The sequence below is a fragment of the Novosphingobium sp. PC22D genome, from assembly GCF_002556635.1.
Taxonomy (GTDB): domain Bacteria; phylum Pseudomonadota; class Alphaproteobacteria; order Sphingomonadales; family Sphingomonadaceae; genus Novosphingobium.
Map to the genome: position 1 here is coordinate 114,958 of NZ_MWMO01000007.1, position 56,081 is coordinate 171,038.

Genomic DNA, 56,081 nt, shown 5'->3' on the forward strand with positions numbered 1-56,081 from the left:
CTATGCCCGCGCCGGCGCGGAGCCGCTGTTCCTCGAGCGCTATCTGGACGAGCCGGTCGAGCGGCTGGTCGGGGCTGCTTTCGGACGGCCGATCGCACGCGACCAGATCGTCGAACTGGGCAACCTTGCGGCCTGCAACGGCTGGGCGCTGGTGCGGCTTTGGGGCGAGGCGGCCAACGATCTGGGCGGCGCCATGGAATTCGCCGTGGCCACGTTGACCGCGCCGCTCAGGGATATGTTCCGGCGCATGGGCATTCCCGTCATGCCGCTGGCCCGGGCCACCGCGGATCGCGCCGGCAGCGCCGGGTGGGGGGACTATTACCAGACCGACCCGCTGGTCTGCGCGGGGCGCATCGCCGAAGGGCAGGCAGCGATCCTGCGCTTCCTCGCTGGCCGCCGCGCGCGAGCCGCCGCGTGACGGCGCTGGCCGCGGCGCTGCGCCGCCATGCCGCCGCCGGTCCCGAGCGCATCTGCCTCGATCCCGTGGGCGGGCCGCCGGTGACCTACGCGCGCCTGCTTGCCGATGCCGGCGCACTGGCGGACCGGCTCAGGGACGCGCTCGATCCCGGCTCGCCCGTCGCGGTTCGGCTGGACCATGGGACCAGCGAAGTGCTGCTCGAGCTGGCCTTGCTCGACGCCGGCATTCCGGTGCTTTCACTGCCCTCGTTCTTCACGCCGGAGCAGGCATCGCGGGCGATGGCGGTGAGCGGCGTCCAGGCGATCTTCGAGGGACCCGACCCCTGTGACTTCGCGCGGCGGCAGCTCCCGTCAGCGATGCTGCCCGAGGACACCGCGCGGATCACCTTCACCTCGGGCTCGACCGGCGATCCCAAGGGCCTGTGCCTCTCGGCGGATCACATGCTCCAGGTTGCCGCCAGCGTGGTTGAAGCCGTCGGCGCGCGCCATGCCGGGCGCCACCTCGCCCTGCTGCCCCCGGGCGTCTTGCTGGAAACCGTTGCGGGTCTGTTCGCAACGCTCCTGGCAGGCGGGACTTATGTATGCCCCTCGCAGGGTCTCGCCGGTCTTGCCGATCCGTTCCGGCCCGACTTCGGAGCGATGCTCGACGGGATCGAGCGCTGGAAGATCACCTCGCTGATCCTCGTGCCGGAATATCTCGCGGGGCTGGTGCAGGCGATCGAGGCGAGTGGCCGCCGCCTGCCCGCCCTGACGATCGTCGCGGTCGGCGGCGCCCGCGTGCCGCCAGCGCTGGTGCGGCGCGCCCGCGCGCTCGGGCTGCCGGTGCGCCAAGGCTACGGCATGACCGAGTTCGGCTCGGTCGTGGCGCTCGAAGAGGAACTGCCGGGCGAGGCCGGATCGGCCGGCCGGCCGTTGCCGCATGTGACCGCCCGGATCGCCGCCGATGGCGAGATCCTGCTTACCGGGCAGCGCTACCTCGGGGCGATCGGCGAGCCGGCCTCGCCTGCCGGGGAGTTCGCGACCGGCGATCTGGGACGGCTCGATGCGCAAGGCCGCCTCTGGATCGAAGGACGCAAATCGAACCTGATCGTCACCAGCCATGGCCGCAACGTCTCGCCAGAGTGGGTCGAGGAAGCGCTGCTGTTCCAGCCAGAGGTCGCGCAGGCGATGGTCCACGGCGACGGCCTGCCGCGCCCAGCCGCGCTGTTGGTCCCGGCCGATCCGAACGCCGATCTCGAAGCGGCGGTCCGGCGCGCCAACGCGCGTCTGCCGGCCTATGCCCAGGTCGGCGCGTGGCGGGAAGTCGCCCACTTCACGCCGATGAACGGCCAGCTCACCGCGAACGGCCGGTTGCGGCGCCGGGTCATCGCCGAATGCTGGCTGGACGAGCCGCTTGGCTTCTTCAGGCAGCTCGAGGCCGGGACGGTGCGCGAGCGGCTGCGTTTCCTTTCGGTGCCGCAAGTCCGGGCCGGGCTTGCCGGCGCCATCACCGTCGGCACTTATCGCGCCTATCTGGCGCAGGCCTGGCACCATGTGCGGCACACCGTTCCCCTGATGCGCGAGGCGCGGGCCCGGCTGACCGACCGGCCCGAGCTGGTCGCCGCGCTCGACGAATACATTGCCGAGGAAATCGGTCACGACGAGTGGATCCTGTCCGACATAAGGGCGGCCGGCGGTGATGCCGAAGCGGTTCGGGCCAGCGAGCCGGCTCCGGCGACGGCGGCCATGATCGGGCATGCCTATGACCGGATCAGGAACGGCAATCCCGTCTCCTTCTTCGGCATGGTCTATGTGCTCGAAAGCGTCAGCGTCGCGCTGGCGCAGCGCGGGGCGAGCGCGGTCGCCGAAAGCCTGGGGCTGCCGCCCGAGGCCTTCACTTACCTGACTTCTCACGGCGGGCTCGACCAGGAACATCTCGGCTTCTTCGCCTGCCTCGTCGACGCGCTCGAGCGCCGCGAAGACCGCGACGCCATCGTGGCGATGGCGCGCGACATGTTCGGACTGTTCGGCGGCGTATTCGCGGGTCTCGAGCTGGAGGCGCTCGATGTCGCCGCTTGACGGGAAAAGCGTCGCCATCACCGGCGCGGCGGGCGGGCTCGGCGCGCCGGTCGCGCGGATGCTGCGCGCGGCCGGAGCGCATGTAACGGGAATCGACCGCGCGGAGTGCATGGACTGCGACGCCAGCATCGTCACCGATCTCGCCGATGACACATGCCTGCACGAACTGGCGGAGCGCCTCGCGGCGCGGACTCCCGACGTCCTCGTCAATGTCGCCGGGATCATGCGGTTCGGACTGCATGAGAGCCAGCCCGACGAGGCGCTGGCGCTGTGCTATCGCGTGAACCTTGTCGTTCCGGCGATCCTCGCCCGGGCGGTCGCGGCACCGATGCAGGCCCGCGGCAGCGGGCAGATCGTCAACATCGGTTCGGTGCTCGGATCAATTCCCTATCCGTGGTTCGCCGCCTATTCGAGCAGCAAGGCCGGGCTCGCCGCGCTCAGCCAGGCGCTGCGCCGCGAGCTGGCGGGCACGGGCGTCACCGTGACCCACGTCAATCCTCGCGCGGCCAAGACCCCGTTCAACAACGCGCAGGTCAACCGCTTCCTCGAGATCACCGGCATGAAAGCCGATGAGCCGGACTGGGTCGCCCGGCGGATCGCATCGGCCATCCTGGGGCGCCGCGAAACCGTGTCGATCGGTTTCATGGAGCGCATCTACGCCGCGCTCAACGCGGTCTCGCCGCGCCTGATCGACACGGGTCTCGCCGCGCAGGTGCGCCGCGCCCGAGCCGAATTTTCCGGACAAATGGAAGGAGCCTGAAGCCATGAAAATTCTCAATCCGCGCAAGCTCGTCATCATCGCGGCGCTTTTCGCGGCGACGCCTGGCACGGCCTTCGCCGCCATGAGCGACGAGGTCCAGGCAATCAACGACGGCTGGGCGCACATCGCCTATGAAGTGAAGGGATCGAGCACGCAGACCAAGGCGCTCGACAAGCTTGCCAGGGATGCCGCGGCGCTCGTCGCGCGCTATCCGGGCAAGGCCGAACCGCTGCTGTGGCAGGGCATCGTCACCAGTGAGCAGGCCAATCGCGCCAACTTCTTCCACCAGCTTGGTCTGGCGAAAAAGGCCCGCGCCCTGCTTGCCAAGGCCTATGCCATCGATCCCAAGGTGGCCAGGGGCGGCGCGGCGATGAGCCTGGGCGTGCTCTACTACAAGGTTCCCGGATCGCCGATCGGGTTCGGTGACAGCGAGAAGGCCGGTCAGTTGCTCAAGGAAGCGCTGGCGCTCGATCCCAACGGCTTGGATGCCAATTACTTCTATGCCGATTACCTCTACGACCAGGGCAACAAGGCCGGGGCGAGAAGCTATGCGCAGAAGGCGTTGCACGCCGCGCACGATCCCTCGCGCCCGGCCTGGGACGTGGGCCGCCGCCGCGAAGTCCGTGCCCTCCTCGCCAAGATCGGCTGATCGGCGATCGTGGGCTTTTCGGGAGTGCTTGCCGGACAGCTTGCCCATCCGGGCGGGATCGGCGGACAATGGCTCGGCAAGGCGATGGACCTCGCCAATCGCGGGCTGACCCGCCGGGCGGTGGAGATGCTCGCTCCCCAGGGGGGCGAGGCGGTCCTCGATGCCGGATGCGGCACGGGCATCGCCCTGGCGCGGGTCCGCAAGGCCGCGCAATGCCGGATCGCCGGTCTCGATCCGTCGCGCGCGATGGTGCGGATGGCGCGGCGGCGGCTGGGCGGGTCGGTCGACCTGCGCAACCGCCGGATCGAGGACGAGGCATTCCCGCCGGAAAGTTTCGACGCGATCCTGGCGCTCAATGTGCTGTATTTCGCCGGCGAGGAGGCGGTCATGCCGTGCGCACTCTATCGCATGCTGCGGCCGGGCGGCCGGCTGGTGGCCTATGTCACCGCCCGCGAGACGATGGAACGCTGGCGCTTTGCCCGCGCCGGATACCACAGGCTCTACGACGAGGGCGAACTCGCGCGGCTGCTGTGCGAGGGCGGCTTCGCGGCCGGGCGGGTGACCATTCGCCGGGAAAATGTCGGCGCCGGGGCCATCGGCCTTTTCGCCTATGCGACGCGCTGAGCCGGAGGTATGGTTGCCGGCATGACGCTTGGGCGCGAGAGTGGCGGCGCGGCGGGCCTCGCCGCGCTGCTGGTGCAACTACAGCCCGAATTGCTGCGCTTCCTGACCGCGCGCTGCGGCGATCCCGACGAAGCGCAGGATCTGTTGCAGGACTTGTGGCTGAAACTCGAAGAGATCGAGACCGGTCCCATCGCCAATGGCCGCGCTTATCTATACCGCATGGCCGGCAATCTGGTGCTCGACCGGGTGCGGGGGCGCCGCCGGGCGATGGCGCGCGATCGCAGATGGATCGATGCCGACGGCGGGGCGGGCGTCGCACCGGTCGACCGGCCCGACCCGGCTCCGCCGGCGGACGAAGCGCTGGTCGAAAAGGAAGAGTCCGCGGTGCTGGCCAAGGCCATAGAGGACTTGCCCGCGGGCGCGCGCCGCGCGTTGCGGCTTTACCGCTTCGAAGACCGCAGGCAGTCGGAAATCGCCGAGATCATGGGCATCAGCCGCAGCGGCGTGGAAAAGCACCTCGCGCTGGCCATGAGACACTTGCGCGATGCCCTGTCCGACTGCGGATTCTTCGGCGCGGCGGCATCTCACCGGCAGCAACAATCGCGCGGCGGGGGCTCGCGACGGGACAAGCGGACATGAACAGGGACGATGACACAATCCTCGAACGCGCGGCCGCCTGGCACATCGCCAGCGAGCGCGACGACATGGACTGGGCCGGCTTCACCGCATGGCTGGCGGCCGACCCGCGCCATCGCCGCGCCTACGACGAGATCGCGCTGACCGACGCGGCGCTGGCCGAGTATGTGTCCGCGCCCGCGCCGCCGGTCGCCGAAAGCCATCTCGCCGACGAAGCGGCGAACGACACGGGCGATGCCGTGCCGGCGATGCGCGCGCGCCGCTGGTGGTCTTGGGGAGGGGCGGTGATCGCCGCCTCGCTGGCGGCGCTGGCGATCGTGCCCCGCTTGCGCGGGCCCGAGCCGCAGATCTACGCCACTGGCGCGGCGGCGCGCGAGGTCGTCATGGCCGATGGCTCGAAGATCGAGCTCGCGCCGCACAGCCGCCTGGCGGTCGAGGGGGAGGAGCGGGCGCAACTGGCGCTGGAAGGCGGGGCCTGGTTCGAGATCCGCCACGATCCCTCGCGCCCGATGACGATCCGGGCGGGCGACGTCACCGTCACCGACATCGGCACCAGCTTCGATATCCAGGTGGCGGCGGGCCGGGTCCGGGTGGAAGTGGCGCAGGGCGAAGTCTCGGTCGGAGCCGAGCGGCTGGACCGGCCGGTGCGGCTGACGGCCGGGCGCGGCCTGCGGTATGACGGCAAGGCCGGGAGCGCGGTGGTCGCGCCGGTCGCAGAGCGCGACCTCGGCGAATGGCGCGAAGGCCGCCTGACATTCGACATGGCGCCCCTGCCTATGGTGGCGGCCGATCTGTCACGCTATGCGAACGTGAGGGTGGATCTCGCGAAAGGGATGGAAAATCGCACGTTCTCGGGCACTTTGGCGCTTGATGACGGAGAAGCCGCGGTGCGCGATCTCGCGCAGGTCATGGGGCTGGCCCTGGTGCGTGACGGCGATGGCTATCGCCTTGGCCCCCCTCCCGGCTGAGGCGCGCGACACCCGCCGTATCGATATTCCCGCCGCGACCTTGCCGGCCGCGATTGCCGAACTCTCGCGCGAGGCGGGGGTTTCGATCGGGGCCGAAGGCAGCCTGCCGAGCATTCGCACGCCCGAGGTGCGCGGCCGGATGAGCGTGGCCGAGGCGCTGAAACGCCTGCTGCGCGATTCGGGCTATGTCGCGCGCCGCGTCGGCGCGCGGGCCTGGCGGATCGAACGGCGCTCCCGAGGCGCGGCATCCCCCGCCCCTCGCCTGTCGGGCCCGCACCCCGCCGAGGCGGCCCCGACCATTCCGATCGTCGTGACCGCAAGCAAGCGCGAGCTGCGGCTCGACGAATTGCCCATGGCCGTCTCGGTGGCCGACTTCGGCGCGCATCGGATCGCCAGCGCGGCAGACGGCAGCGCCTCGGTCGCCGAAATCACCGAGGGACTCGCGCTCAGCGGTCTGGGGCCGGGGCGTAACCGCATGTTTCTGCGCGGCGTGGCCGACAGCCCGTTCAACGGCGAAAGCCAGTCGACCGTGGCCGTGGTGCTCGACGAGAGCCGCGTGACTTATGCGGCCCCCGACCCCGACCTGCGGCTGGTCGATGTCGAGCGGGTCGAAGTGCTCAAGGGGCCGCAGGGTTCGCTCTACGGCACCGGCGCGCTGGGCGGAATCTACCGCGTGGTCACGCGAAAGCCGCAGTTCGACGGCGCCAGCCTCACCGTCTCGGCTGGCGGCGAGGCGGTGGCGACCGGCGGCCTCGGCCATTCGCTGACGCTCGTCGCCAATGTGCCGCTGGTGCCGCAGACCGCGGCCTTGCGGCTGGTCGGATACTCGGCGCGCGACGCCGGATGGATCGAGACCGGCGAGCGGGCGGACAGCAATGCGACGAACGTGATCGGCGCGCGCGCGACGGTGGGGGTCGCGCTTGGCGGCGGCTGGGAGGCGCAGCTTGGCGGGCTGGTGCAGTTGCTCGATTCGCGGGACACGCAATACGTCTATGAACCCTTCGAGCGCGAACGGCCCGCGCAGCTACCCGAACCGCACGACAACGATCTGCGGCACGCCGCGTTGCGGCTTTCCGGCAGCCTGGGCAGCACGCGCATCATGGCCTCCAGCGGCTACACGTCGCACGAAGTCGCCGACGTGCTCGACGCCACGATCGGCGCGGCGCAATTCGGCCTGCCCGATCCGCGCCGCTTCATCGACGATCACGCCTTCCGCGTATGGGACAGCGAATTGCGCGCCAACGGGCACTGGGGCGGCTTCGAGTGGTTGCTCGGCCTGTCGCATCTCAAGGCGCGCCAGACCTTTCTGGTTACGCTCGAAGGCGCCGCAACGCGCGCGCCGCTGACGCTCGACGAGGATCGCCGCAAGAGCACCGACAGCGCGCTGTTCGGGGACATTTCGCTGCCGCTCGGCCCGGGTCTTCGGATCGAGGCCGGAGCGCGGCTGTTCGACAGCAGCATCGTCGAGAGCCGCATCACCGACCTCGGGCTGGTATCGCGCGAACTGACCAAGCGCGGCGTGACCCCGGCGGTCTCGCTCGCGTGGAAACCGCAAGACGGCCGCCTGCTGTTCGTCCGCTATGGCTCCGCCTTCCGCCCGGGCGGGGCGGACATTGCCGGCGACGGCACCGTGGAGCCGCTCCGCAGCGACGAACTGGCGACGATCGAGGCGGGCTGGCGCGAACGTTTCGCGGGCGGCGGAACCATCGAGTTGGGCGCCTACTATTCGCGGTGGGAGAATATCCAGTCCGATGTCCTGCAACCCGACGGACTGCTGGAAAGCGCGAATGTCGGCGATGGCGAGATCGTCGGGATCGAGGCGACCGGCCGTCTCCCGCTGGGGGAGGGATGGCGGATCGATGCCGGGGCTGGTTTCACGCATGCCGTGCTGGTGAACCGACCGACCGGGCTCGGCCCGGAGCACCGCCATTTGCCGGTCGTCCCCGAATATACCTTGCGTGCGGGCCTGGTGCGCGGGTTCACGCTCGGCGGGGAGCCGGCGAACATCGCCTTGCGCCTGCGCTATCTGGGGCCGGCGCGGTTGAGCTTCGATCCGGGCGTGGACCGTCCGATGGGCAAGGTTCTCGAAAGCAGCCTGAGCGGCCGCGCCCGGTTGCTGGGAATGGACGTCGAGCTGGAAATCGAGAACCTGTTCGACCGCCGGTCGGACACCTTCGCCTACGGCAATCAGTTGCGCTTCTCCTCGACCGAGCAGTTCACGCCGCAGACACCGCTCACTGCACGACTGACCCTCCAGAAGAGCTTCTGAACGCCCCTTGCGCGAGCGCCCGCTGCGCCTTTGAAGCTCTTCGGACCGAGCGATGCGCTTGGTCTTTCGCGATGCCGCCGGTTTCTGTACCACCGGCGCGCCCCACTCCGATCAAGACTGGATCCTGCCTGATGCAATTTGCCCTGAACCTTCCGCTCGCACGGTTCCTTCCTGCCCCCGACCCGGGCGCGGTGATCGACCGGCTTGCCACGGCGTTCGAGCAGGCGGGGATCGATGCGGCGCTGATGTCCGAGCATCCGGCGCCCTCGGCCGAGTGGATTCGCACCGATCCCGCCGCCCACCACAGCCTCGATCCGCTCATGGCCCTCGGGATGGTCGCCGCGCGGTCCAAACGGCTTCGCGTGTTCACCAATATTCTCGTCCTGCCCTACCGCAATCCGCTGCTGCTCGCGAAGATGGCGGGGACCTTGCAGATCCTTTCGGACGGCCGCCTCATGCTCGGCGTCGGGACCGGGTACATGAAGGAAGAGTTCGAAGCGCTCGGCGTCGACCCGCGCGAGCGCGGCGCGCTGACCGACGAGGCGATCGAGACGCTGCGCGAAGCCTGGTCGGGCGAGCCCGTCGTGCGCAAGGGGCGGCATTTCAACGCCGTGGGCAACGACATGCGCCCGGTTCCGGCCACGCCGCCGCCGATCTGGGTCGGCGGCGGCAGCGACAAGGCGCTCGAACGCGCGGCGAAACTGGGTGACGGCTGGGCGCCCTATTTCACCGTGCCGACCAACGACCCGGTGGTGCGCCGCTCGGCGGTCGTCTCGATGGAGCATTTCGCCCAGAAGGTGGAGCAGCTCCATGCCATGCGCGCCGATCTGGGCCGCGGCGGCGGTTTCGACCTTTCGGTCGCGCCGCCCTTCCGCCCCAAGGTCGCCGACCGGCCGAGCGCCGAACAGTTTCGCGAGGAAGTGGAGCAACTGCGCGCGCATGGCGTGACCTGGATCTGGACCTCGCTCCCGGCGACTTCGGTGGAGCAGTACGCCGACATCGTCGCCTGGTTCGGCGAGGAGATCGTCGCCCCGCTACGGACGGGGTGGGTCGCCGCCTAGGGCAGCGCCAGCGCCGAGCGCAGGAAGGCGTCGCTTTCGCCGAGCATGCGCGTGCGCGCGCCGGCATCGAGCAGGTAATGGTCGAGATCGGGGAATTCGACGTAGGTCACCGGCTTGCCCGCCTGCCTGAGCTGCCTGTCCATGAACCGGCTCTCCTCGACGTCGACGTTCTGGTCGTATTCGCCGTGGAACAGCAGCACCGGCGCCTTGATTCGATCGGCGTTGCGCGCGGGCGAGCCCTGGCGGACGTGCGGCCCCTCGCCGATCATCATCTCGGCCAGGCGATTGTTGGTGTAGGCGTTCGCCTCGTCGCGCAGCATCGCGAGGTCGGTCACCGGCGCGATGGCGACGACCGCCTTGAACAGCTCGGGATCGAGCACCGCGCTCTGCAGCGCCGCGTAGCCGCCATAGGACCAGCCGACCACCGCCAGCTTGCCCGGCGCGGCGATGCCCTCGGAGACGAGCCAGCGTCCGGCGTCGGTGACGTCGCCGATGGCGGTGCGCCAGGACTGGAAGCCGTTCTTCTGGAACCAGTCGGTGCCGAATCCGGCCGAGCCCCGATACTGCGGCTGCAGCACCGCGTAGCCGCGCGCGGCGTAGAATTGCACGAGCCAGTCGAAGCCCCACTCGTCGCGCGCCGAGGGGCCGCCGTGCGGCATGACGATGGCGGGCAGGCCCTTGCCCGGGGAGCCCGCCGGGAGCGTGAGGTAGGCCGGGATCATCGTCCCGTCGGCGGCGCGGTATTGCACCGAGCGCATCGGCGCGAGCTTCAGCCCGTCGAGTTCGACGCGCAGCGGCAGCACCGCCTCCAGCTTGTGCGTGGCCTTGTCGTAGACATAGGTCATGCCCGGATCGACGTCGCTCTGCGTTGCCAGGAGCAGCCGCTGCTCGTCGGCGCTCGCGTCGATGAACTCGATCAGCGGATCGCCCGGCAAGGCCTTGCCGAGCGCTGCGGCCAGCGTTTTCAGCTCGGGGTCGAAGAATTCGATGAAGCGCCTGTCGGTCGCGTACGTGACGCCGACGACGCGATCGTTCCGTCCGATCGTCAGCAGCCCGTCGATGTCAATGTCGTCACGGCCGGCGATCTTGGTCTTGGTCAGCTTCTCGTCAAGCGAGATAGCATAGAGCGCGCGGTGTCCATTGTCGGAATCGAACCCGTAAACGAGGTTCTTGTCGGCATCGACCGCGAGCGGCTCGAAGCCGGTGGTCAGGCTTCCGTCGTACGCGCTCCGGGCCAGCGGGTCCCAGCGGTCCGAGCCGGGCAGGCGGTAGTAGAACTGCTCCTTCCCGTTGAGAAAGCCGAGCGCGTCGTACTTCGCGGCGCCCATCACGCGCACCTTGCCGCGCCCGTCGGAGATGTAGGAGGAGGCGTCGCGCCGCCCTTTCTCGACGGTCCGGCGGCGCCCGGTGGCGGTGTCGACCAGTTCGACGCCATAGCCCTCGTCGGTCTTGGCGGTCAGCGTCCCGATCGTGCTTTCGGGGACGAAGACGCGGGTCATCAGCACCGCGTTCCGGTCACCCGCGATGTCACGATCGATCACCGTCCCGCCGCTCTGGGCGATGCCCAGCGAGCGGAACGACGACCGTGCCGATAGCAGCTTCAGGTTGCTGCCGTCCGCGTCGATCGCGAAGGTCCGGTTCAGCGTGAGATAGGGGCGCACGTTGGTGCGGTGGAAAATCACCGTGCACAAGAGGCGCTCGTCGGTCAGCCACGAGCATCGCCAGAGACGCCCGTCCTTGCGCGGGATGCCGGTGACCGTCGTGGGTCTGCCACCGGCGACGAGATCGACCACGAACAGCAAGGTCCCGTCCGCCGAGGGCCCGATGTAGGCGGCCTTCCTGCCCGAAGGCGAAAGACTCATCTGCATCACGTTCTCGAGCGCGCCGAAGCGCTCGGCCAGCGAGCGGTCCGGCTGGGCCGCCTGCGCCGCCCCGCCCGTCACTACGGACCAGGCAAACAAGCACGATGCGACCAGGATCGAAACGGAGCGCCGCGGCGAAGATATGGTCATGTGTACCTGTGGGTTTGGGCTCGGAAGACCGCGCTACGATAACCAAAGAGAGCCTATCAATAGGTATATTTGGCAAGTCGATCGATCTATCGAACGCCCTTGGTACCGGGGCGCGACTGTCCGCCGGGCTCGATTTGGCGTTATGGACCCGTGCCGCCGTCGCGAAATCCTCACCGTGATTGCCGGAAAAGCGATGGCAAGCCGGTGTGCGCGAACTTCCGCTTGCCGCCGCGGCGGTTTCGACCACGGCTTCCGAGCTTTTCGTTGCATCGGATCGTGCTGCAACGCACAAGAGTGCCATGCGCGTCGCTGTCATCGATGAAAGCGCCTCCCGCGCCGCGGTGATTCGCGAAGGGCTGAGCACGGTGGACGACTGCGAAGTCTTCGTGCTCACCGAAAGGCGCGGGCTGATCGCGCGGATCGCCCAGATCGAACCCGATATCGTATTGATGGACCTGGGCAATCCCTCGCGCGACGTGCTCGAGGAGTACTTTGCCGTCAGCCGCGCGCTCGACCGGCCGATCGCCATGTTCGTCGACGAATCCGACGACGAATCGATCGTCGCCTCGGTGGAGGCGGGCGTATCATCCTACGTCGTCAACGGACTGGCGCCGCAGCGGATACGGCCGATTCTCGATCTCGCGGTGACGCGCTTCAACGCCTTTTCGCGGTTGCAGCGCGACCTCGCCGACGCCAAGGGCAAGCTCGCCGAGCGCGAGATCGTCGACAAGGCCAAGCGCATCCTGATGGATTCGCGGGGCTTGCCCGAGCCCAAGGCCTATGCAGAACTGCGCAGCACCGCGATGAACCAGGGCAAGCGGATTGCCGAGATCGCCGAGGCCATCGTTACCGCACACCGCCTGATGGGAGGGACATGACCACAGAGCTGACCGTCGGCTTCCTGCCGCTCGTCGATGCGTGCCTGCCGATCCTCGCGGCCGAGCACGGCTTCGCCGAGGACGAGGGCATCGCGCTCAGGCTGGTGAAGGACATGAGCTGGGCGACGGTGCTCGACCGCCTGCTCTACGGCCATTCCGACGCGGCGCATATGGTCGCGCCGCTCGCCATCGCGACGACGCTGGGGCGCGGACGGCCCGCGCAGCCGCTGGCGGTGCCCTTCGTGCTCGGCCTCAACGGCAACGCGGTCACGCTGCGGCCCGAACTGGCGAAGGCGGTGCGGCCCGGAGGCGGGATCGGCGAGCCGGCGGCGGTGGGCGCGGCGCTCAAGCGCATCGCGGACCGGCGCAAGGCCGAGGCGGAACCGCTGCGCTTCGGCGTCGTCCACCGCTATTCGAGCCACAACTACATGCTGCGCTACTGGCTCGCGGCCTGCGGCATCCGGCCCGACGCGGACGTCGAGATCAGCACCGTGCCGCCGCCGTTCTGCGCCGATGCGCTGGCGCAGGGTGAGGTCGACGGCATCTGCGTGGGCGAGCCGTGGAACTCGGTCGCGGTCGAACAGGGCGCGGGCGAGATCGTGCTCGCCACCGCCCAGATCTGGCGGCGCGGCGTCGAAAAGGTGCTGGCGCTGCGCGAGCCGGTGCTCGATGCCAAGCGCGAGGCGATCGAGCGCTTGCTGCGCGCCTTGTGCCGCGCCGCGGCGCACTTCGTCGATCCCGAGAACTTCGAACGGAACGCCGCGATCCTCGCCCGGGCGGAATATATCGACGGCGATCCCGTGCTCATCCGCCGGGCGATTTCGGACCGCATGCTCGTGGCCAAGGGCGGCGAGCTCGTCCACTATCCCGATTTCATGTTCCAGTACCGCGAGGCGGCGACCTTTCCCTGGGTGAGCCAGGCCGAATGGCTCTATACCCAGATGGTGCGCTGGGACGGCACGCCGTTCGATGCCCAGGAAGCCGCGCGCGCCGCCCGCGTGTTCCGTCCCGACGTCTACCGCAGTGCGCTCGCCGGGACCGGAGAGCCGCTCCCGGGCGCGAGTTCGAAAGTCGAGGGCAGCCTTGCCGAGCGCACCGTCGTCGGGGCCCAGCAAGGCTCCATCATATTGGAACCGAACCGGTTTTTCGATGGAATGGTGTTCGATCCGGAGCAGATCGAAAGCTACGTCAAAGCGCTCGGCTGAGCGCAATCGGCTGCTGCATCGCAAAAAGAGCTTTACGCGCCGACCCCGAATCACTTAGAAGGAGCCATCGCCAACCGCTCGGTGCCCAAGGAAGGGTCGCCTCGAGAGCGGAAGCGATCTTCGTGAAATCATGTGGCAACGTCGCCGCCCGAACTGACCTCCACAGGGTCAGCGTCGAGGCGGCTTTTTTGCGTTCGCCACCAGCAGATGGGATCGGACGACATGGGTACGGATCGGGGCAACGGTTTCAAGCGGCGCGGTGTCGTCGCGGCGCTGCTGGTGAGCGTGGCGCTCGCCGGGTGCGGCAGCAAGGGCGGCGGCGCGGACGGCGAGGCGGCCAAGGCCTCGGCCGCGCCGGGCGGTATCGAAAAGCCCGTGCTCAAGCTCGGCTTCATCAAGCTCACCGACATGGCGCCGCTCGCGATCGCCAAGGAGAAGGGGTTCTTCCAGCAAGAGGGCCTCAACGTCACGCTCGAGCCGCAGGCGAACTGGAAAGTTCTGCTCGACGGGGTGATCGGCGGCCAGCTCGACGGCGCGCACATGCTCGCCGGCCAGCCGATCGCGGCGACGCTGGGCTACGGCACCAAGGCCGAGCTGATCGCGCCGCTCAGCCTCGATCTCAACGGCAACGCGATCACCGTCTCGAACAAGGTCTGGAACCAGATCAAGGGCGACCTGCCCATGGAAGGCGGCAAGCCGAAGCACCCGATCAGCGCCGCCGCGCTCAAGCCGGTGGTCGCCAGCTTCAAGCAGCAGGGCAAGCCCTTCAAGATGGGCATGGTCTTTCCCGTCTCGACGCACAATTACGAGCTGCGCTACTGGCTTGCGGCGGGCGGACTGAACCCGGGCTACTACACGCCGGGAGACGTCGCCGGCACCGTCGATGCCGACGTCCAGCTCTCGGTCACGCCGCCGCCGCAGATGCCCGCCACGCTGGAGGCCGGCACGATCGAGGGCTATTGCGTCGGCGAGCCGTGGAACCAGGCCGCGGTGCAGAAGAAGATCGGCGTGCCGGTGATCACCGACAACGAGATCTGGCGCGACAATCCCGAGAAGGTCTTCTCGATCCGCAAGGACTTCGCCGAGAAATATCCGGGCACGACCGCGGCCATGCTGCGCGCGATCATCAAGGCGCAGCAATGGCTCGATGCCGACAACGGCGCGAACCGGGCGGAAGCGGTCAAGATCCTGTCGCAGCCCAACTACGTCGGCGCCGACGAGGCGGTGATCGCCGCCTCGATGACCGGCAAGTTCACCTTCGAGCCGGGCGACACCCGCCCCGCGCCGGGCTTCAACATCTTCTTCGACAAGCACGCGGGCTATCCGTTCTACTCGGACGCGATCTGGTACATGACCCAGATGCGCCGCTGGGGCCAGATCCCCGAGGACCACGACGATGCCTGGTACATCGCGCAGGCCAAGGCGGTCTATCGCCCCGACCTCTACCTCGCCGCGGCCAAGGGCCTCGTCGACAGGAAGGTGATCCCCGCGGCCGCGATTCCCGAGACCGACGGCTTCAAGCCGGTCGACAACGGCTTCATGGACGGCGTGCCCTTCGACGGCCGCAAGCCCAACGCCTATATCCAGTCGCTCAAGATCGGCCTCAAGCAGGGCCAGAAGGTCACCGCTTCGGGCGTGACCGGCGGCTGACCATTCGCAGCGAATGACCACCAGTTCCCAAGGGAGACCCTCGATGGCCACCGCCTACGCAGACATCGCCGAAGACGCACGCGCCAAGGACCCGCGCGACGAAGCCGAAACCCATGCCGCGTCGCCCGAACCGGCCGGCGCCACGCGCGCCTCGCCGGCGGCGCCGGCCTGGAACATGCAAGCCTTCGTCGGCCGGTTCGGGATCAGCCTGCTGGCGCCGGTGATCGGCGTCCTCGTCTTCCTCGGGGCCTGGGCCGCGCTCGCGCCCAGCGTCGACACCTCGCTCGGCGCGCTGCCGGGGCCGGTCGAAGTGGCCGAGCAGGGTGTCTCGCTGTTCGAGGAATGGCAGGCGTCGAACGAGGCCAAGGCCCAGTTCTATGCCGAACAGGACGCGCGCATCGCGGCGGGTACGCAGACGATGGCGTTCGATTATGCGGGGCCGCCGACCTTCCTCGACCAGGTGATCACCTCGCTCGAGACCGTGGCGCTCGGCTTTGTCCTGGCGACGGTGGTGGCGGTGCCGCTGGGGCTCGCCGCCGGTCTTTCGCCGCTGTTCAACGCCGCGATCAATCCAATCGTCCAGATCATGAAGCCGGTCAGCCCGCTCGCGTGGCTGCCGATCGTGACCATGGTCATCTCGGCGATGATCGACAGCGCCGACCCGCTCTTGCCCAAGGCCTTCGTGATCTCGGCGCTGGTGGTGATGCTCTGCTCGCTCTGGCCGACGCTGATCAACACCGCCGTCGGCACCGCCTCGATCGACAAGGACCTGCTCAACGTCGGCCGCGTGCTCAAGCTCAATACGTTCCAGAAGCTGACCAAGCTCGTCCTGCCTTCGTCGCTGCCCTACATCTTCACCGGGATGCGCCTCTCGCTGGGCGTGGGCTGGATGGTGCTGATCGCGGCCGAGATGCTCGCGCAGAACCCGGGCCTCGGAAAATTCGTGTGGGACGAGTTCCAGAACGGCTCGAGCCAGTCGCTCGCCCGGATCATGTTCGCGGTGATCGTGATCGGCCTGATCGGCTTCGCGCTCGACCGCATCATGATGGCGCTGCAGGGCCTCGTCAGCCGCAACCGCACCATCTGACCCAGCGACATACAGGAGACCGGACATGGCCAGCATCCTTTCGCTCAAGGGCGTGACCAAGGCCTATACCTCGAAGCTGGGAGGCAAGACCGGCGGCGTCACCGAGGTTCTCGGCGGCATCGACCTGGACGTGGAAGAGGGCGAGTTCATCGCGATCCTCGGCTTCTCGGGCGCGGGCAAGACCACCCTGATCTCGACGATCGCGGGGCTGGTCGAACCCGATGCCGGCGAGATCCTGCTCAAGGGCCAGCCGATCGACGGCCCCGGCAAGGACCGCGGCCTCGTGTTCCAGTCGTACTCGCTGTTCCCGTGGCTCACGGTGAAGCAGAACGTCGCGCTCGCGGTGGAGGCGGTGCACAAGGATCGCAGCGCGAGCGAGCGCGCGGCGCTGATCGAGCAGAAGGTCAGGCTCGTGGGCCTCGGCCATGCGATGGACCGCAAGCCCGCGCAGCTTTCGGGCGGCATGCGCCAGCGCGTCTCGGTCGCCCGGGCGCTGGCGATGGAGCCCGAGATCCTTCTGCTCGACGAGCCGCTCTCCGCGCTCGACGCGCTCACCCGCGCCAAGCTGCAGGACGAGATCGAGCGCATTCGCAAGGAGGAGGGACGCACGATCCTGCTCGTCACCAACGACGTCGACGAGGCGCTGTTGCTCGCCGATCGCGTCGCGGTGCTGACCCCGGCGCCTTCCGCGCGGATCGGCCAGATCTACGAAGTCGACGTACCGCGCCCGCGCGAGCGCGAGGCGATGAACGACGACGTGCGCTTCCAGGCGCTGCGCAAGCGCATCGTCGACTACCTCGGGCAACTCAACGCGGCGGGCACGGTGGGCGAAAGCGCGGTGGACCTGCCCAACGTCGTGCCGCTCGACCTGCAGGCCGGCGCTTCGCAGGCGCGGCTGCCCGAGGCCTACGTCAAGGCCGGGCAGTCGGCGGTCGAGCGGCGCTATCTGGAGTTCTTCAAGCTCGACAAGGTCTACCCCACGCCCAAGGGGCCGCTGACCGTGGTCGAGGACTTCAACCTCTTGATGGACAAGGGCGAATTCGTCTCGCTGATCGGCCACTCGGGCTGCGGCAAGTCGACCGTGCTGACCATGGCGGCGGGGTTGAACGAGATCAGCCGGGGCGGCATCGTCCTCGACAACCGCGAGATCAGCGCGGCCGGGCCGGACAAGGCGGTGGTGTTCCAGGCCCCCAGCCTCATGCCCTGGCTTACCGCGCGCCAGAACGTGTCGCTCGGCGTTGAACGCGTCTATCCCCACGCGGGCAAGGCCGAGCGGCGCGACATCGTAGACTACTATCTCGACCGGGTCGGCCTGGGCGATGCCAAGGACAAGCTCGCGGCCGAGATGTCGAACGGCATGCGCCAGCGCGTGGGCATCGCGCGCGCCTTCGCGCTTTCGCCCCGGCTGCTGCTGCTCGACGAGCCTTTCGGCATGCTCGACAGCCTGACCCGCTGGGACCTCCAGGACGTGCTGGTCGAGACCTGGAACCGCACCAAGGTCACGGCGATCATGGTCACGCATGACGTCGACGAGGCGATCCTGCTCGCCGACCGGGTGGTGATGATGACCAACGGGCCCAACGCCACGATCGGCAAGGTGCTGAAGGTCGACCTGCCGCGCCCGCGCGACCGCAAGGCGCTGCTCGAGGACCCGCAGTTCTACCAATACCGGCAGGAAGTGCTCCACTTCCTCGCCGAATACGATCACGGACCAGCCGCGAAGGCGGCCTGATCGTCCCACCTGGCGGGCCCTCGAAGAGGGCAGTCCCGGCGCAAAGGGGAACCGGGACCGACCGCGCAATGAACCGGCCGGACGGCGGGAGCGTCCGGCATCACCGCGACAGGCAATGGCGTCTGTCTTCCGTCCCCTCGCGGGACATGCGGCCACCTGCCGGACGGGCGGGGCCGAGAGGGAGGCATATGCACATGAATTCGAACCTGATCCGCGCGCTCGCCGCATCGACCATCGCCACGGCGGCCGCGCTCGCCGCGCCCGCCGCCGCCGCCAAGGCCGGCGATCCGGTCGCCATCGGCGACGGCGTCACGCTTGATCCGATCATCGACGGCCTGCTGCGCTACGAGCACGTCGCGCAGGACAACGCGCTCAAGGATGCCGACGCGCTGACCTTGCGCATCCGCGCCGGAGTCGAGCTCAAGGCGGGCGCCTTCGCGCTGCTCGCCGAAGCCAACGGCAACCTCGCGCTGGTCGACAACTACAACGACACGGTCCCCGGCAACGGCGTGGAGCCCTATTCGGTGGTCGCCGATCCCGATGACGTCGACCTCAACCGGCTGCAGGTCCAGTACACGAGCAAGCCCGCGACGGTCACGCTCGGCCGCCAGCGGATCAACCTCGACGACCAGCGCTTCGTCGGCGCGGTCGGCTGGCGCCAGAACGAGCAGACTTTCGATGCCGTGCGCGGCGAGTTCAAGGTGGGCCCGGTCGCGCTCGATGCGACCTATGCGCTCGCGCAGAACACGGTATTCGGCTTCGAGAGCCCGAACAAGCGCTTCAAGGGCGACTTCGTCTTCCTCGACGGCGGCCTCGACGTGAAGATCGCCAAGGTGAAGGCCTTCGCCTACCTGCTCGACTACGATGATCGCGCCGCCTTCTCGAGCCAGACTTACGGCCTGCTCGCCAGCGGCAGCCTGCCGCTGGGCGACGCCTTCAAGGTCAGCTTCCTCGCCAGCTACGCGCACCAGAGCGACTATCAGGCGAACCCCGTCGACTATTCTGCGGACTACCTGCATGGCGAATTCGGCGCCTCTGTCGCGGGCTTCGGCCTGACCGCGGGCTACGAGGAACTCGGCAGCGACGGCGGCGTGGCCGCGTTCCAGACGCCGCTCGCCACGCTGCACAAGTTCAACGGCTTCGCCGACCTGTTCCTCACCACCCCGGCGACGGGCCTGCGCGACTACTACGGCGGGATCGGCAAGGGCCTCGGCGACGTGGGGCCGCTCAAGGGCCTCAAGGCCGGCGTCACCTACCACGAGTTCGACAGCGACTTCGGCGGCATCGACTACGGCAGCGAATGGGACGCGGTGCTCTCGTTCAAGGTCGGCAACTACGCCGTGCTGCTCAAGTACGCGAACTATGATGCCAAGGACTTCGCCGTCGATACCGAGAAATTCTGGCTGCAGTTCGGCTTTTCATACTGAGTTACCCGGAAGGGCAAGGAAGGAGTACACGCAATGTCATACGTAGCACCTGCCGATTTCGTCGTGAAACTGATCGACGCCGGCGAATCCAAGATCAAGATGAGCACCCGCGACACGCTGATCCGCGCCTACATGGCCGGCGCGACGCTCGCGCTCGCCGCCGCCTTCGCGGTGACGATCAACGTCCAGACCGGCCAGCCGCTCGCGGGCGCGATCCTCTTCCCGGTCGGCTTCTGCATGCTCTACCTGCTGGGCTACGACCTTCTGACCGGGGTCTTCGTGCTGTGCCCGCTCGCGGTCTGGGACAAGCGGCCCGGCTGTGGCTGGGGCGGCGTGCTGCGCAACTGGGGCCTGGTGTTCACCGGCAACTTCGCCGGCGCGCTCACCACAGCGGTGCTGATGGCGATCTACTGGACCTACGGCTTCGCGGACGAGGTCAACGAGGTCGGACAGAAATTCGCGACGATGGGCGAGAAGCGCACCGTGGGCTACGCCGCGTTCGGCGCGGCGGGCTGGCTCACGATCTTCGTGCGCGCGATGCTGTGCAACTGGATGGTCTCGACCGGGGTCGTCGGCGCGCAGATCTCCACTTCGGTGACGGGCAAGGTCGTCGCCATGTGGATGCCGATCATGCTGTTCTTCTACATGGTCTTCGAGCATTCGATCGTGAACATGTTCCTGTTCCCGACCGGCCTGATGCTCGGCGGCAACTTCACCATTGGCGACTATCTGGTCTGGAACGAGATCCCGGTGGTGCTGGGCAACCTCGTCGGCGGCCTGACCTTCACCGGGTTGATGCTCTACGCCACGCACGCGCGCACGCTGGCGCCCCGCGGCGAGCCGGTGAAGATCAAGCTCGCCGCCTGAGCCACGAGGGCTTCTTGCGGGGGAGGGAGGGCTCGCGGCGCGCGGCTTTCCCTCTTTCCCGGGGCCGTCGGGCGACTTTTTGCTGCGGTGCAAGAAACGGCTTGTCCCGCAGCGTGCGAATCGGTTATTAGAGATACAGCGAAAGCGCCGTCCGACGATGGACGAACCCGCGCATCGCCATCCACATCGACAGACGCGTGGCAACGAAGCCGCCCGAACCAGCTCCTGCGCATGGAGCCGGATCGAGGCGGTTTTTTGCGTTGTGCGCGTCGCATCTGGAGACGGGACGTGAATGCAACGATGACCATCGAAGCCGGCGGGAGCGAGGCGGCCATGCGCCAGCGGCTCGTCGTGATCGGTAACGGCATGGCCGGCTGCCGCGCCGTCGAGGAGATCCTCGCGCGCGATCCGCAACGCTTCGACGTCACCATCTTCGGGGCCGAGCCGCGCGTGAACTACAACCGCATCATGCTCTCGCCCGTGCTCGCCGGAGAAAAGACGTTCGACGAGATCGTGATCAACGGCCAGGACTGGTACGACGACAACCGGATCACGCTCGTCTCGGGCGACCGGGTCGACCACATCGACCGCGACAACAAGTGCGTCGTCGCCGCGTCTGGCCGGACCGAGCCTTACGACACCTTGCTGATCGCCACCGGCTCCGATCCCTTCATCATCCCGGTTCCGGGCAGCGATCTCGAAGGCGTGGTGACCTTCCGTGACCTCGACGACGTCGACAGGATGCTCGCGGCGGCGGACAGGGGCGGCGACGCGGTGGTGATCGGCGGCGGCCTGCTCGGCCTCGAGGCGGCGCACGGCCTCAGCCTGCGCGGAATGAAGGTCACCGTCGTCCACCTCATGCCCACGCTGATGGAGCGCCAGCTCGACGAGGCGGCGGGCTGGCTGCTCAAGACCGAGCTCGAACGGCGCGGCCAGACCATTCTCACCGGCGCCAACACCAAGCAGATCCACGGGATCGACGGGAAAGTCGTCGGCATCGAGCTCGCCGACGGCACCCGGGTGAAGGCCGATATCGTGGTCATGGCTGCGGGCATCCGCCCCGCCACCGGGCTCGCCAAGGCCGCCGGGCTCGATGTCGAGCGCGGCGTCCTCGTCGACGATCACATGGTCACGTCCGATCCGGCGATCCTCGCGGTCGGCGAATGCGTCCAGCACCGGGGCCTGTGCTACGGCCTCGTCGCGCCGCTGTGGGACATGTGCCGCTCGCTGGCCGACTACGTCACCGAAGCGCCGACCGGGTTCGAGGGCACCGTCACCTCGACCAAGCTCAAGGTGAGCGGCATCGACCTGTTCAGCGCGGGCGACTTCTCGGGCAGCCCCGGGCCCGACGGCGAGCTGTGCGAGGACATCGTCATGCGCGACGCCTCGCGCGGGGTCTACAAGCGCGTCGTCGTGCGCGACGGCAAGCTGATCGGCGCGGTGCTCTACGGCGATACCGCCGACGGCAACTGGTACTTCGACCTCATGCGCCAGGAAAGCGACGTCTCCGACATCCGCGAGGCGCTGATCTTCGGTCAGGCCTTCGCGTCCGGAGGTGCGCTCGCGGACCCTAACGCCGCCGTTGCGGCGCTCTCGGCCGAGGCCGAGATCTGCGGTTGCAACGGCGTGTCCAAGGGCAAGATCGTCTCGTGCATCGAGGGCGGCGCGCACTCGGTCGACGCGGTGCGCGCGACCTGCAAGGCCTCGGCCTCGTGCGGCCAGTGCACCGGTCTCGTCGAGAGCCTGCTGTCGATCACGCTCGGCGGCGAGGTCGAGAGCGGACCCAAGACGATGTGCAAGTGCACCACCTTCAGCCACGCCGAAGTGCGCCGCCTGATCGTCGAGAAAGGCCTCAGGGAGATGCCGGAGGTCATGCAGGAGCTGCACTGGACCACGCCCGACGGCTGCGCGTCGTGCCGCCCGGCGCTCAACTACTACCTGCTGTGCGCCTGGCCGGGCGAATACGAGGACGACCAGAAGAGCCGCTTCGTCAACGAGCGCCTTCACGCCAACATCCAGAAGGACGGCACGTATTCGGTCGTCCCGCGCATGTGGGGCGGTCTCACCAATCCGCGCGAGCTGCGCGCGATCGCCGACGTCGTCGAGAAGTTCAACGCGCCGATGGTCAAGGTGACCGGCGGCCAGCGGCTCGACATCTTCGGGATCAGGAAGGAAGACCTGCCCGCCGTCTGGGCCGATCTCAACGCCGCCGGAATGGTCTCGGGCCACGCCTACGGCAAGTCGCTGCGCACGGTGAAGACCTGCGTCGGCTCGGAGTGGTGCCGCTTCGGCACCCAGGATTCCACCGGGCTGGGCGTCAAGATCGAGCGCATGACCTGGGGCTCGTGGATGCCGCACAAGTTCAAGATCGCGGTCAGCGGCTGCCCGCGCAACTGCGCCGAGGCGACGATCAAGGACTTCGGCGTGGTCTGCGTCGATTCGGGCTACGAGCTGCACGTCGGCGGCAACGGCGGCATCAAGGTGCGCGCCACCGACCTGCTGTGCAAGGTCGCCACCGAGGAAGAGGCGCTCGAGCACTGCGCCGCCTTCATCCAGCTCTATCGCGAGGAGGCCTGGTACCTCGAACGCACCGCGCCGTGGATCGAGCGCGTCGGCCTCGACACCGTCAAGGCCGCGCTGTTCGACGATCCCGACACGGTGGCGCAGCTCGCTGCCCGCTTCCGCCATTCGCAGCAGTTCATGCAGGACGATCCCTGGGCGCAGCGCGCCTCGGGCGACCGCGCCGACCTGCACAACCACATCGCGACCGTCAGGCCGCTGGAAATGGAGATGGCACGATGATTGGCGATTGGCTCGATATCGGCCCGGTCACGCAGATCGAGCCGGGCACCGCGCGCACGCTTCCGGTCGAGGGCGGCGAGGAGATCGCGGTGTTCCACACGATGCGCAACGAGTTCTTCGCCATCGTCAACCTGTGTCCGCACCGCCGGGGTCCGCTCTCGCAGGGCATCGTCCATGGCGACGTGGTCACCTGCCCGCTGCACAACTGGAACATCTCGCTCCGCTCGGGCCAGGCGCTCGGCGGCGACGAGGGCTGCGTGCCGACGATCCCGCTGCGCGTCGACGCGGGCCGGATCTACCTGCTGCGCGCGGCGGTCATCGCCCCGCGCGAAGCCCGGGCGGCCTGAGCGCGATGGAGGCGATCCGCACCACCTGCGCCTATTGCGGGGTCGGCTGCGGCATCGCCGCGCGCGTCACCGGCGCGCGCGCGGTGGCGATCACGGGCGACACGGCGCACCCGGCGAACGCCGGCCGCCTGTGCTCCAAGGGGACGCATCTGGGCGAGACCGTCGGGCTCGAAGGCCGCCTGCTGCATCCCGAGGTCGGCGGCGAGCGGGTGGGCTGGGACCGGGCGCTCGACGAGGTGGCGGGCCGAATGCGCGCCGCGATCGACGCGCACGGGCCGGATAGCGTCGCCTTCTACGTCTCCGGCCAGCTCCTCACCGAGGACTACTACGCGGTCAACAAGCTCGCCAAGGGCTTCGTCGGCACCGGCAACATCGACACCAATTCGCGGCTGTGCATGGCGAGCGCGGTGGCCGCGCACGCCCGCGCCTTCGGCGAGGACGTGGTGCCGTGCTCGTACGAAGACCTCGACGCGGCCGATCTCGTTCTGCTGGTCGGATCGAACACCGCCTGGTGCCACCCGGTGGTCTGGCAGCGCATCGAGGCCGTGCGCGAGCGGCGCGGGACCAAGATCGTCGTCATCGACCCGCGCCGCACCGAAACCGCCGAGCAGGCCGATCTCCATGTGCCGGTCGCGCCCGATGGCGACGTCGCGCTGTTCAACGCGCTGCTCGCGGCGATGAAGGCGCGCGGGCTGGTCGACGAGACCCACCTCGCCGACCATGTCGACGTCGATGCGCGGTTCTGGGACCGGCTCTCGCGCGATCCCGGCATCGAGGCCGCCACCTTCGCGCGGCTCGCCGACCTCGTCGAGGCGCATCCGCGGATGGTCACGCTGTTCAGCCAGGGCGCCAACCAGTCGCGCGGCGGCACCGACAAGGGCAATGCGATCATCAACCTCCACCTCGCGACGGGACGGATCAACCGGAGCGGCGCGGGTCCGTTCAGCATCACCGGCCAGCCCAACGCGATGGGCGGGCGCGAAGTCGGCGGACTTTCCAGCATGCTCGCGGTCCACCTCGGCTTCGACGCGGACGAGCGCGCCGACGTCGCCGAGTTCTGGCGGACCGATCGCCTCTGCACCGGTCCGGGCCTCAAGGCGGTGGACATGTTCCGGGCGGTTCATCGCGGCGAGATCAAGGTCCTGTGGATCATGGCGACCAACCCGGCGGTCTCGCTGCCCGACAGCGGCTTCGTGCGCGAGGCGCTCGCACGCTGCCCCACGGTGATCGTCTCGGAAGTCATCGCCGACACCGATACCGGCCGCTACGCGCATATCCGCCTGCCCGCGCACGGCTGGGGCGAGAAGGACGGCACCGTCACCAATTCCGAGCGCCGGGTGAGCCGCCAGCGCACTCTCTTCGCGCCGCCGGGCGAGGCGCGCGCCGACTGGCGCACCGTCGCCGATGTCGCCGCGCGGCTCGGCTGGGGCGCGCATTTCGCCTGGGACGGGCCGGCGGGCTTGTTCGCCGAATATGCCGCGATGACCACGCTCGCCGCGCGGCGCGGCAAGGCGCTCGACCTCACGACGCATGCGCGGATCACGCCCGACGCCTACGATGCGCTCGAGCCGTTCCAGTGGGGCGGCGCGCATCCGCTGGCGCAGGGCTATCCGAGTGCGACGGGCAAGGCGCGGCTGGTCGCGGTCACGCCCGCCGCGCCCGCCGACGATGCGGCTTTCCCGCTGCGGCTCAACACCGCGCGCTATCGCGACCAGTGGCACACGATGACGCGCACAGGGCTTTCCCCGACGCTCTCGCGGCATCGCCCCGAGCCGCTGCTCGAGATACATTCCGCCGACGCGAAGGCGTGCCAGCTCGCGGACGGTGGACTCGCCCGGGTGGTGACGGCCTCGGGAGAGGCGGTCTTCCGTGTCAGCGCGACCGACACGCAGCGCCCGGGCGAGATTTGCGTGCCGATGCACTGGACCGACGCGATGTCGGGCGAGGCGCGGAGCAATCGCCTGCCCGATCAGTCGGTCGATCCGGTCTCCGGCCAGCCCGGCTTCAAGAATTCGGCCGCGCGCGTCGAGCCGGTTACGCCCGACTGGCGCGCCTTCCTGGTGCTGCGCGAAGCGATCGCGCCCGACGGCCTGCTGTACTGGACGCGCGCGCGGATCGCGCAGGGCTGGCTCTACGAGCTTGCGGGCGCCGGCGCGATCGACCTCGACGCGCTGCTTCCGGCGGGCGAGCGCCTCGAAGTGGCCGACACCGCGCGGGGCATGCGCCGGGTCGCGGTGCGCGACGCCGAAGGCAGGCTCGCCGCCGCCGCCTACCTGACGCGCTCGGGAACGCTGCCGCGCCGCGACTGGGTCGCCGACCAGCTCGGTCTCGACGCGGCGAGCGGCGCCGAGCTGCTCGCCGGACGCCCGTCGATCCCGCTGCCCGATCGCGGTCCGATCGTGTGCGTGTGCCACGGCGTGGGCGAGAACGACATCGCCGAAGCCGTGCAAGCCGGCGCGCGCGGCGTGGCCGCCATCGGCGAGGCGACGTGCGCGGGCACCAATTGCGGATCGTGCCGGCCCGCCATTGCCAGGCTTCTCGAAACCTTCTCGGCCCCCAGCAAGGAGACCGTCTCGTGACCGATTTTCCCCATGGCAGCGTCTGGCTGGTCGGCGCCGGCCCCGGCGATCCCGAACTGCTCACGCGCAAGGCCGAACGGCTGATCGGAATGGCGGACGTGATCTTCTACGACGCGCTGGTCGGTCCCGGCATTCTCGATTTCGCGCCGCGATCCGCGCGGCTGGTCCCCGTCGGCAAGCGCTCGGGACGCCATTCGAAGGACCAGAAGACGATCGATGCGCTGATCGTCGAGGCGGCGCTGACGGGCGAGCGCGTGGTGCGCCTCAAGGGCGGCGACGTCGCGATCTTCGCTCGCGCCACCGAGGAACTCGACGCCTGCCGCGCCGCCGGGATCGCGGTGCGCGTGTGCCCCGGCGTGACCGCCGCGAGCGCCGCCGCCGCCGACCTCGGCCTTTCGCTCACCCTGCGCGGCCTCGCGCGCCGGCTCACGTTCGTCACCGCGCATACGGTGAAAGGCCGCAGCGTCGATCTCGACTGGCAGGCGCTCGCCGATCCGCAGGCGACGCTGGCCGTCTACATGGGCAAGGCGGCCGCGAGCGAGGTGTCGGCGGGCCTGATCGGCGCGGGGCTCGCGCCCGATACGCCGGTGGCGCTGGTCGAGAACGCCAGCCTGCCCGAGCGCGCGCAGTTCCTCACCCGGCTCGACCTGTTGCCGCTCGCGGCGCGCACCGCGCTCGGCGACGGTCCGGCGCTGCTGCTCATCGGCGAGGCCCTGCGCCGGCGCGGGGCCGATGCGGCCGCCGCCGCGCGGCTCCAGACGATCACGATCGACACCTGAAAACAGCAAGACGAGAGGATACCATGGCACGCGACACGTTCATTCGCGCGATCGAGATCTGGGTTCCGACACCGGATCGCACGCGCCTTTCGCTCAAATCGGGCTTCTACGGCGAACTGGACTACTTCGAGCGCGTGAGCCGGGGCATGCAGTTCGCTTACGACGAAGGCCTGCCGGGCAAGACCTGGGCCAGGGGGCATCCGGTCGTGCTCAAGGATTTGGGCAACTCCTACTTCAAGCGCGGCGACGCGGCGCTTTCGGTCGGGCTCTCCTGCGCGGTCGCGGTGCCGAGCTTCGCCGGAGCCGATCTCACCGCCGTTACCGTGTTCTTCTGCGGCAACGACGCACACCACGTCGGCGCGATCGAGGTCTGGCACGCCGCGCCGGGCGAGCCGCAGATGACGCTGGACGACGGCTACTTCGGCCGCGCCGAGAAGTTCGAGTTCGCCGCCAGGCACACCGAATTCTCGCCCAAGGTCGGGCTGCCGGGCATCGTCTGGGACAGCGGAATGCCGCTGGTGATGGAGGACCTGGGCCGCGCCGAGCAGTTCGTGCGGCGCGACGGCGCGCTCAAGGTCGGGATCAATCGCGGCGTCGGCATTCCCGTGCCCTCGCGTGGGCGCGGCGCCTGGGCACTCACGTTCCTGTCCGCCGTGAACTCGCCGATCGCTAACCGCGTCGAAGTCTGGGTGCCTGATCAGGTCGAAGGCACTTTCCGCTTCGAACAGGGCTATTGCGAGAACGGCGCGGGCCTGCATGCGCTGCTTGGAGCGAACGCCCCGCCGCTCGACGTCGGCCCGATGGGCGAGGCCCGGCTGTCGGCGGTGCCGGTGCTGGTGACGCCGCCCGCGCCCGATGCCGAGGCCCAGAGCCCCTTCGCGTGCCTGCTGGTGCTCCCGCTGCTCGGTCGCGACGGCACGCGCGCCGTCCTGGTGCTGCGTCTGTGACTTTCCGCCGTTGAAGATCCGCGCGGATCGACCGGCGAGCCCCAGAAGCGCCTGGGGCTCGCTTGCCCCGACGCGGAACGGGCGGAAGCCATGCTCCCGCCCGCCGGTCTTTCGCGATGGGTCGGCCGGTTACTCGGCCTCGGGTGCTGCCGCCGACGCGTCGCTCGGCAGGCCGCCGAGCTGCGAGACGAGCTGCGTGTAGGCGTCGAGATAGGCCAGCACGATGACCTGGCCGATCTCGGTGTTCTGGTAGCCGCCGCCGGCGACGCCGCCGAAGGTGCCGCCGAACCAGCCGCCGCCGCCGGCGCCGAAGCTGACGTCCGACTTGCGCGCATAGCCCTCGGTCAGCGCTTCCTCGACGGTGGTGCGGGCATTGACCACCGACAGGGTGACGTTCGCCTCGCCCTTCTTGATGTTGAGGCCGCCCGCGATCGCGCCGACGCCCCGGCCGAAGAAGCCGCCGACACCGCCGAGCACGCCGCCGATGCCGCCGCCGCCCGAATTGCGGTTGGCGCTGACGATGTCGGGCTGGAGGAAGTAGTCCGCCGCCTTCACCTGCCCGCGCCCGATGTTCGAGCCGCGCTGCAGTTCACCGTTGTCGGCGAGCGCGCGTTCCATCGCCCTGTTCTCGAGCGAGCGGCCGCGATTCACCAGCGTGAAGCAGCGCGAGCGCTGCACGAAGACGCGCAGGATCGCCTCGGGGCTGCCGAGATTGTATTCGCGCCACCACTGGTTGTCGGGCTCGACGATGGCGACGGTGCCGAGATTGCGGCCGCAGATCGGAATGTTCTGCGTGCCGCGGTCCTGCGCCTTGCGGCCCGACGAACGGTCGGCCGCGGTCGCACTGGCACCCGATAAGGCAATTCCGAGCGCGGCGAGCGCGCAGACGAACTTCTTCATGGTGGTGGCTCCCTCTGTACTTTCCGCAGGTGCTCCTGCGGTTCCCACGAGCGCAGTCATACAGGCGCCGTGACTTGGGCGGAAGCGTCCTGATCTGTGATATTTGCCACCAGCGTATTGTGCCGTTTCGGCGCGCGGTCAGTTCGGGCCGACAGCGATGTTGTCGATGAGCCGGGCGCGGCCGATCCGCGCGGCGACGAGCAGGCGGGCGGGCCGCCCGGCGAGCGCGTCGAGCGGCGCGAGCGTTTCGGCGTCGCGCAGCTCGGCATAGTCGACCGAGGCGAAGCCGCCCGCAACCAGCGCGCCGTGCAGGTCGTCGAGCGCCCCGGGCACCGCCTTGCCCGCCTCGATCGCGGCGGCGGCGGCGCGCATCTCGCGCGGCAGGCTGGCGGCCTGCGCCCGCTGCCCGGCGGTAAGGTAGGCGTTGCGCGAGCTCATCGCGAGACCGTCCGCCTCGCGCACGGTGGGCACGCCGAAGATCCGGTCGAAGCGGGGCTGACGGAGATCGAGATCGCGCGCCATCGTGCGAATCACCGCGAGCTGTTGCCAGTCCTTCTCGCCGAAGAAGGCGAGATCCGGCCCGACCTGGTTGAACAGCTTGCACACGACCGTCGCGACGCCGTCGAAGTGGCCGGGGCGCGACTTGCCACAAAGGCCCTCGCTCACGCCCGAGACCGAGATCCTGGTCGCGAAGCCCGCCGGGTACACGGTCTCGACGTCGGGCATCCAGAGCAGGTCGACCCCTTCGGCTTCGAGCAGCGCGCAGTCGCGTTCGATCTGGCGCGGATAGGCATCGAGATCCTCGCCGGCGCCGAACTGGAGCGGATTGACGAAGATCGAGACCACTACGTGTTCCGCCGCCGCGCGCGCGGTGCGGACCAGCGTGAGATGGCCTTCGTGCAGCGCCCCCATCGTCGGGACGAGCGCGACGCGGCCGCTTTCGCGCATCCGCGCCACGACACTGCGCAGTGGATCAAGCTCCCCGATCGTTTGCATGGCGCCAGCCGCTCCGATAAAACGCCTGTGACCGGCGCGGGGCCCCCTTAGACGCGGACCACGCCTGCGGACAACCATTCGCGAGGAACTAGCCTGTCGTGACAGCGCATCGAATCGTATTCGCCAACGAGAAGGGCGGCACCGGCAAGTCGACCACCGCGGTCCACGTCGCGGTCGCGCTCGCCTATCAGGGAGCTTCGGTCGCCGCGGTGGACCTCGACCACCGGCAGCGCACGCTGTTCCGCTATCTCGAGAACCGCGTCGAGACCGAGCGCAAGCGCGAGATCGCGCTGCCCGGCGCGCGCTTCGCGGTCTATGACGGCGACAGCACCGAGGAACTCGACGCGCTTTCGGACGAGATCGCCGACGGCTTCGACTTCCTGATCTTCGACACGCCGGGACGCGACGATCCGCTCGCCCGCCATGTCGCGGCCACGGCCGATACGCTGGTCACGCCGCTCAACGACAGCTTCATCGACTTCGACCTCATCGGCCAGGTCGAAAGCGAGACCTTCCGGGTCAAGCGGCTGTCTTTCTATGCGGAGCTCATCTGGGAAGCGCGCAAGAAGCGCGGCATGCGCACGATCGAGGACGGCAAGCGCGAGATGGACTGGGTCGTGGTGCGCAACCGCGTCCAGCACATCGAGGCGCGCAACATGCGCCGTCTCGACGGCGCGCTGCGCGAGCTTTCGCGCCGGGTCGGCTTCCGTGTGGCCAGCGGATTGTCCGAGCGCGTGATCTTCCGTGAGCTGTTTCCGTCCGGACTGACCCTGCTCGACAAGGGCCATCTCGGCGATCTCGGCACAAGCCACCTCGTCGCGCGCCAGGAACTGCGCCAGCTCGTCGCCGGGCTGAACCTGCCGATGCCCTCGGCGCGGCAACCGGATCTGGCTTTCGCCGCCGAAGCGTGATCGCAACCCATGGCAAAGCTCATCTGGCTGCTGGTCCTGGCGGCCTGCGCCTACCGGCTGGTCGTGGGCCGCTGGCCGTTCCAGCCCAAGCCTCGGACGCCGCAGAGCTTCGCGCTCGCGCAGGCCCGCGCGTTGCTCGGCGTGGGCCCCGGCGCGAGCCGCAAGGAGATCATCGAGGGGCACCGGCGGCTCATCGCCTCGGTGCATCCGGATCGGGGCGGAACGAACGAAAAGGTGCATGAAGCCAACGCAGCCCGCGATATGCTGCTCGCGAATCTTCCGGTCGAATCGCAGGAGTGAAAATGAGCTACACGTTCCACCCCACTGTCCTTCGGGAATACGACATCCGCGGCATTATCGGCGAAACGCTCGGGCCCGACGATGCCCGTGCGATCGGGCGGGGGTTCGGCACGCTGATTCGCCGGGACGGCGGGCGCAAGGTCGCGGTCGGCTACGATGGGCGGACAAGCTCGCCCGTGCTCGAGGAAGCACTGGTCGAAGGGCTCAATGCCAGCGGTGTCGATGCGGTGCGGATCGGCCTTGGGGCGACGCCGATGCTCTATTACGCGGAAGCCTCAGCCGAAGATGTAGATGGCGGCATTCAGATAACAGGCAGCCACAATCCCCCCAATTACAATGGCTTCAAGATGGTATTTCGGGGCCGCCCGTTCTTTGGTGCGGATATCCAGAAGCTCGGCGCCATGGCGGCCGAAGGCGATTGGGATGACGGTGCCGGTACGTTCGAGACCCGCGACCTGCTCGGCGCTTATGTCGACCGTCTCGTCCAAGGACTCAGCGGAATCCCTTCCGAGGCGCTCTCCAGCCTCAAGATCGGCTGGGACGCTGGCAACGGTGCCGCCGGGCCGGCGCTCGAGATGCTCGCGGCGAAACTGCCGGGGGAACACCACCTTCTGTTCACCGATGTCGACGGAACTTTTCCCAATCATCATCCTGATCCTACCGAGGAAAAGAACCTCGCAGACCTGAAGGCGCTGGTCGCGTCGAAGAATCTCGATTTCGGAGTTGCCTTTGATGGCGACGGGGATCGGATCGGGGCGATCGACGGCGAGGGCCGGGTGATCTGGGGCGATCAGCTCCTCATGATCTACGCCGAGGACTTGCTGAAAATCCTGCCGGGATCGACGATCATTGCTGACGTGAAGGCCTCGCGCGCGCTGTTCGACACGGTTTCGCAGAACGGCGGCGAGCCGCTGATGTGGAAGACCGGTCACTCGCTGATTAAGTCCAAAATGAAGGAAACCGGTTCGCCGCTCGCTGGCGAGATGAGCGGGCACGTGTTCTTCGCGCACGAGTACTACGGCTATGACGACGCGCTCTACGCCGCGGTGCGGCTGATCGCGGCCTCGGCGCGGCTGGGCAAGTCGGTCACCGAAATGCGCGGAGCGATGCCGGCGATGCTCAACACTCCGGAAATGCGCTTCCAGGTCGACGAAAGCCGCAAGTTCGCCGCGATTGACGAAGTGAAGGAGCGGCTCTCGGGCACCGACGCGCAAGTCAATGCGATCGATGGCGTGCGTGTCACGACCGACGACGGCTGGTGGCTTTTGCGTGCCTCGAACACGCAGGACGTGCTCGTCGCGCGCGCCGAAAGCGATACCGAGGCGGGGCTAGAGCGGCTGATGGGCCAGATCGACGAGCAACTCGCGCTGTCGGGGCTGGCGCGCGGGCCGCAGGCCGCGCACTGACCCGGAACGACGGCGCCTGACGACAAAAGGGAGCCACCCGTCGCGGCTCCCTTTTCTGTTGCAGACCCCGGGGCGTGGCCCCGCTCCGCTTAGGACGACCGAGCGGTCGGTCAGCGATCTGTGTTCGCGTTCTTCCTGTCGCTGATCGCGGCCGAGGCGCCGAGGCCGCTTTCGGGCATGCTGGGCGTGCCTTCGCGTACGTTCTTGACGCGCAGGTTGTTCTGCACGTGCCGCACGCCGGCAACGTCATCGGTGATGTCTTCGGCGCGGCGCTTGGCGCGGCGGCTGTCGACGGTGCCGTCGAGGGTCACTTCACCTTCCGAGACGCTTACGGAAATGGGACGGGCATCGATTGCCCAGTCGCGCGTCAGATGGTCGTTGACGTCCTCGCGGATGCGCTCGTCGGAGCGCGTGTAGTTTGCCGGACCGCGTCCGCTGTGATCCATTTCCCGGCGCCGGGCGGCGTCCTCGTCACCGAACCAGCTTGCCACTTCGTCGCTCGCCCGGTCGATGAACCCGCGCCGTTCGCCGTAGCTGCGCCAGTCATCATAGTCGCGGCGGCCATGCGCGCCGCGGTCTTCCTCGGCGTATCGCCGTCGTCCGAACGTATCGTAGCTGGGCCGATAGCCGAGGCCGGAGGACGCGCCGCCGTAGCCGCCGCCCTGCCGGGCGTAGAAGTCGCGCCCGCCCTGGTCCTCGCTGGTGAAGCTTGCATAGCGGTTGCCGTAGTCGGCGTTGTAGGTCGGGATCTCGTAGCCGCGTCCAGCCTCCCGGTCGTAGCGGCGGTCTCGCTCGGCACGATAGGAGTCGGCGGCGCGGCGCTGGTCCTCGCGCAGACGATCCTCCTGCAATTGGTGCGGCGGCAGGTAGGCGCCCTCGTAGGCACCGCCCGTTCGTCCGCGATAGTCTTCGTAAGTGCCGCCCATCTGGCCGCGATTGTCCAGTCCGCCGGAACCCTGCTGCCGGACTCCTTCGGCGAACTGGTTCTGCTGGCGCGGCGCAGCGCCGCGGTAATCTCTGTCGTAGGCGCCTTCGCGCGGGTTGCGGTCATAGCGGTTTTGACGATCGCGATCGTTCATGGTGTACTCCATTCGCTTGCCGGAAGCGGACGGGCGGGCTTGTCCCGAGGCCGGGACCTGTCCCGTCTTGGCCCTTCCGATACTCGTAAAACGAATGGCGCGCCTTGGTCGATCCCCGGTTGAACGCAACCAGACGACGAGTCGGCGCAACCTAACATTTGTTGATTTTCGCGGCATTCTCGGCACTTGCGGAGCGGCTTGCGCCGCGCGTCCGCGGCGCGTAGCCAAGCGGCCATATCATGACCGCCACGCCGCCCGAGATCGCTGACTGGTTCGCTTCGCGCGGCTGGCGGGTGCGCCGCCATCAGGCGGAGATGCTCGCGGCCTCGGACAAGGGGCTCCATGCGCTGCTCGTCGCCGATACCGGGGCGGGCAAGACGCTTGCCGGCTTCTTGCCCACGCTCGCGGACTTCTGCCCTTCGCGGCTGGACGGCGCGGCCCCGCCCGAGGGTCTGCACACGCTCTACGTCTCGCCGCTCAAGGCGCTGGCGACCGACGTGCAGCGCAATCTGCTGGCGCCGGTCGCGGAGATGCGGCTCGCCTGCCGGATCGAGACGCGCAGTGGCGACACGCCGTCCGACCGTAAGGCGCGCCAGCGCGCGCGGCCGCCGCACATCCTGCTGACGACGCCCGAATCGCTCTCGCTCCTGCTCAGCTATCCCGAGGCCGCGCAGCTCTTCGCGGGGCTCAGGCGGATCGTCATCGATGAGATCCACGCCTTTGCCACGGGCAAGCGGGGTGACCTGCTGGCGCTGGCGATGGCGCGGCTCGAGACGATCGCGCCGGGCGTGCGGCGCGCGGGTCTCTCGGCGACGGTCGCTTCGCCCGAAAGCTATCGGGCCTGGCTCGCGCCCTGGGGCGATCTCGATGCGGTGGCGCTGGTAAAGGGCGAGGAGGGTGCCCCCCCCGAGGTCTCGATCCTGCTGCCGGACGAGGAACGCATCCCCTGGAGCGGTCATGCCGCGACCTGGGCGATCCCCGCGCTCTACGCGCGGATCCAGGCGCATCGCACGACGCTGATCTTCACCAACACCCGCTTTCTGGCGGAGTACATCTTCCAGTGGCTGTGGGACGCGAACGAAGACAACCTGCCGATCGGAATCCACCACGGCTCCTTGTCGCGCGAGGCGCGGCGCAAGGTCGAAGGGGCGATGGCGCGCGGCGAGCTGCGCGCGCTGGTCTGCACCGCGAGCCTCGACCTCGGCGTGGACTGGGGCGACATCGACCTGGTCGTGCAGATGGGGGCGCCGAAGGGTTCGTCGCGGCTGCTCCAGCGGATCGGGCGCGCCAATCACCGGCTCGACCAGCCGAGCAAGGCGCTGCTGGTTCCGGGCAACCGCTTCGAGTTTCTCGAGGCCGTCGCCGCCGTCGAGGCGGTCGAGGAGGGGCAGCGCGACGGCGAGGATTTCCGTCCCGGCGGGCTCGACGTGCTCGCCCAGCACGTCATGGGCTGCGCCTGCTCCGGGCCGTTCCGCGAGGACGCGCTGCTTCGCGAAATCCGCTCCTCGCTTGCCTATGCCTGGGTCGACGAGACGGTCTTCGCGCGCGTGCTCGATTTCGTCGCCACGGGGGGCTATGCGCTGCGCTCCTACGACAAGTTCCGGCGAATCGTGCGCGACCGCGACGGCTCGTGGCGGCTGGCGCATCCCGAACATGCCGCGCGGCACCGGCTCAACGCCGGGATCATCGTCGACAACGAGATGCTCGACGTGCGCTTCCGCAACGGCCGCTCGCTGGGCAAGGTCGAGGAGATGTTCGGCGCCAGCCTCAAGCCGGGCGACACGTTCCGCTTCGCCGGGATGGACCTGGAGGTCGAGGCGCTGCGCGATCTCGAACTGGTCGTGCGCGCGGCCAAGCGCTCGGCCTCGATCCCGAGCTATTCGGGCCAGCGGTTGCCGATCTCGACCCGCCTTGCGGACCGGGTGCGCGCGATGCTGGCGGATCGCGCCGGGTGGGGCCGGTTTCCGGACGACGTGCGTGAGTGGCTCGAAGTGCAGGCCTGGCGCTCGCACCTGCCCGCGCCGGGGCGGCTGCTGGTCGAAAGCTTCCCGCACCGCGACCTGGCCTATACGACCTACTACACGTTCGAGGGGTGGAACGCGAACCAGTCGCTCGGGATGCTGATCACGCGGCGGATGGAGGATCGCGGGCTGGGGCCGCTGGGCTTCGTCGCCACCGACTACGCGCTCGCGGTGTGGGGGCTCAAGCCGGTCGATGAGCCCGCGGCGCTGCTTTCGCCCGACATCCTCACGCACGAGTTCGTCGACTGGGTGGAGCAATCGTATCTGCTGCGCCGCGCGTTCCGCGAGGTGGCGGTGATCTCCGGGCTGGTCGAACGGCAGCATCCGGGCAAGCGCAAGACCGGGCGGCAAGTGACCTTCTCGACCGACCTGATCTACGACGTCCTGCGCAAGTACGAACCCGACCATGTGCTGATCCAAGCGGCCTGGGCCGACGCGCGCGCGCGGATGACCGACGTCGCGCGCGTGGGCGACGTGCTCGACCGGGCGGCGCGCGAGGTCGACCATGTCAGGCTCGAGCGGATCAGTCCGCTTTCGGTCCCGGTGCTCTCGATCATCGGTCGCGAGACGCTGCCCTCGGGCGCGGCGGACGACGAATTGCTGATCGAGGCGGAGAGCCTCGCCTCGATGGCGATGCGCACCGATTCGCGCGATGACGAGGCGGACGCCTGATACCGTGCTCGGCGCGGACGCCGGGCAACAAAAAAGGGGCGGATCGCTCCGCCCCTTTCGCGTCTCGTTCGCTCGCCTGCGACTACTTGTCGAACTGCGCGAACTGTTCGTTGCCGACGAAGCCGAACTTGGTGACGTTCGACTTCTTGATCACGTTCAGGGTCTTCGCCGAGAGATCGTAGCTCGCCTGCGGATCGGGCTGGAACTGAAGTTCGGGCTCGACCGGATAGGTCAGCGATTCCTGGAGGAGCGACAGAAGCGTCGGTCCGTCGATCGGGTTGCCGTTCCACAGAATCTGGTTGTCCGGAGTGAGGACGACCTTGTTCTTGATCGGATCCACCGGCGGAGGCGGCGTATCCGGGGGATTGGCCACCGGAAGGTCGATGTCGATCGAGTGGGTCGCGACCGGGATGGTGATGATGAACATGATGAGAAGAACGAGCATGACGTCGATCAACGGCGTCGTGTTCATCTCCATCATCGGGGCGCCATCATCCTTGCCGCCTGACATTGCCATGGGGAGTACTCCTGTAACCTAGTCCGTGTCAGCCGTTCGGATCGACCGGATTCGAGATGAAGCCGACGGTCGGGTAGCCCGAGATCTGCACGTTGTAGATGGCGCCCGCGACGCAGCGCCACGGCGCGTCGACGTCACCGCGAATGTGCACCTGCGGAATGGCGTCCGGATTGGCCTTGAGGGCCTCGGGGCCGCCTTCGCGCTTGACGATGGCATCGAGCCGCTTGAACGCCTGATCGCGCAGTTCCTCGGCATCGACCGGGGTGACGTTGTTGAAATAGACGCGGCATTCGCCGTTGCGCGAGGCACCTGCATAACCAGGCTCGCCGGCGCTGCGGCCTGCGTCGTCGGTCGTGGTGACCGTCAGCAGCAGGTTTTCCACCTTGTCCTTCGATTCGACGGATTCGATGATCGGGATGCGCAGCTTCTCGATCGTCTGAATCGCGACGGGGACCGCGATGAGGAAGATGATGAGGAGCACCAGCATGACGTCGACGAGCGGCGTCGTGTTGATGTCGGACATCGGTGTTTCGTCACCGCCCCCGCCCGTGGATATCGCCATAGTCGTAGTATCCTAATTCTTGGAAACCAGTCCGGGGAGAGGGCGACGGGCACGCATGCTCGGCCCGCCGCTTTGAACCCCAGCGCCGTCCGGGCGGAATCCCGGCCGGCGCTCGTGCTACCTTACGGCTTCGCGGGAGCGGCCGGCTTGGCCGGAGCAGCAGCAGGCTTCTTGGCGGCCGGAGCCGGCGCCGTCGCGACGGCGGGCTTGACGGCGCCGCGCGAGGTGATGTTGGCCAGCACTTCGCTCGAGAAACCGGTGAGCAGCTCGGCGATGCGCTTGTTGCGGCTCTGCAGGTAGTTGTAGGCGAGCACCGCGGGAACCGCGACGAGCAGGCCGAGCGCGGTCATGATGAGCGCCTCACCGACCGGACCCGCGACCTTGTCGATCGAGGCCGAACCGGCGAGACCGATCGCGATCAGCGCGCGGTAGATGCCGACGACGGTACCGAACAGGCCGATGAACGGCGCGGTCGCGCCGACGGTGGCGAGAAACGGCAGACCCGAAGCGAGACGCGCGTTGATGGTCGCTTCCGAGCGGGCCAGCGAGCTGTGCATCCAGTCGTGGGCCTCGAGCGCGTCGGTCATCTTGGCGTGCTGCTCCTCGGCGGCGAGACCGTCGTCGACGATCTGGCGCCAGGCGCTGTTCTTGTCGAGCTTGGTGGCGCCTTCGCGCAGCGTCGGGGCCTTCCACAGGCTCGTGCGGGTGGCGCCGTACTGGCGCAGGATCTTCGACTGTTCGAACCACTTGGTGAACAGGATGTAGAACGATCCGAAGGACATGATGCCCAGGATGATGACCGTGGCATAGGCGATGAAGCCGCCCTGTTCGAGTGCTTCGGCGAAACCGAATTTGTTCTGCGGCGCGCCTTCGGCGGCGGCGGCAAGGATTTCTACGATAAGCATGCGATAGGTCCTCTCAAGAAAAGGTAGCAGAACGGGAGGCTGCCCCGGACCGGACAGCCTCCAGAGAGATCAATCCGGAATCACCCATCGGATCCGGTTCGAGTATGTGCTTTGGACTTCCTGGCCGTTCTCAAGCGCAGGCTTGAAACGCGCGCGGCGAGACACGTTCTTGCACGTCGCTTCATCAAGGTCGGCGTGGCCGCTCGAACTCGTGATGACGCAATCGACGACGCGCCCGTTCGTCCCGACCGTGACGCGGAACCCGGTGGTTCCGGCACGCTCCTCGCGCAGGGCGCGCGAAGGATAGTCGTTGGTGGTCGCCCAGTCGCCGGGGTTGTTGCGCGGCTCGGGCGCACGCGTCGGCCCCTTCGGGGGCGGCGGAGCCGGAGGCGGCGCAACCGGCGCGGCCGGCAACGCGATCACGGGCGCCGGCGGCGGTGCAACGGAGACCGTGTTGATTGGCGGCGGCTTGGTTGCCACGTTGATCTTCACGGGCGGTGCGACCGGCGGCGGCGGCGCCTCAACCTTCGGTTGCTCCGGCGGCGGGGGCGGCGGTTCTTCCTTCTTCACTTCTTCCTTGATGTCGACGGTCGTCACCTTGTTGATCACCTTCTTCGCCGCTTCGTAGGCGAGGCCGGTGACGAGCGCGTAGAGCAGGAAGACGTGGAGCAGAAGAACGACTATGAAAGCGGTAAGCTTGTTGCCGCTCATCTTCTGGTCAGCGTAGGCCATTCAGTCGCGTCACTCCATCACTAAACTGCCACGGGGCAAGCCCCGGAACCGCACGATCCGGACGTGGTGCGTCAGGACCATGACGAAACCCATTTTTGTCCACCCTGACGGCTGACGAATTGCCTTGGAGATAGCTGGCGCCACTCGGCAAAACGTGGGGCGCTTATCGTTGTGTCACCCCGATTTGGCGCAATCCTTAGCGAGGGCATCGCAACCGTGCAACGCCTTATCGCCCTTTCGGGGGTTAACCAATGATTCAGACGCGCCGCAGTGGAATGAGCGAGGCGTGATTTTGAGCTGATTGCCCGACGCGGTAATACGCGGTCATAGCGATGCTTAGGAGAATTTGGGAATGCCATCAGCAAGGCGCAAGCGGGCCCTGATCTTGATAGCTTGCGGCGCGCTCGTCGCGCCGGTCGTGGCGGCGCAACCGGTGGCTCCGGCGGCGTCCGGGCCCACTTATGCGGACCTCGTGGATCTGGCCGATTCGGCGCCGCTGGTAATCAAGGCGAACGTCCGCAAGGCAATCAGGGTGAGGAATGAGCGCGCGCCTGGGCTCGCGCCCGGAACGGGGCGATTCTACGTCGAGGCGCGGACCGAGGCGCTGCTCGCGGGCAATGCTCCGATCGGCGAATCCCTTGCCTATCTCGTCGACCTTCCCCTCGACGAGCGCGGCAAGGGCCCGTCGATCAAGAAGACCAGCGTCCTGCTCTTCGCGCGTCCCGTTCCGGGACGGCACGGTGAGGTGCAGTTGATCAAGCCGGGCGCACAGCTTCCCGCGACTCCCGCCAACGAACAGCGCGTGCGCGCTCTGCTCACGGCGCTGCTGTCCCTCGACGCCCCGGCGAAGATCACGGGCCTGCGCGAGATGCTCTACGTGCCGGGCACGCTCGCGGGCGAGGGCGAAACGCAGATGTTCCTTTCGACCGAGGACCGTTCGGCGGCCTCGATCACGGTCCGCCACGAGCCGGGGCAGGCGCCGCGCTGGGGCGTGTCCTTTTCCGAGCTCGTCGCCGACGTCGCCAATCCGCCGAAGCCAGGGACGCTCGAATGGTATCGCCTCGCGTGCTTCCTGCCCGCCACGCCGCCGCCGGGGGCCAATCTTTCGCAAGGCGTGACGGCGCGACGCCAGGCCGAAGAGGACTATCGCACGGTGATGCGCGCGCTCGGGCCCTGCCAGCGCACGATGAACTGACGGCCGCCGGCCCGCGGCCGGGGGGCCGCCGCAGTTCTCGCGGGCCCGTGCGAAGCCTCTGGCCTTTCGCCGACCGCTCGCCTAGGGCGCGCTGCCGGAAAGGAATGACATGGCTGAACCGCTCAGAATCGCGCTCGCAGGGCTCGGGACCGTCGGCTCCGGAGTGATCCGGCTGATCGAGACCAATTCGGAATTGATCGCCAGGCGGGCGCGCAGGCCGATTCGCATCACCGCGGTGAGCGCACGCGACCGCAGCAAGGATCGCGGCGTCGACCTGTCGTCCTACGTGTGGGACGACGATCCCACCAAGCTCGGCCAGCGCGAGGACGTCGACGTCGTTGTCGAACTCGTGGGCGGGTCGGACGGTCCGGCGCTCACGCTGGCGCGCAACACGATCGCGGCGGGCAAGTCGCTGGTCACGGCGAACAAGGCGATGATCGCGCACCACGGGCTCGAACTCGCCGCCGCGGCCGAGGACGCCGACGTCGCGCTCAAGTTCGAGGCGGCGGTCGCGGGCGGCATTCCGGTGATCAAGGGGCTGAGCGAGGGCGCGGCGGCCAACCAGATCGACCGCGTCTATGGAATCCTCAACGGCACCTGCAATTACATCCTCTCGCAGATGGAAGATACCGGGGCCGCTTTCGGCGACGTGCTCGCCGAGGCGCAGCGGCTCGGCTACGCCGAGGCCGATCCCACCTTCGACGTCGAGGGGATCGATGCCGCGCACAAGCTGTCGATTCTCGCGTCGATCGCGTTCGGCACGCAGTTGCGCTTCGATGCTGTCGAGACCAGCGGCATTTCGCGAATCATGTCGGTCGACATCGAGCAGGCGCGCGCGCTCGGCTACGTCATTCGCCTGATCGGGCTCGCCGAAGCGGGCTCGCGCGTGGGCGTGCCTGGTCTGTTCCAGCGCGTGCGCCCGCATCTCGTGCCGGTCGACCACCCGCTGGCGCACGTCGACGGCGCGACCAACGCGGTCGTCGCCGAGGGTAACTTCATGGGCCGGCTGCTGTTCCAGGGTCCCGGCGCGGGCGACGGTCCGACCGCGAGCGCGGTCGTCGCCGACCTGATCGACATCGCGCGCGGCGAATGGGGCGTGGGCTTCTCGATGCCGGCGGCCGAGCTGCGCGAGATGGCGCCGGCGGACAGCGGCATGCGGCGCGGGCGGGCCTATATCCGCTTCATCGTGCCCGACCGCCCTGGCGTGCTTGCCGACATCACCGCGGCCATGCGCGACGCCTCGGTCTCGATCGAGAGCATGATCCAGAAGGCGCGCGACGACCAGACCGGCGAAGTCATGCTCGCGCTCGTGACTCACGAAGGCCCCGAATCGGCGGTCGACGAGGCACTGCGCGTGCTCGAAGGCTCCGACAGCCTGACCGCCCCGCCGCTGGTGCTCACGATCATCGGCACCTGAGGCGGGGGCCGCTTTGCCGGTTTGGCGATCGACGAGGACTCGCAGTGCTCAGTCCCCGCGTTTCACGCCCCGGGCGATGAGGTCGGCGTCGGAGCCGGCGGGCGCCTCGGGAATCGATTCGAGATCGACGAAGTAGGCCGGGCCCTTCGGACAAGGCGGCACGAAGCAGCCGCGCGCGGCGGTCACCCCGGGATACTTCGGCTCGAGGTCGGGCGGGCGGATCGATCCGTCATCGAGCGCCTGCGAGGAGAGCGGATCGACCTCGCTCGTCGACTTCGCGCGGAACTTGCTGTCGTCCTGCGCGCAGACCACGATCTCGCCGCTCGCGGCGCGCTCGTAGCACTGCGCGCGCGAGCGCTGGGTCGAATAGGCGCTCTGCGAGCGCAACATCATTTCGGCGATTTCGCTGTCGCTCCTGGCGGCTTCCTGAGCGTGGGCGGTGCCCGAAACGGCCAGGGCGGCGGCAGAGGCGGCAATGAAAACCGCGCAGCTTCTCGACAATTTCATTTCCCCTGTCTAAGCGCTGGCGTCGAACCTTCCTTCCGCCGCTTAATCCGGACTGAACATGACCAATAGCTCGACTCCAGCAAGCAAGGTACTCGATCGCGTTCTCGTCCTCGAAATGGTTCGGGTCACGGAAGCCGCCGCGATCGCCGCATCACACCTCATCGGACGCGGCGACGAGAAGGCGGCCGATCATGCAGCGGTCGAAGCGATGCGCAAGGCCTTTGACGAACTCGAGATCGACGGCACCGTCGTGATCGGCGAAGGCGAGCGCGACGAGGCGCCGATGCTGTTCATCGGCGAGAAGGTCGGCGGCGCGATCGGCAGCGGGCCCAAGATCGACATCGCGCTCGATCCGCTCGAAGGCACGACGATCACCGCCAAGGCCGGCCCGAACGCGCTCGCGGTGCTTGCCGCGGCCGAGGAAGGCTGCCTGCTCAACGCGCCCGACGTCTATATGGAGAAGCTCGCGGTCGGCCCCGGCTATCCCGAAGGCGTGATCGACTTGTCGAAGTCGCCCACCGAGAACGTCCAGGCGGTGGCCAAGGCCAAGGGCGTCGAGCCCAGCGAGATCATCGTCTGCGTGCTCGATCGCCCGCGTCACGCCGATCTCATCGAGGAACTGCGCGGCATCGGTTGCGGCATCCAGCTCATTCCCGACGGCGACGTCGCCGGCGTGATCGCGGTGACCGACGAGAACACCACGATCGACATCTACATGGGATCGGGCGGCGCGCCCGAGGGCGTGCTCGCCGCGGCGGCGCTGCGCTGCGTGGGCGGCCAGATCCAGGGCCGCCTGCTGTTCCGCAACGATGACGAGCGCGCCCGCGCGCGCAAGTGGGGCATCGAGGATCTCGACAAGATCTATACCCTGGGCGAACTGGCCAAGGGCGACTGCATCTTCGCGGCGACCGGCGTCACCAACGGCTCGCTGCTCGACGGCGTCAAGCACTTCAAGGGCGGCAAGATGACCACCCAGAGCGTTGTCATGCGCGCCAGCTCGGGCACCGTGCGCTGGATCAGGGGCGAGCATCTGCGCGGCGAGACCGGCGGCGACTGACGCCGTTGATAAGCCGCGCGGCTTGTATTGCAATTGGATGATCGTTGGCTAGACGCGGGTCGCGACAGACGACGCGCGGGGATTCGCCATGAAAATCTTGTCCGGGAACAGCAACCTGCCTCTTGCCAGGGCTGTCGCGGGATACCTTGAACTGCCGCTCACCGACGTGAGCGTGCGGCGTTTCGCCGATGAGGAAGTCTTCGTCGAGATTCACGAGAACGTGCGTGGCGAGGATGTCTTCGTGGTTCAGCCCACGAGTTTCCCCGCGAACGACAATCTCATGGAACTGCTGATCTGCATCGACGCGCTGCGGCGCGCCTCGGCCAAACGGATCACCGCCGTGGTTCCCTATTTCGGCTATGCCCGGCAGGACCGCAAACCCGGCCCGCGCACGCCGATCTCGGCCAAGCTGGTGGCGAACCTGATCACCGAGGCGGGGGCCGACCGCGTGCTGTCGGTCGATCTTCACGCCGGGCAGATCCAGGGTTTCTTCGACATTCCCACCGACAACCTGTTCGCCGCGCCGGTCATGGCCGCCGATATCCAGGCGCGGCTCGGCGGGCAGAACCTGACCGTGGTCTCGCCCGACGTCGGGGGCGTGGTGCGCGCGCGCGCGCTGGCCAAGCGGCTCGACAACGCGCCGCTCGCGATCGTCGACAAGCGGCGCGACCGGCCCGGCCAGTCCGAGGTGATGAACATCATCGGCGAGGTCGAGGGCCGCGCCTGCATCCTGATCGACGACATCATCGATTCGGGCGGGACGCTGTGCAACGCGGCGCAGGCATTGCTCGACGAGGGCGCGACCAGCGTGACCGCCTATATCAGCCACGGCGTGCTTTCGGGCGGTGCGGTGGCGCGGGTGGCCAAGTCGGCGCTCAAGGAACTGGTGATCACCGATTCGATCCTGCCGAGCGATGCCGCGCGCGATTGCGACAAGATCCGCATCCTCACCATCGCGCCGCTGCTCGGCGAGGCGATTCGCCGGATCGCGGACGAAAGTTCGGTCTCGAGCCTGTTCGACTGACCTCCCGCCGTCCGGCGCGAGCGATCCGGGCCTTTTTGCCGAACCTACTGCCAGGGGCGCGGCTTGCCCGGTTCCAGCCGCTTGAGGAACTCGAGCCGCCGTGCCTGTCGCAACTCCAGCGCGAGCGTCATCAGCGGTTGCGGCGTCTCGGTGAACTGGCGGGGGGACATTCCGAACAGTTCGGCGAACTCGCGCAGGAAATGGCTGTCGTCGTAGTAGCGCAGCGAAAGCTCCTCGCTCTCGGCGCCGTCGGCGACGCCGCGCAGATAGCTCGCCATGTCGAGCGCGCGTGCTCGGCGCAGCACTTGCTTGGGCGGCAAGCCGAAGTCGCGCTTGATGATCCGCTCCAGCTTGCGCAGGTCGACGCCGCATTCGGCCGCCGCCTGTTTGACCGAGATCGCGGGGTTCGAAAGCGTCAGCCCCTCGAAGCTCGCGGTGACCGGATCGGGGACCGGCCACCCCATCTTCTCGGTGCGGATACGGAAGAGCGATTCGATGCGCCGGCACCAATCCTCGGGGGCGGCATCGGGGGCGAAGGTGTCGATGACGGCCTTATCGTCCGGCGAGACTATCTCGACCGGCGCGATCCGGTCCAGATAGTCGCCCAGGCGCGGCCCCTTGAGCGAGGTGCAGGCTCCGGGCCTGATCGCGATGCCGACGCCGGCGACGTTTCCTCGCATGCTGTATTTCATGCGCCGGCTCTGCGGGCCGAAGAACAGGGCGCTGCGGCCGAACGCTATTTCTCCGTCGATGGTTTCGGCCTGTGCCTGGCCGCTGAACATGATCCGCACGAACGCGGTGTCGTTGAGCAGGCCGCAGCGCAGCACATGGCCGGGTTTGACGTCGAACTTGATGACGTAGATCCGCGCGATCCAGGGAGCGAGGTCTGCCGCCGGGGCGCGGTTGTACGACAGCGGCTGTCCATCGCGTGTTTGCACGACGGATCGCGTAACCGCCGGATCGACCGCCGGAACCCCATTCCGTTGCCTCTGCATTTTGCCCCTGAGATGCCCCTTCGTTATTCCGGTACGGTGCTTTCGGCGCGAACGCCAAGAGGGTTCAAAACCATAAGCGAGGCATTGCACCTGAATTTTTTTACAGGTTGGTCCGGCGAAGACCAATTGCTTGACCCGGGTTCGGCGGTCGGGCCAAGAAAAACACCATGCATCTCGATGAAGACCTCAAGCTCGCCGTTCGCCTCGCCGATGCCGCGGGAGACGCGATCCGCCCGCATTTTCGGTCCGGGTTGGAGGCGGAACGCAAGACCGACGCCTCGCCGGTCACGGTCGCGGACAAGGCTGGCGAGGAAGCGATGCGCCGCATCCTCACCGCCGAAGTACCGAGGGACGGCGTCATCGGCGAGGAGTTCGGCCGCAGCGAGGGTGCCAGCGGGCGCCAGTGGGTGCTTGATCCGATCGACGGCACCGTTTCGTTTCTCGCCGGGCGGCCGATCTTCGGCACGCTGATCGCGCTTCTCGTCGAGGGCTGGCCGGTGCTCGGCGTGATCGACCAGCCGATCCTCGGCGAGCGCTGGATCGGCGCGAGCGGCCGGCCCACCACCTTCAACGCCGGTCCGGCGCGCACCCGCGCGTGCCGGGCCTTGTCCGACGCCTCGATCGCCACGACCGGGCCGCACTATTTCGACGAGCACCAGGGCGCGCATTTCATGGCGCTGGCGGCGAAGACCGATCACAAGCGCATGGTGATGGGCGGCGACTGCTACAACTACGGATTGCTCGCGTCCGGACATATCGACCTGGTTTGCGAGGCCGGGCTCAAGCTGCACGACTGGGCAGCGCTGGTTCCCGTCGTCGAGGGCGCGGGGGGAACGATGTGCGACTGGAACGGCGAGCCGCTCCACGCCGAATCCGACGGCCACGTGCTCGCGATCGGCGATCCCGCCCGGCTCGAGGACGTGATCGAAGCGCTCGCCTGCCATCACTGAGGCGGCGTCGCGCGTGCGCCGGATCGACCTCTTTCTCTACGGAACGCTGCAACCCGCCGCCGGGACGCGCATGGCGCGCTGGCTGGAAACCATGGCGCGCGATCTCCGGCCCGCGCGCGTGCCGGGGCGAATCGTCGCGCTCAGGGGCGGCAACGGCTGGTTCCCGGCGCTCCAACCGGGATCTTCAGGGATGGTGTGCGGCACGCTTGCCGAACTCGACCTGCCGCCCGGCGCGCTGGCGAAGCTCGATCGCTACGAGGGCGGCGAGTATCGCCGCCGGGCGCTGCGGGTGCGCCGCGGCGACGGCGCGGCATGCACGGCGCAAGTCTATGTCTGGACCGCGCCGTTGCCCGAAGGTGCGCTGCCGGTCGCGGGCGGCGATTTCCTGCGCTGGCTCGAGCGGAGCGGACGCCGTGCCTTCACCACTCCGCGCAACGGCGCCTGAGGCGGCGCACGCCTCAAGAGACTTGCCTTTTGGCAGGTGGGCCACTAAAGGCGCGCCCTTCAATCGACACGCGAGAGTCGTCCATCCGACGATTCTCAAGGACCTGTCTGGCGAACAGGGCTGCCTCGGCCGGTCCCGCGTGTCCCGAACCAGGAGACGAAAATGCCCAAGCTCAAGACCAAGAGCGGTGTGAAGAAGCGCTTCAAGCTCACCGCGACGGGCAAGGTCAAGCACGGCGTCGCCGGCAAGCGCCACCGCCTGATCAGCCACAACGGCAAGTACATCCGCCAGAACCGCGGCACCGAGGTCATTTCCGACCCCGATGCCAAGGTCATCAAGAAGTGGGCGCCCTACGGGCTCAACTGAGACAGGAGTACTAGCCAATGCCCCGCATCAAACGTGGCACGACCACACGTGCCAAGCACAAGCGCATTCTGGATCAGGCCAAGGGTTATCGCGGCCGTCGCAAGAACACGATCCGCGTCGCGCGCCAGGCCGTCGAGAAGGCCGGCCAGTACGCCTATCGCGACCGCAAGATCAAGAAGCGCAACTTCCGCGCTCTTTGGATCCAGCGCATCAACGCCGCGGTTCGCGCCGAAGGGCTGACCTACTCGCAGTTCATCCACGGCACCAAGCTTGCCGGGATCGAGCTCGACCGCAAGACGATGGCCGATCTCGCGATGAACGAGAGCGCGATCTTCTCCAGCGTGATCGCGCAGGCGAAGGCGGCGCTGCCGGGCTGATCCGGCCGCAATCGCATACCGCACGGTTTTCGAAGGGCGCGGAGAGCTTTTGCTCTCCGCGCCCTTTCCGCTTGTGCGTTGCGATTCGCCCGCATCGTGCCTAAGGACCGCGGCTCCAAGACCAGCATACCGAGGCAAGGCGAAAACAAGGTGGACTACGCAGCAACCGGGCAGGACGCGCTGGCGCGAATCGCGCAGGCGCAGGATCTCGACACGCTCGAGGCGCTGCGGGTGGAGTTTCTCGGCAAGCAGGGCTCGGTCTCGGGCCTGCTCAAGACGCTCGGCAAGATGACGCCGGACGAGCGCCAGGTCGAAGGCCCCAAAATCCACGCCCTGCGCGAGAGTGTGACCGAGGCGCTTGCCGCGCGCAAGGCGGCGTTCGAAAGTGCCGCGCTCGAAGCCCGGCTCGCGTCCGAGACGATCGACCTCTCGCTGCCCGCGCCCGAGACGCCGCGCGGCTCGGTGCATCCCGTGTCGCAGGTCATGGACGAACTTGCCGAAATCTTCGCCGACATGGGCTTCGCGGTCGCCACCGGCCCCGAGATCGAGGACGACTGGCACAACTTCACCGCGCTCAACATGCCCGAAAGCCATCCGGCGCGCGCAATGCACGACACCTTCTACTTTCCCGATCGCGACGCCAAGGGCCGCGAGATGCTGCTGCGCACGCACACCTCGCCAGTGCAGATCCGCTCCATGATCAGCGAGGGCGCGCCGCTGCGCGTGATCGCGCCGGGTCGCGTCTACCGTTCGGACAGCGACGCGACGCACACGCCGATGTTCCATCAGATCGAGGGCCTCGTCATCGACAAGGGCATCCACCTCGGCCACCTCAAGTGGACGCTGGAAACCTTCCTCAAGGCCTTCTTCGAGCGCGAGGACATCGTCCTGCGGCTGCGCCCGAGCTATTTCCCCTTCACCGAGCCCTCGGTCGAGGTCGACGTCGGCTATGCCTACGAAGGCGGCCGGCGCGTCGTCGGCGGTTCGGGCGACGCGCCGGGGCACGCCTGGATGGAAGTGCTCGGCTCGGGGATGGTCAATCGCCGCGTGATCGAATTCGGCGGGCTCGATCCCGACGAGTGGCAGGGCTTCGCCTTCGGCACCGGCGTCGACCGGCTCGCCATGCTCAAGTACGGAATGGACGACCTGCGCGCCTTCTTCGACGGCGACGTCCGCTGGCTCTCGCACTACGGCTTTTCCGCGCACGACGTGCCGACCCTGTCGGGCGGCGTCGGCACGGCCGCCTGAGCGAGGAAGGAACGACATGAAATTCTCGCTTTCCTGGCTCAAGGCCTACCTTGCGACCGACGCCTCGCTCGAACGGATCGCCGAAAAGCTGAACGCCATCGGCCTCGAGGTCGAGGGCATCGAGGACCCGTCCGAAAAGCTCGCGGGCTTCCGTGTCGCCAGGGTGCTCACCGCCGAGCGCCATCCCGATGCCGACAAGCTGCAGGTGCTCAGCGTCGACACCGGCGATGGCCCGCCGCTGCAGGTCGTGTGCGGCGCGCCCAATGCGCGCGCGGGTCTGGTGGGTGTGCTTGGCCTGCCCGGCGCGGTGGTCCCGGCCAACGGCATGCAACTGAAGAAGTCGGCGATCCGCGGCGTCGAATCGAACGGCATGATGTGCTCGGTGCGCGAACTCGAAATGGGCGAGGAGCACGACGGCATCATCGAACTGCCGAAAGATGCGCCCGTCGGCACGGCGTTCGCCGACTACCACGGCGCCGATCCGGTGATCGAGGTGGCGATAACGCCGAATCGGCCCGATTGCATGGGCGTCTACGGCATTGCCCGTGATCTCGCGGCGGCGGGGCTCGGCACGCTCGAACCGATGTCCGAGGTCGAGGAGCTTTCCAGCTTCCCGTGCCCGGTCGAGATCCGCACCGATGATCCCGAGGGTTGTCCGGCCTTCTACGGCCGCGTCGTCAGGGGCGTGAGAAACGGACCCTCGCCACAGTGGCTGCAGGATCGCCTGAAGTCGGCGGGACAGCGTCCGATCTCGGCGCTGGTCGACGCGACCAACTACCTCATGCTCGGCTATGGCCGCCCGGCGCATGCCTATGACCTCGCGAAGCTGACCGGCGCGGTCGTCGCCCGCCGCGCGCATGATGGCGAGACGGTGCAGGCGCTGAACGAAAAGGCCTACACGCTCGACGGCGATATGACGGTGATCGCCGACGATGCCGGCGTGCACGATATCGCCGGCATCATGGGCGGCGAGCACTCGGGCTGCACCGAGGAGACCACCGACATCCTGCTCGAGATCGCCTATTTCGATCCCGAGCGCATCGCCCGCACCGGACGCAAGCTCAACCTCACCTCGGACGCGCGCCAGCGCTTCGAGCGCGGGGTCGATCCGGGCTTTCTCGGTCTGGCGATGGAGCACCTCACCAAGCTCGTGATCACGCTATGCGGCGGCGAGGCGTCCGAGGTCGTGATCGCCGGCGCCGCGCCCGATACGCCCAAGATCGTCCACTTCGCCCCCGCGCTCACCGAGAAGCTCGGCGGCGTGCGGATCGAGGCGGGCGAGCAGAAGCGCATTCTCGAAAGCCTCGGCTTCACCGTCGTCGGCGAAGAGGCGAACTGGGAGGAATCCTGGGCGGTGACCGTGCCGGGCTGGCGTCCCGACATCGACGGCGCACCCGATCTGGTCGAGGAAGTCGTGCGCATCCACGGGCTCGACAATGTGACGAGCGTCGCCTTGCCGCGCGCCGACGGTGTCGCGCGTCCCACCGCGACCCCGGCGCAGAAGCTCGAGCGCCGCATGCGCCGGGCCGCCGCGGCGCGCGGGCTGCACGAGGCCGTGACCTGGTCGTTCCTGCCCGAGGCCGAGGCCGCCGCCTTTGCCGATGGCGAGGCCTGGACGCTCGCCAACCCGATCAGCGAGGACATGAAGACGATGCGCCCCTCGCTGCTGCCGGGGCTGCTCTCGGCCGGAAAGCGCAACCTCGATCGCGGCGCGACAGGGCTGCGCCTGTTCGAGATCGGCCGCCGCTACCTGCGCGGCAAGGAGGGCGCGAGCGACGAACGCCTGGCGCTGGGCTTCGTGCTGGCGGGCGAGAAGACCCCGCGCGGCTGGGCCACGGGCAAGGCCGTGCCTTTCGACGCCTACGACGCCAAGGCCGAAGTGCTCGCCCTGCTCGCCGAGGCGGGCGCGCCGGTCGACAAGCTCCAGGTCATGGGCGAGGCCGGTCCGCAGTTCCATCCCGGTCAGTCGGCGACCTTGCGGCTGGGGCCCAAGAACGTGCTGGCGCGCTTCGGCATGCTGCATCCTTCGATCGCGAAGCAGTTCGATATCGAAGGCGCTCTCGCCATCGCCGAGATCCATCTCGACGCGATTCCCGCGAAGAAGGGCGCGGCGAGCTTCACGCGCGTCGCCTATGCGCCGCCGCCGCTTCAGGCGGTGACGCGCGACTATGCCTTTCTCGTTCCCGTCGAACTGCCCGCGGGCGATCTGGTGCGCGTGGTCCAGGCGGCGGACAAGGCGAATATCGTCGCCGCCCGCCTGTTCGACGATTTCCGGGGGACCGGCATTCCCGAAGGCCACAAGTCGCTCGCGGTCGAGGTCACGCTCCAGCCGCTCGACAAGAGCTACAAGGACGAGGACCTGAAGGCGATCACCGACAAGGTGACCGCCGCCGCCGCGAAGCTGGGGGCGGTGCTGCGCGGATGAGCGATCTCGTCGCCATCGGGACCCGCGAGCTTACCGCGCGGATCAATCCGATGGGGGCGGAACTCTGGTCGCTGACGGACGGCGAGGGCCGCGAATACATGACCGATGCCGATCCCGCCTTCTGGACGGGGCATGCGCCGGTGCTGTTTCCGATCGTCGGCGAGTTGAAAGACGGCACCTATCGCCTCGACGGTCGCGACCATGCGCTGGCGCGCCACGGCTTCGCGCGCCGCTCGATGTTCGATCTTATCGAGCATCGCGGGAACGTCGCGCGCTTCCGCCTGACCGACGGTGCCGAGACGCGCGCGGTCTATCCCTTCGCCTTCGTGCTCGAACTCGCCTTCCGCATCACCGGACGGCGGCTGGAGATGGAAGCGAGCGTGCGCAATCCGGGCGACGTGCCGCTGCCGTTCAGCTTCGGGTATCACCCCGCCTTCGCCTGGCCGCTGCCCGGCGGCGGCGAGAAGCTGGCGCACGTGCTCGAATTCGCCGAGGCCGAGCCGCACCCGATCAAGCGTCTTGGCGACAATGGCCTCGTCGCGCGCGAGGAGGCGACGCCGATCGAGGGCCGCACCCTGCGCCTTGCGCCCGCGCTGTTCGAGGACGATGCGATGATCCTCGACGCGCTCGAGAGCCGCAGCCTCGTCTATCGTGGTGCGGGCGATGCGCCGCGGCTCGAGATCGCCTTTCCCGATACGCCCTACCTCGGCATATGGCAGAAGCCGGGAGCCCACTACATCTGTGTCGAGCCGTGGCAGGGTCTTGCGGATGCCGACGGTTTCGACGGCGACTTTTGCGACAAACGCGGGGTCGTCTTGCTTGCCCCGGGAGCGGTTCATAGCCTGCGCATGGACGTGACTCTCGTTTTACCAGACTAGCGGAGACTGCTCATGAAGACCGTCCTCGTCACCGGCGCCACATCGGGAATCGGAGTAGGGTGCGTGCGCGCGTTCGCGGGCGCGGGCTGGCGCGTCATCGGAACCGGGCGCCGCGCAGAGCGGCTCAAGGCGCTGCAGGAGGACCTGGGCAAGGACGCCTTCTTCCCCTGCGTGTTCGACGTGCGGGACGAGGTGGCGCGCGACGTCGCGCTCGACGGGTTGCCCGAAGCCTTCGCGAACATCGACTGCCTGGTGAACAATGCCGGCCTGGCGCTGGGCATGGACCTGGCGCAGGATGCCGACCTCGAAGACTGGCGCACGATGATCGACACCAACGTAACCGCGCTGGTCTCGCTCACGCACAAGTTGCTGCCGGGGCTGATCGCGCGCAAGGGCGCGATCGTGATGCTGTCCTCGGTCGCGGCGACCTATCCTTATACCGGCGGCAACGTCTATGGCGGCACCAAGGCCTTCGTGCGCCAGTTCGCGCTGGGCCTGCGCTCGGACTTGTCGGGCACCGGGGTGCGCGTCACCTCGATCGAGCCGGGCATGGTCGAAACCGAGTTCACCACGGTGCGCAACGGCGGCGACCAGGCGGCCTCGGACGAGCTCTATGCCGGGGTAAACCCGCTGACGGGACACGACATTGCCGAGATGGTGCTGTGGGTCGCGAACCTGCCGCCGCACGTCAACATCAACGCGATGGAAGTCATGCCGGTGAACCAGTCGTTCGCCGGCTTCAAGGTCGCGCGGGACTGACGCGCTCTCCTCGCCGCGCTGCCGACAACGCGATCAGACGAACAGCGTGCCCGGATTGGGCATCGGCTCGCGTTTCTGCGCGGCGATGATGCTCATGATCGAGCGCACGACGACAAGCACCACTGCCGCGGGAATGATTACGATGCCGACCACGATCATCAGCGTGATGATGCCCACGATGATGCCGAGGAAGCCGATCCAGAACGTGGTGATGAGGTACTGGTAGTGCGAAACCTCCCAGTCCTTCGCGTCCGAGCGCTGGATATAGGCGAGCACGACGCCCGCGATCGCGGTCACGCCGAAGACCAGCGAGCACAGGTAGAGCAGCGCGACGATCGTCGGCATGTTGAATTCGAACCCCTCGATCGCGGCGGGCCGGGTCTCGCTGGGCGGGGGCGGCGCGTCGCTGTCGCGCGACCTGGCCTGCGGTCCGGTTGACTTGGGTGGTCCTTCGAGGTCGGCGCGTTCGTTGTAGTCCATCGCTGGCTCCCTCCTGCGCCGGGCATGCTAGCGCGTCCGCGCCGGCGAGTCACGAAGCGCGCGCCCGCGCCCTATCCGAGTCCCAGGAACAGCCCGGCGAGCGCCGCGCTCATCAGGTTCGAGAGGCTGCCCGCGATGAGCGCGCGGAGGCCGAGCCGGGCGATCACCGGGCGCTGGTTGGGCGCGAGGCCACCGGTCACCGCCATCTGGATCGCGATCGAGGAGAAGTTGGCGAAGCCGCACAGCGCGAAGGTCACCACCGCCACGGTGCGCTCGGACAAGCCGGTATCGCCGCCGAGTTCGATGAAGGCGACGAACTCGTTGAGCACGATCTTGGTGCCGAACAGGCCCCCGGCCTTGAGCGCCTCACCCCAGTCGGGCGTGGCGAGGAGATAGAAGACGGGGGCGAAAACGTAGCCGATGAGCTGCTGGAAGGTGATACCCTCGAGCCCGAACAGGCCGGCGACGGCGCCGACGATGCCGTTGGCGAGCGCGATCAGCGCGACGAAGGCGAGCACCATCGCGCCGACCGCGACCGCGAGCTTGACGCCGGTCTGCGCGCCTTGCGCGGCGGCCATGATGACGTTGGCGGGCGGGTCCTCGTCGTGTTCGGACGGCACGGGCTCGTCGATATGGAGGCCCGGCTGGTCGGTCATGGTCTCCCGGCGCAACGCGGCGGCGGCCATGCCGGCGGGCGGCGGCGTCTCCCCGGCGATCTCGTCGGGTTCGGGGCCCTCGGCGACGGCGCGCGGATCGGGCATGATCAGCTTGGCCATCAGGATGCCGCCCGGCGCCGACATGAACGCGGCGGCGACGAGATAGTCGATACGCACGCCCATGCTCGCGTAGGCGGCGAGGATCGTGCCGGCGACGCCCGCCATGCCGACGGTCATCAGGCAGAAGAGCTGCGAGGGCGCCAGGCTCGCGAGGTAGGGGCGGATGACCAAGGGAGATTCGCTCTGGCCGACGAAGATGTTCGAGGCCGCCGCCAGGCTCTCGACCCGGGTGATGCCGGTCAGCTTCTCCAGCCCGCCGCCGATCCAGCGGATCACGAGTTGCATGATCCCGAGGTAGTAGAGGATCGAGATGAGCGAGGCGAAGAAGATGATCACCGGCAGCGCGGCGATGGCGAAGCTGGTGCCGCCCATCTCGGGGCTCGCGAGCGGGCCGAACAGGAAATCGACGCCCGCCTTGGCGTAGCCGAGCAGGCTTTCGACGCCCAGGGCCGCGCCGCGCAGCACCGCGCGGCCGATCGGGATGTAGAGCACCAGCGCCGCGAAGCCCGCCTGCAGCGCGAACGCGGCGCCGACCACGCGCAGCCGGATCGCCTTGCGGTCGGACGAAAGGAGGAAGGCGGCGAGCAGGATCAGGACGATGCCGATGAGGCTGTAGGCAACGTGCATGTGCCGCGGGAACCTTTCGGGAGACGGGCGATCGAGCCGCGAGCGTAGAGACGGCCGGCACCAACGGCTAGTGCAATTGTTCCCGTTTCGCTAGGGCTCCTCCATGGAAACACTGCCTCGCGCCTACCCCAGGTCGCTTCTCATCTTTTCGCTGCTCTACGGGGGGATGGTCACGCTCGCGGGCGTGCTCGGCGCGAAGCAGGTCGCGATCGGGCCGCTGGCGGTCGAGGCGGGCATCTTTCCGTTCCTCACGCTCGTCGCGATCTCGAGCGGAATCTCGCAGCTTCACGGCAACGCCACCGCGCAGGCGCTCGCGCGCTTCGGGCTGATTCCGCTGGTGACCGCGATCGCGCTGACCTTCTTCGTGCTTTCGCTGCCGACCGATCCGGGGATGTACGAGCCCGCCAAGGACGCCTTTCCGATCATCCTGGGCCAGTCGGGCCGGATGATGATCGCGGGAATCTGCGCCTATGTCGTCTCGCTGTCGCTCAACCTGTGGATCTTCGCGCGCCTCGCCGGAGCGGCCGACGGGCGCCTTGCCGGGCTGCGTGGCTTCGTCGCCGCCGCGCTGTCGCAGATCGTCGATACGCTGGTGTTCATCACCATCTCGTTCTGGGGCGTGCGGCCGATCGCGGGTATCCTCGTCGGTCAGGCGCTGGCCAAGGTGGTGCTTTCGGCAGTGCTCGTCCCGGCGATCATCTGGCTGGTGGTCAAGGTCGGCGACCGGCTCGACGGCACGCCCGGGACCTGACCCGAAAGCGAGCGAAAGGGCTTCAAATCGCGCGCAGGCGCGCTAAACGCCTCGGCATGTCACAGTCGCACGATCCCGCCATGCTCCTCAAGGCCTCGACCCTCGTCGACGCGCTGCCCTACATGCAGCGCTATGCCGGGCGAACCTTCGTGGTGAAGTACGGCGGCCACGCGATGGGCGATCCCGAACTCGCGCACGACTTCGCCGAGGACGTGGTTCTGCTCAAGGCGGTGGGGATCAACCCGGTGGTGGTCCACGGCGGCGGCCCGCAGATCGGGGCGATGCTCAAGACGATGGGCGTCGAATCGAAGTTCGTCGACGGGCTGCGCGTCACCGACCAGCAGACCGCGCAAGTGGCCGAAATGGTCTTGTCCGGGGCGATCAACAAGGAGATCGTCGGCTGGATCGCCAAGGCTGGCGGCAAGGCGATGGGCCTGTCGGGAAAGGACGGCGCCATGGTCAGGGCGCGCAAGGTCTCGCGCACGGCCAAGGACCCGGACAGCGCCATCGAGCGCGTGGTCGACCTCGGCTTCGTCGGCGAGCCGGCGACCATCGACACGAGCGTGATCGAAACCGTCTCGCGCGCGGGCATGATCCCGGTGATCGCGCCGATCGCCCCGGGCGAGGACGGCGCGACCTACAACATCAATGCCGACACGATGGCGGGCGCGATCGCCTCCGCGCTCGGCGCCGCGCGGCTGTTCCTGCTGACCGACGTGACCGGCGTGCTCGACAAGCAGGGGGCGCTGCTTACCGACCTGACTCCGGCCGACATCGGCAAGCTGCGCGCCGACGGCACGATCTCGGGCGGCATGATCCCCAAGCTCGAAACCTGCATTCACGCGGTCGAAGCGGGCTGCGAGGCGGCGGTCGTGCTTGACGGACGGGTTTCGCATGCCATGTTGCTGGAAATATTCACACAAGAGGGTGCGGGCACGCTCATTCGGGCAGGCTAGTCGCTAGCTCTCGCGAGAAATGGCCGTGAGGGGCGCAGGATTGCACATGAAGTATCGCTCAGTCTTCGGTCCGATGGCGCTGGCAGCGCTCCC

52 protein-coding genes (2 of these 52 only partly in view) are annotated in these 56,081 nt (G+C 68.2%); 40 read left to right on the plus strand and 12 right to left on the minus strand.

Features of this window, described 5'->3' with window-relative positions:
- The 9 genes from B2G71_RS12490 to B2G71_RS12530 form a co-directional block, all read left to right on the plus strand.
- Window positions 1-418, plus strand: partial view of a thermostable hemolysin gene (locus B2G71_RS12490; protein ID WP_098106210.1) — the 3' portion only. The gene continues 122 nt to the left of window position 1, outside the view; only the last 418 of its 540 coding nucleotides appear in the window; its start codon lies off the left edge, out of view; the stop codon is at window positions 416-418.
- Window positions 415-2,475 carry an AMP-binding protein gene (locus B2G71_RS12495; RefSeq protein ID WP_098106214.1) on the plus strand — a complete coding sequence of 687 codons (2,061 nt, stop codon included), beginning with the start codon at window positions 415-417 and terminating at the stop codon, window positions 2,473-2,475. Before B2G71_RS12490 ends, B2G71_RS12495 begins: the two co-directional genes overlap by 4 nt.
- A complete protein-coding gene (locus tag B2G71_RS12500) occupies window positions 2,462-3,235 on the plus strand; it encodes an SDR family NAD(P)-dependent oxidoreductase (protein ID WP_098106218.1) in 774 nt (257 codons plus the stop codon). The genes B2G71_RS12495 and B2G71_RS12500 overlap by 14 nt, the downstream gene beginning before the upstream one ends.
- Window positions 3,236-3,239: 4 nt before the next feature.
- A complete protein-coding gene (locus tag B2G71_RS12505) occupies window positions 3,240-3,884 on the plus strand; it encodes a tetratricopeptide repeat protein (RefSeq protein WP_240530140.1) in 645 nt (214 codons plus the stop codon).
- 9 nt (window positions 3,885-3,893) lie between these two features.
- Window positions 3,894-4,508 (plus strand): class I SAM-dependent methyltransferase, encoded by a 615-nt coding sequence (locus B2G71_RS12510; protein ID WP_240530141.1) that lies wholly within the window; start codon window positions 3,894-3,896, stop codon window positions 4,506-4,508.
- Between the two features lie 21 nt (window positions 4,509-4,529).
- Window positions 4,530-5,147, plus strand: coding sequence for a sigma-70 family RNA polymerase sigma factor (locus tag B2G71_RS12515; RefSeq protein WP_098106419.1), 618 nt, complete (start codon window positions 4,530-4,532; stop codon window positions 5,145-5,147).
- Entirely contained in the window at window positions 5,144-6,112 is a 969-nt protein-coding gene (locus B2G71_RS12520) for a FecR domain-containing protein (protein WP_141521566.1), read from the plus strand. The genes B2G71_RS12515 and B2G71_RS12520 overlap by 4 nt, the downstream gene beginning before the upstream one ends.
- On the plus strand, window positions 6,093-8,381 hold the full coding sequence (locus B2G71_RS12525) for a TonB-dependent receptor (protein ID WP_240530142.1): 2,289 nt from the start codon (window positions 6,093-6,095) through the stop codon (window positions 8,379-8,381). Before B2G71_RS12520 ends, B2G71_RS12525 begins: the two co-directional genes overlap by 20 nt.
- Window positions 8,382-8,512: 131 nt before the next feature.
- Window positions 8,513-9,442 (plus strand): TIGR03619 family F420-dependent LLM class oxidoreductase, encoded by a 930-nt coding sequence (locus B2G71_RS12530; protein ID WP_168176353.1) that lies wholly within the window; start codon window positions 8,513-8,515, stop codon window positions 9,440-9,442.
- Here B2G71_RS12530 and B2G71_RS12535 read toward each other — a convergent pair.
- On the minus strand, window positions 9,439-11,454 hold the full coding sequence (locus B2G71_RS12535) for a S9 family peptidase (RefSeq protein WP_168176354.1): 2,016 nt from the start codon (window positions 11,452-11,454) through the stop codon (window positions 9,439-9,441). The two genes, B2G71_RS12530 and B2G71_RS12535, sit on opposite strands and share 4 nt — an antisense overlap.
- A 299-nt stretch (window positions 11,455-11,753) precedes the next feature.
- Between B2G71_RS12535 and B2G71_RS12540 the strand changes: the two genes are divergently transcribed.
- The 12 genes from B2G71_RS12540 to B2G71_RS12595 all read left to right on the plus strand — a co-directional run bounded on the left by B2G71_RS12540 (window position 11,754) and on the right by B2G71_RS12595 (window position 27,754).
- Window positions 11,754-12,332, plus strand: a complete 579-nt coding sequence (locus B2G71_RS12540) for an ANTAR domain-containing protein (protein ID WP_098106425.1) — start codon at window positions 11,754-11,756, stop codon at window positions 12,330-12,332.
- A complete protein-coding gene (locus tag B2G71_RS12545) occupies window positions 12,329-13,537 on the plus strand; it encodes a CmpA/NrtA family ABC transporter substrate-binding protein (RefSeq protein ID WP_098106229.1) in 1,209 nt (402 codons plus the stop codon). The genes B2G71_RS12540 and B2G71_RS12545 overlap by 4 nt, the downstream gene beginning before the upstream one ends.
- A gap of 222 nt (window positions 13,538-13,759) precedes the next feature.
- Entirely contained in the window at window positions 13,760-15,187 is a 1,428-nt protein-coding gene (locus B2G71_RS12550; RefSeq protein WP_098106427.1) for a CmpA/NrtA family ABC transporter substrate-binding protein, read from the plus strand.
- Between the two features lie 43 nt (window positions 15,188-15,230).
- Window positions 15,231-16,274, plus strand: coding sequence for an ABC transporter permease (locus tag B2G71_RS12555; RefSeq protein WP_098106234.1), 1,044 nt, complete (start codon window positions 15,231-15,233; stop codon window positions 16,272-16,274).
- A gap of 25 nt (window positions 16,275-16,299) precedes the next feature.
- Window positions 16,300-18,006, plus strand: coding sequence for a nitrate ABC transporter ATP-binding protein (locus B2G71_RS12560; protein ID WP_098106236.1), 1,707 nt, complete (start codon window positions 16,300-16,302; stop codon window positions 18,004-18,006).
- A 194-nt stretch (window positions 18,007-18,200) separates the two neighbouring features.
- A complete protein-coding gene (locus B2G71_RS12565; protein WP_098106240.1) occupies window positions 18,201-19,433 on the plus strand; it encodes an alginate export family protein in 1,233 nt (410 codons plus the stop codon).
- 33 nt (window positions 19,434-19,466) lie between these two features.
- The gene (locus tag B2G71_RS12570) at window positions 19,467-20,300 is read left to right on the plus strand and encodes a formate/nitrite transporter family protein (RefSeq protein ID WP_098106242.1); all 834 of its coding nucleotides are present in this window, start codon (window positions 19,467-19,469) and stop codon (window positions 20,298-20,300) included.
- A 300-nt stretch (window positions 20,301-20,600) separates the two neighbouring features.
- Complete coding sequence (nirB, locus tag B2G71_RS12575) at window positions 20,601-23,102, plus strand: nitrite reductase large subunit NirB (protein ID WP_098106429.1); 2,502 nt, start codon at window positions 20,601-20,603, stop codon at window positions 23,100-23,102.
- On the plus strand, window positions 23,099-23,449 hold the full coding sequence (gene nirD, locus B2G71_RS12580) for a nitrite reductase small subunit NirD (RefSeq protein ID WP_098106245.1): 351 nt from the start codon (window positions 23,099-23,101) through the stop codon (window positions 23,447-23,449). Before nirB ends, nirD begins: the two co-directional genes overlap by 4 nt.
- Window positions 23,450-23,454: 5 nt before the next feature.
- Entirely contained in the window at window positions 23,455-26,028 is a 2,574-nt protein-coding gene (locus B2G71_RS12585) for a molybdopterin-dependent oxidoreductase (RefSeq protein WP_098106247.1), read from the plus strand.
- Window positions 26,025-26,807, plus strand: a complete 783-nt coding sequence (cobA, locus tag B2G71_RS12590) for a uroporphyrinogen-III C-methyltransferase (RefSeq protein ID WP_098106250.1) — start codon at window positions 26,025-26,027, stop codon at window positions 26,805-26,807. Before B2G71_RS12585 ends, cobA begins: the two co-directional genes overlap by 4 nt.
- 23 nt (window positions 26,808-26,830) lie before the next feature.
- Window positions 26,831-27,754, plus strand: a complete 924-nt coding sequence (locus B2G71_RS12595; protein ID WP_098106253.1) for a GAF domain-containing protein — start codon at window positions 26,831-26,833, stop codon at window positions 27,752-27,754.
- Between the two features lie 129 nt (window positions 27,755-27,883).
- Here the strand turns inward: B2G71_RS12595 and B2G71_RS12600 are convergent, their stop codons facing one another.
- Complete coding sequence (locus B2G71_RS12600; RefSeq protein ID WP_098106256.1) at window positions 27,884-28,654, minus strand: CsgG/HfaB family protein; 771 nt, start codon at window positions 28,652-28,654, stop codon at window positions 27,884-27,886.
- Window positions 28,655-28,792: 138 nt separating this feature from the next.
- Entirely contained in the window at window positions 28,793-29,650 is an 858-nt protein-coding gene (gene panC, locus B2G71_RS12605) for a pantoate--beta-alanine ligase (protein ID WP_098106259.1), read from the minus strand.
- Window positions 29,651-29,748: 98 nt separating this feature from the next.
- Here panC and B2G71_RS12610 point away from each other — a divergent pair, with 98 nt between their 5' ends.
- Genes B2G71_RS12610 through B2G71_RS12620 form a run of 3 tightly spaced genes read left to right on the plus strand, consistent with a single transcriptional unit; the run spans window position 29,749 to window position 32,267 of the window.
- The gene (locus B2G71_RS12610) at window positions 29,749-30,561 is read left to right on the plus strand and encodes a division plane positioning ATPase MipZ (RefSeq protein ID WP_098106261.1); all 813 of its coding nucleotides are present in this window, start codon (window positions 29,749-29,751) and stop codon (window positions 30,559-30,561) included.
- A gap of 9 nt (window positions 30,562-30,570) precedes the next feature.
- A complete protein-coding gene (locus B2G71_RS12615; RefSeq protein ID WP_098106265.1) occupies window positions 30,571-30,861 on the plus strand; it encodes a molecular chaperone DnaJ in 291 nt (96 codons plus the stop codon).
- A 2-nt stretch (window positions 30,862-30,863) separates the two neighbouring features.
- Complete coding sequence (locus tag B2G71_RS12620) at window positions 30,864-32,267, plus strand: phosphomannomutase/phosphoglucomutase (RefSeq protein WP_098106268.1); 1,404 nt, start codon at window positions 30,864-30,866, stop codon at window positions 32,265-32,267.
- A 110-nt stretch (window positions 32,268-32,377) separates the two neighbouring features.
- Here the strand turns inward: B2G71_RS12620 and B2G71_RS12625 are convergent, their stop codons facing one another.
- Window positions 32,378-33,346 carry a BON domain-containing protein gene (locus tag B2G71_RS12625; RefSeq protein WP_240530143.1) on the minus strand — a complete coding sequence of 323 codons (969 nt, stop codon included), beginning with the start codon at window positions 33,344-33,346 and terminating at the stop codon, window positions 32,378-32,380.
- A gap of 239 nt (window positions 33,347-33,585) precedes the next feature.
- On the opposite strand from B2G71_RS12625, the gene B2G71_RS12630 reads away from it, so the two are divergent.
- A complete protein-coding gene (locus B2G71_RS12630) occupies window positions 33,586-36,039 on the plus strand; it encodes a ligase-associated DNA damage response DEXH box helicase (RefSeq protein WP_098106272.1) in 2,454 nt (817 codons plus the stop codon).
- Between the two features lie 82 nt (window positions 36,040-36,121).
- On the opposite strand, the gene B2G71_RS12635 is transcribed toward B2G71_RS12630, so the two are convergent.
- From B2G71_RS12635 to B2G71_RS12650, 4 genes are all read right to left on the minus strand, one after another.
- Window positions 36,122-36,556 carry a biopolymer transporter ExbD gene (locus B2G71_RS12635; protein ID WP_098106275.1) on the minus strand — a complete coding sequence of 145 codons (435 nt, stop codon included), beginning with the start codon at window positions 36,554-36,556 and terminating at the stop codon, window positions 36,122-36,124.
- Between the two features lie 28 nt (window positions 36,557-36,584).
- On the minus strand, window positions 36,585-37,118 hold the full coding sequence (locus B2G71_RS12640) for a biopolymer transporter ExbD (protein WP_206049394.1): 534 nt from the start codon (window positions 37,116-37,118) through the stop codon (window positions 36,585-36,587).
- A 122-nt stretch (window positions 37,119-37,240) separates the two neighbouring features.
- Window positions 37,241-38,023, minus strand: coding sequence for a MotA/TolQ/ExbB proton channel family protein (locus tag B2G71_RS12645; RefSeq protein ID WP_098106277.1), 783 nt, complete (start codon window positions 38,021-38,023; stop codon window positions 37,241-37,243).
- Window positions 38,024-38,092: 69 nt separating this feature from the next.
- Window positions 38,093-38,755: an energy transducer TonB gene (locus tag B2G71_RS12650; protein WP_098106279.1), complete on the minus strand. Its 663-nt coding sequence runs from the start codon at window positions 38,753-38,755 to the stop codon at window positions 38,093-38,095.
- 352 nt (window positions 38,756-39,107) lie between these two features.
- Here B2G71_RS12650 and B2G71_RS12655 point away from each other — a divergent pair, with 352 nt between their 5' ends.
- Window positions 39,108-39,950, plus strand: coding sequence for a hypothetical protein (locus B2G71_RS12655; protein WP_098106282.1), 843 nt, complete (start codon window positions 39,108-39,110; stop codon window positions 39,948-39,950).
- Between the two features lie 109 nt (window positions 39,951-40,059).
- Window positions 40,060-41,367 carry a homoserine dehydrogenase gene (locus B2G71_RS12660; RefSeq protein WP_098106286.1) on the plus strand — a complete coding sequence of 436 codons (1,308 nt, stop codon included), beginning with the start codon at window positions 40,060-40,062 and terminating at the stop codon, window positions 41,365-41,367.
- Between the two features lie 48 nt (window positions 41,368-41,415).
- On the opposite strand, the gene B2G71_RS12665 is transcribed toward B2G71_RS12660, so the two are convergent.
- Window positions 41,416-41,874, minus strand: coding sequence for a hypothetical protein (locus B2G71_RS12665; protein ID WP_098106289.1), 459 nt, complete (start codon window positions 41,872-41,874; stop codon window positions 41,416-41,418).
- 58 nt (window positions 41,875-41,932) lie between these two features.
- Here B2G71_RS12665 and glpX point away from each other — a divergent pair, with 58 nt between their 5' ends.
- Both glpX and B2G71_RS12675 read left to right on the plus strand, forming a co-directional pair.
- On the plus strand, window positions 41,933-42,931 hold the full coding sequence (gene glpX / locus B2G71_RS12670; protein ID WP_098106293.1) for a class II fructose-bisphosphatase: 999 nt from the start codon (window positions 41,933-41,935) through the stop codon (window positions 42,929-42,931).
- A gap of 88 nt (window positions 42,932-43,019) precedes the next feature.
- A complete protein-coding gene (locus B2G71_RS12675) occupies window positions 43,020-43,955 on the plus strand; it encodes a ribose-phosphate pyrophosphokinase (RefSeq protein WP_098106296.1) in 936 nt (311 codons plus the stop codon).
- 44 nt (window positions 43,956-43,999) lie between these two features.
- Here B2G71_RS12675 and B2G71_RS12680 read toward each other — a convergent pair whose 3' ends face one another.
- Window positions 44,000-44,893, minus strand: a complete 894-nt coding sequence (locus tag B2G71_RS12680) for a helix-turn-helix domain-containing protein (RefSeq protein WP_240530144.1) — start codon at window positions 44,891-44,893, stop codon at window positions 44,000-44,002.
- Between the two features lie 224 nt (window positions 44,894-45,117).
- Between B2G71_RS12680 and B2G71_RS12685 the strand changes: the two genes are divergently transcribed.
- The 8 genes from B2G71_RS12685 (at window position 45,118) to B2G71_RS12720 (ending at window position 52,398) form a co-directional block, all read left to right on the plus strand.
- Window positions 45,118-45,900, plus strand: coding sequence for an inositol monophosphatase family protein (locus B2G71_RS12685; RefSeq protein ID WP_098106304.1), 783 nt, complete (start codon window positions 45,118-45,120; stop codon window positions 45,898-45,900).
- Window positions 45,901-45,913: 13 nt separating this feature from the next.
- Entirely contained in the window at window positions 45,914-46,345 is a 432-nt protein-coding gene (locus tag B2G71_RS12690) for a gamma-glutamylcyclotransferase family protein (protein WP_240530145.1), read from the plus strand.
- 162 nt (window positions 46,346-46,507) lie between these two features.
- Entirely contained in the window at window positions 46,508-46,711 is a 204-nt protein-coding gene (rpmI, locus tag B2G71_RS12695) for a 50S ribosomal protein L35 (RefSeq protein ID WP_098106307.1), read from the plus strand.
- 17 nt (window positions 46,712-46,728) lie between these two features.
- Entirely contained in the window at window positions 46,729-47,088 is a 360-nt protein-coding gene (rplT, locus tag B2G71_RS12700) for a 50S ribosomal protein L20 (RefSeq protein ID WP_098106310.1), read from the plus strand.
- Between the two features lie 150 nt (window positions 47,089-47,238).
- Complete coding sequence (gene pheS, locus B2G71_RS12705) at window positions 47,239-48,336, plus strand: phenylalanine--tRNA ligase subunit alpha (protein ID WP_098106437.1); 1,098 nt, start codon at window positions 47,239-47,241, stop codon at window positions 48,334-48,336.
- A 16-nt stretch (window positions 48,337-48,352) separates the two neighbouring features.
- A complete protein-coding gene (gene pheT / locus B2G71_RS12710) occupies window positions 48,353-50,761 on the plus strand; it encodes a phenylalanine--tRNA ligase subunit beta (protein ID WP_098106313.1) in 2,409 nt (802 codons plus the stop codon).
- A complete protein-coding gene (locus B2G71_RS12715) occupies window positions 50,758-51,639 on the plus strand; it encodes an aldose 1-epimerase family protein (RefSeq protein ID WP_098106317.1) in 882 nt (293 codons plus the stop codon). The genes pheT and B2G71_RS12715 overlap by 4 nt, the downstream gene beginning before the upstream one ends.
- Before the next feature lie 12 nt (window positions 51,640-51,651).
- On the plus strand, window positions 51,652-52,398 hold the full coding sequence (locus B2G71_RS12720; RefSeq protein WP_098106320.1) for an SDR family NAD(P)-dependent oxidoreductase: 747 nt from the start codon (window positions 51,652-51,654) through the stop codon (window positions 52,396-52,398).
- A 33-nt stretch (window positions 52,399-52,431) separates the two neighbouring features.
- Here the strand turns inward: B2G71_RS12720 and B2G71_RS12725 are convergent, their stop codons facing one another.
- On the minus strand, window positions 52,432-52,878 hold the full coding sequence (locus tag B2G71_RS12725; RefSeq protein WP_240530146.1) for a hypothetical protein: 447 nt from the start codon (window positions 52,876-52,878) through the stop codon (window positions 52,432-52,434).
- Window positions 52,879-52,949: 71 nt separating this feature from the next.
- Entirely contained in the window at window positions 52,950-54,281 is a 1,332-nt protein-coding gene (locus B2G71_RS12730; protein ID WP_098106323.1) for a NupC/NupG family nucleoside CNT transporter, read from the minus strand.
- 103 nt (window positions 54,282-54,384) lie between these two features.
- On the opposite strand from B2G71_RS12730, the gene B2G71_RS12735 reads away from it, so the two are divergent.
- The 3 genes in view from B2G71_RS12735 to B2G71_RS12745 are tightly spaced (at most 56 nt apart) and all read left to right on the plus strand, a layout consistent with a single transcriptional unit that may run on beyond the window.
- Window positions 54,385-55,032, plus strand: coding sequence for a queuosine precursor transporter (locus B2G71_RS12735; RefSeq protein ID WP_098106325.1), 648 nt, complete (start codon window positions 54,385-54,387; stop codon window positions 55,030-55,032).
- A gap of 56 nt (window positions 55,033-55,088) precedes the next feature.
- Complete coding sequence (argB, locus tag B2G71_RS12740; protein ID WP_098106328.1) at window positions 55,089-55,988, plus strand: acetylglutamate kinase; 900 nt, start codon at window positions 55,089-55,091, stop codon at window positions 55,986-55,988.
- Between the two features lie 46 nt (window positions 55,989-56,034).
- On the plus strand, window positions 56,035-56,081 hold the 5' end (the start) of the coding sequence (locus tag B2G71_RS12745) for a hypothetical protein (RefSeq protein ID WP_240530147.1). It continues 505 nt past the right edge of the window; the window shows 47 of its 552 coding nt (coding positions 1-47); its start codon is at window positions 56,035-56,037; the stop codon falls past the right edge of the window.

Excerpts from the sequence above, each read along its gene's own strand:
- B2G71_RS12540 (WP_098106425.1), top strand. The coding sequence starts at position 11,754 with ATGCGCGTCGCTGTCATCGATGAAAGCGCCTCCCGCGCCGCGGTGATT.
- B2G71_RS12555 (WP_098106234.1), top strand. The coding sequence starts at position 15,231 with ATGGCCACCGCCTACGCAGACATCGCCGAAGACGCACGCGCCAAGGAC.
- B2G71_RS12545 (WP_098106229.1), top strand. The coding sequence starts at position 12,329 with ATGACCACAGAGCTGACCGTCGGCTTCCTGCCGCTCGTCGATGCGTGC.
- rplT (WP_098106310.1), top strand. The coding sequence starts at position 46,729 with ATGCCCCGCATCAAACGTGGCACGACCACACGTGCCAAGCACAAGCGC.
- pheT (WP_098106313.1), top strand. The coding sequence starts at position 48,353 with ATGAAATTCTCGCTTTCCTGGCTCAAGGCCTACCTTGCGACCGACGCC.
- B2G71_RS12725 (WP_240530146.1), bottom strand. The coding sequence starts at position 52,878 with ATGGACTACAACGAACGCGCCGACCTCGAAGGACCACCCAAGTCAACC.
- B2G71_RS12565 (WP_098106240.1), top strand. The coding sequence starts at position 18,201 with ATGAATTCGAACCTGATCCGCGCGCTCGCCGCATCGACCATCGCCACG.
- B2G71_RS12520 (WP_141521566.1), top strand. The coding sequence starts at position 5,144 with ATGAACAGGGACGATGACACAATCCTCGAACGCGCGGCCGCCTGGCAC.
- B2G71_RS12560 (WP_098106236.1), top strand. The coding sequence starts at position 16,300 with ATGGCCAGCATCCTTTCGCTCAAGGGCGTGACCAAGGCCTATACCTCG.
- B2G71_RS12735 (WP_098106325.1), top strand. The coding sequence starts at position 54,385 with ATGGAAACACTGCCTCGCGCCTACCCCAGGTCGCTTCTCATCTTTTCG.
- B2G71_RS12600 (WP_098106256.1), bottom strand. The coding sequence starts at position 28,654 with ATGAAGAAGTTCGTCTGCGCGCTCGCCGCGCTCGGAATTGCCTTATCG.
- B2G71_RS12595 (WP_098106253.1), top strand. The coding sequence starts at position 26,831 with ATGGCACGCGACACGTTCATTCGCGCGATCGAGATCTGGGTTCCGACA.
- B2G71_RS12685 (WP_098106304.1), top strand. The coding sequence starts at position 45,118 with ATGCATCTCGATGAAGACCTCAAGCTCGCCGTTCGCCTCGCCGATGCC.
- B2G71_RS12650 (WP_098106279.1), bottom strand. The coding sequence starts at position 38,755 with ATGGCCTACGCTGACCAGAAGATGAGCGGCAACAAGCTTACCGCTTTC.
- B2G71_RS12715 (WP_098106317.1), top strand. The coding sequence starts at position 50,758 with ATGAGCGATCTCGTCGCCATCGGGACCCGCGAGCTTACCGCGCGGATC.
- glpX (WP_098106293.1), top strand. The coding sequence starts at position 41,933 with ATGACCAATAGCTCGACTCCAGCAAGCAAGGTACTCGATCGCGTTCTC.
- B2G71_RS12570 (WP_098106242.1), top strand. The coding sequence starts at position 19,467 with ATGTCATACGTAGCACCTGCCGATTTCGTCGTGAAACTGATCGACGCC.
- B2G71_RS12505 (WP_240530140.1), top strand. The coding sequence starts at position 3,240 with ATGAAAATTCTCAATCCGCGCAAGCTCGTCATCATCGCGGCGCTTTTC.
- B2G71_RS12585 (WP_098106247.1), top strand. The coding sequence starts at position 23,455 with ATGGAGGCGATCCGCACCACCTGCGCCTATTGCGGGGTCGGCTGCGGC.
- B2G71_RS12660 (WP_098106286.1), top strand. The coding sequence starts at position 40,060 with ATGGCTGAACCGCTCAGAATCGCGCTCGCAGGGCTCGGGACCGTCGGC.
- B2G71_RS12620 (WP_098106268.1), top strand. The coding sequence starts at position 30,864 with ATGAGCTACACGTTCCACCCCACTGTCCTTCGGGAATACGACATCCGC.
- panC (WP_098106259.1), bottom strand. The coding sequence starts at position 29,650 with ATGCAAACGATCGGGGAGCTTGATCCACTGCGCAGTGTCGTGGCGCGG.
- B2G71_RS12530 (WP_168176353.1), top strand. The coding sequence starts at position 8,513 with ATGCAATTTGCCCTGAACCTTCCGCTCGCACGGTTCCTTCCTGCCCCC.
- rpmI (WP_098106307.1), top strand. The coding sequence starts at position 46,508 with ATGCCCAAGCTCAAGACCAAGAGCGGTGTGAAGAAGCGCTTCAAGCTC.
- B2G71_RS12535 (WP_168176354.1), bottom strand. The coding sequence starts at position 11,454 with ATGACCATATCTTCGCCGCGGCGCTCCGTTTCGATCCTGGTCGCATCG.
- B2G71_RS12615 (WP_098106265.1), top strand. The coding sequence starts at position 30,571 with ATGGCAAAGCTCATCTGGCTGCTGGTCCTGGCGGCCTGCGCCTACCGG.
- B2G71_RS12720 (WP_098106320.1), top strand. The coding sequence starts at position 51,652 with ATGAAGACCGTCCTCGTCACCGGCGCCACATCGGGAATCGGAGTAGGG.
- B2G71_RS12625 (WP_240530143.1), bottom strand. The coding sequence starts at position 33,346 with ATGAACGATCGCGATCGTCAAAACCGCTATGACCGCAACCCGCGCGAA.
- B2G71_RS12730 (WP_098106323.1), bottom strand. The coding sequence starts at position 54,281 with ATGCACGTTGCCTACAGCCTCATCGGCATCGTCCTGATCCTGCTCGCC.
- B2G71_RS12550 (WP_098106427.1), top strand. The coding sequence starts at position 13,760 with ATGGGTACGGATCGGGGCAACGGTTTCAAGCGGCGCGGTGTCGTCGCG.
- argB (WP_098106328.1), top strand. The coding sequence starts at position 55,089 with ATGTCACAGTCGCACGATCCCGCCATGCTCCTCAAGGCCTCGACCCTC.
- nirD (WP_098106245.1), top strand. The coding sequence starts at position 23,099 with ATGATTGGCGATTGGCTCGATATCGGCCCGGTCACGCAGATCGAGCCG.
- B2G71_RS12635 (WP_098106275.1), bottom strand. The coding sequence starts at position 36,556 with ATGGCAATGTCAGGCGGCAAGGATGATGGCGCCCCGATGATGGAGATG.
- B2G71_RS12500 (WP_098106218.1), top strand. The coding sequence starts at position 2,462 with ATGTCGCCGCTTGACGGGAAAAGCGTCGCCATCACCGGCGCGGCGGGC.
- nirB (WP_098106429.1), top strand. The coding sequence starts at position 20,601 with ATGACCATCGAAGCCGGCGGGAGCGAGGCGGCCATGCGCCAGCGGCTC.
- B2G71_RS12640 (WP_206049394.1), bottom strand. The coding sequence starts at position 37,118 with ATGGCGATATCCACGGGCGGGGGCGGTGACGAAACACCGATGTCCGAC.
- B2G71_RS12665 (WP_098106289.1), bottom strand. The coding sequence starts at position 41,874 with ATGAAATTGTCGAGAAGCTGCGCGGTTTTCATTGCCGCCTCTGCCGCC.
- B2G71_RS12515 (WP_098106419.1), top strand. The coding sequence starts at position 4,530 with ATGACGCTTGGGCGCGAGAGTGGCGGCGCGGCGGGCCTCGCCGCGCTG.
- B2G71_RS12655 (WP_098106282.1), top strand. The coding sequence starts at position 39,108 with ATGCCATCAGCAAGGCGCAAGCGGGCCCTGATCTTGATAGCTTGCGGC.
- B2G71_RS12675 (WP_098106296.1), top strand. The coding sequence starts at position 43,020 with ATGAAAATCTTGTCCGGGAACAGCAACCTGCCTCTTGCCAGGGCTGTC.
- B2G71_RS12630 (WP_098106272.1), top strand. The coding sequence starts at position 33,586 with ATGACCGCCACGCCGCCCGAGATCGCTGACTGGTTCGCTTCGCGCGGC.
- B2G71_RS12645 (WP_098106277.1), bottom strand. The coding sequence starts at position 38,023 with ATGCTTATCGTAGAAATCCTTGCCGCCGCCGCCGAAGGCGCGCCGCAG.